Origin of the sequence: Pseudoxanthomonas sp. 3HH-4, from assembly GCF_006716465.1 — a bacterium.
Taxonomy (GTDB): Bacteria; Pseudomonadota; Gammaproteobacteria; order Xanthomonadales; family Xanthomonadaceae; genus Pseudoxanthomonas_A.
Window position 1 is genome coordinate 1 of the sequence record NZ_VFPB01000005.1, and the last position, 53,750, is coordinate 53,750.

Sequence of the window (53,750 nt, forward strand, 5' to 3'; positions counted from 1 at the left end):
CTGTTCTTCGGAAAATCGCTTCTTCACGTCCAATCTCCTGGTCAGGTGGGATTGGACTCCAAATCGCATCGCTACTCAAAATAGGGGGGACGTCGTCCTTTCAATGTGATCAATGGAGTGAACATGACCCAGAACCGCATCTCCCTGCGCTTCAACGACGACGACCTGGCCGCCGTCGAAGGCGCCATCGCCACCCTGGAGCAGCACCTCACCGGCCTGATCGGCCTGACCCCCGACGAGCGCCGCGAACTGACCAAGATGGGCGACAAGTCCGAAGCCTTCTGCCGCCAGGCCGTCATCACCCTGGGCAAACACCCCGACGTACTGCCGCGCAATTTCGACGTGGACGAATACCGCGCCGACCTGGCCGCCCTCGACGCCCTGCGCCCACTGCTCACCCGCCTGCAACGCGTCTACGACCGCATGGTCGACAGCGAAATGGCCCTCGGCAGCGACCTGATGGTCGCCTCCCTGGAAGGCTACGCCCACCTCAAGGTGGCCGGCCGCGGCGATGGCCTGGACACGTTGAAGGAGGCACTGGGTGCCCGGTTCAATCGCAAGCGTCGGCAGGAGCCTGAGCCGGCGGTGTGAGTGCGGCACGATGCAAGAAAGGCGAGCTTCGGCTCGCCTTTCCTGTCAGGTCGCCGTCGGACGTAGCCCGGGTAAGCGCAGCGCACCCGGGAGCGCGCTACACAGAGCCTTCCGATGCCGGCCCAGGCCGCCGGCCTGGCCGGACAGTACGGCGCCGGACGCTGAGCGAAGACAAGTCAGAGCAGGCACTGTCGGCGTTGCATGATCTAAAGGCGCTTCCGTGTCGATGGCCGGATGAGATTCCGCCTGACGAACCCTGATTCAGGGCGCAGCGCACCCAAAGTGTCGTGCCCAGAATCAATACGATCTCCGGTACGGCAGATCACCGTGACACGTATCATCCTCGGCAGGCTTTCGCCTGTAAGACAAAGGTCAGGAGGACCTCATGGCAATCCCAAGATTTGCAGTCAAATCGTTTGCGCTTTCTCTGATCGCTTCCTGCGCTGGGTTGGTTGGCTGCGCGTCCAACCCACCCGCGCAACCTGTCGAAGCAGATTTCAATGGCAGTTGGTCAGTGCAGTGGTGCGACAAGACCGATCCGGATGCGGACTGTGGCGGGTTCGACGTCGATCTTGCCCAGGTAGGCGACAAGATCAGCGGCGAATCCTTCGGCGCGAGAGCGCGGCTTGCCCAGATCGACGAAGGCGGGATTGTTCACGGCATCGCGATCGGAAATACGGCCGTCCTTACCATAGAAAGCCTGCGTAGCGGCGGCATCTATCTCGTCGAGGCAACCATCGAAGGTCGCTGCATGCATTGGAAGATGCGGGATACGATTCGTAGAAGCGAACGGGACATCGACATCATTGCAGGAGAGGATGTACTGACAAAGGCGAGCAATCCTTCGTCGAGCAGTGAAGCAAAGCAGAAGATTGACTGCCGCGGCATGCCGATAAGAACACCGGATTGATGCATGGATGACGACCATAAAGCCACATCGCTGAGGTAACCGACATGGATTACAGGGAACTTGGCCAGGCGGAGTACGATCGCAAACTTCGCATGGTAATAGTTGAGTCCGAGAGCCTGCATGCGCACGCACAAGACATTGGTGACAACCGCGCGACGATAGGTTGGGGTTATACCCTCAACCGAGACAACAACGTTGCGATCTGGCGAGAGAGTGGTATCGAGCTGACCCAGCAGCAGTGGCAAACATTGGCTGCTGTCGATGCCGCTTCCGCCGACGACAGGACCAGAGTTGGTCTGACATTTTCGCGACAACTGAATGCAGCCGAGTCCGACCAATTGCTGAGGGCTTCCATGGCGGAATACGAAGGACCGGCCAACCGTCTGCAGATGCCACTCTCCGATGAGCGGATCGCCCTCGTTTCGCTTGCCTACAATCGCGGCGTAGGTATGTTGAATGGCATGCCTCGAAGCAATGTGCCAGAGCACGCGATCATGGACGCGGTTCGAGAGGGCGATCGCGCAGAGGTGTGGTTCCAGATGCGCTACAACTGCTGGGGAAGCAACAACGAGGCAGAAGCTGGCCTAAGAAAGCGTCGGTTTGCCGAAGCGCAAGTGTTTGGCTTGTATGACGATCCCAACAACGTCACACCTGACGAAGCCCGCAATGTATACCGCATGTATCAGCTTCATCGCGACGAGATCGCCCGGGTGGAGCGTGGTTTCGGGGTCACCGTTGAGGGTGAGGCCGCCCAGCGAAATCGTATCGCGCAGGCGAACCGCGATTATCCTGTGCTTGTCGATGAATACGGAAACGTACCTACCATAGCGGATGCGCTAGGACCGGCTCGTACTGTGCTCTTGCGAGAGCTTCGACAGGAACATCCGGATCTGGCCGATCGATTGACCGATGCCAATTTCAACGCCGGGCACATTTACCTCGATCCCGGCAGAGACTTGCGCGACCGTGGTGAAGTCGACCGCCAGTATCCGATAGACACCAACAGTAATCGCGTCAACAACCGCAACGTCGCGTTGAGGCGTGAGCAGCACAGCACCACTACATCAGATGTTGACCAGAACCACGGTGCAACTATCGATTCGCAGCGGATGTCGCGCGGGCGGAATCCACAGGAGATCGCAAGAAACGACCTGCTGATCGGTGAAGGCGGTAACGACACGCTGCGATCCCATCGTGGTGATGACATCCTGATTGGTGGGCAGGGCCGGGACCGGATGGAAGGCGGTGAAGGCCACGACACCTACGTGATCGATGCCGGCGACACCCTGCGGGACAGCGACGGTGTGGGCGAAGTGCGCTGGGGCGGGCAGCCGCTGACGGGTGGCGCCCGCATCGCGTCCGATCCTGCCGATACCTACCGCAGCGAAGATGGACGCTTCATCTACGCCCTGCAGAACACTACGCTCACGGTTACCGACGCGTTGGCGTCGGATCAGGCGGACCGCGAGCCGGTGGTGATCGAGAATTTCCAGAGCGGCCATTTGGGAATCACCCTGAACGAACCCGGCGGCGTCGCACGAGCGCCGGCAGACCCGCACCCTCCGGTCAAGGAAGCGCGTGGAATTGGCATTGCCGTCCCGCTTCCCTCGGCCTCCGCTCCTGAGGTCGGTGATCGCCAAAGCGGCCACGACCCGGCGCGTGCCGTGTTCGACGATCCCTTTCTCAACAGCATGTATTCCGCTCTGTTGGCCGGCGACGACAAGGAACTGGATCGTATCGTCGCCGAGTTTTCCCGATCGCCAGAGGGGCAGCGCTTGGCGCAGGTGAGCGACCAGATGCTGGCCCAGCAGCAGTTGTCGGAAGAGCAGCAACGAGGCCAGGCCCAGCAAGGACCCGTCATGCGCATGTAATGCGCAACGCGCGCATGGCAATACAGGGATGAACCACAGGGCGGTCGTGCAACGCTGCGTCGATCACGCGGCTTCCTGCGGGCCGCCTGTACCAACGGGCCGTGTGGGGCCAGCAGGCGCTCCCGCTGCCCCAGCGGTCCTTGTGTAGCCAGCGTAGCCCGGGTGAGCGCAGCGCACCCGGGGCGCCTTGCACGTCATCCTTCGGAAACAGGGGTCAGAGTGCATTTCCAGTGAATGACGCTGCAGAGGAATGTACTCTGCCCCATGTTGCTTCTGCCGTGCCGTGGCGAAGATCGAATCGCTTGTGGTTTTGGCTAGTCGCGCACGCTCGATCACGCTGATAAGCGTCATGTGGTCACCGTCGTCTGCTGTCAACCTTGGGTTTCATCGAACTTCTTCAGGGCTTGTAGTCGCGCATCCAGCACTTTCGATTCGTGCCCGGCCCGCACTTCCTGGTAGCGCCGGATCGCTTCCTCATAGTTGCCCTGCTCACGGAGCAGGTCGCCCTGGATCAGAAGCCCTTCGCGCTTCAGATCGGGATCGGAAGTCATTTTTGTGGCCAGTTCGGTCCATAGCTTCTGGTCCTGTACGGTCGTCAGCCGGGTCTGGGCGGGCAGGAACGGCAACTGCGCGCCTGTCGCATCGGGCGTCGGACTGTGTCGGAAGATGACACCCTTGCCGGACTGGTCGGAGATCACCGCGGCGAGACTGCGCACGGCCGGAGCTTGCGCGGTTGCCGGCGACTGCTCTTCTACACGGCGTATCGCGACCGCCGCGGCAGGCGAGAGGTTGATCTGCGACAGGTTGTCGGCGACCACGAGCCAAGCCGTGCCCTCGGGCAGCCCGGACAGGTCGTCGGCCAGCGTCCGGCGCGCCACGTCCGCGATGCGCTCGGCTTTGGCGTCCTCTGGCAGTGCCTGGAAGGCGACAAGGTCATCGCCTGATCCCATGTCGTCGCTGATCGCTTGCATCAGTCCACGCGCACGTGACGCACGCTGCTCCTGCGCAACCTGGATGTTGGGCACGAACGCACGGACCTTGCGGGGCTTGGTCGATCCGAGCTGCAGTTCGAACTCGTACTCCTCCTTGAGCACGCCGATCGGGAACATCCGAAGGTCATCGCTGGACGACGGGCCAACCTTGCGTCGTTCGCCCTCGGGGGCGATGTACAGCGTCAGTCCGCCCGGCCGGTGGATCCGGTAATCCAGCCATAGTTTGCTCTTGTTCTCGATCTTGGCAACGCTGAAGTCATTGACGTCGCCAAGCCGAAACATCCAGCGGTCTTGGTCGACCTCGAAGTTCGGCGTCTGCCATGCATTCGCGTCCAGGCGCGGCATCACGTAGTTGCGCAGTGCGTTCACCAGCACCACCACGGACGGATGCGTGGCGCGGTCGGGTTTGACGATCGACAGATGGTCGGCATCCTGGATCGCGGGGGCAGCCTCGTCGCACAGGCGGGTGCTGGCCGACCATGGCACGATCAGCACGCCTTTGGTCGGTTTGGTCTCGTAGGCGCAGATTACCGTCGGCGCTTGGCCAGCGCGGCGCATCTCGACCCAATCGTTGTTGAGCTCACGCAGGAACTCGTTGTGGTCGACCAGCAGCATCTGCTTGATGGCCTCGTTATTGACCACGTGTTGGGCGATCCCGGTGATCTGCGAGCCCCCTTGCGGCGTGGCGAACTGCACGATCAGCGGTACCTTGTGAGCGAGGTCGCGTTGTGCAGTCAGCTGACGCATCGTGACCAGCCCACCCATGCTGTGGGTGACGAAGACCACATTGTCGTACTCCCACACATCGTTGAACTGGAGGTACTGATGCAGGCTGCGCGCCGCCTCGCTCACGCTTAGTGAGCCGTCCTTGAACATCCGGGACGTGAAGCCGAATGCGAATACATCGACCTCTTCTCCGACTCGCGGCGATGCCTTGAGCAGGTCGAAGAACGTCGTCCCGCTGGGGTGCGTCCAAGTGGTGATGGTGTCGCCGAAGATGCCGTGGACGAATACCACCGCGACCCTCTTCTGCGGTTCCGCGCGATGGATCCAGCGTGGATCCTTGTCGTTGATTGCTTCTGAGGTGGCCGTCGCTTGCTTGCTGTCTTTCCCTTGCAAGTCGCAACTGGTGAGCGTAGCGGCCAGAGCCAGCATGCCCAGCGACGCGAGGCACCGAAACGTTGCCGCGGTGTGGGAAGACGAGTGCGCGGATCGGATGTGCGTCATCATGATTTCCTCCCCGGAGGATCTTCTCTGACAGAATCCTGCAAGTCATTGGGTCTGCTGAAGGCCTGCGGCCTCGGGTGTCTTGGTGGCGTTGCATGGATACATGGCGACTCGGCGCTCGACGGGCTACTGCGCTTGGAGCACCTGGTGAAGGAGACGGTCGCCAGCTTGCCGTGTGCGTGGATCACGGATGCAATCGACATGGTGGTATTCCTGGATGGCTGGGGACAGGCGAGGCGGGTGCACCAGATCGAAAAGGGGCGGGACCTGGACGGCGATGGCTACCAACTGCAGCAGGTAGACCGGGCGAGCGTACGAATGCGTGTCAGCAACTCAGAGGCAAATAAAAAGTAGGGTGACCGTCGTCATGTACCGTCGGTAGACAGTGCCCTTGGCGCTGAGCCCAGGCCGCTGTCCAGGAAGCGATCTCACCACGCACAACGCCGCTGTTCGAATGCGACGGCCATGAATTGTTCGGTTAATGCATGTATCTGACGAGCGGGCGAGTGCCAGGCCCGCGTTGGGGTGAGCCAGCGCAGGCCGGGTAAGCGAAGCGAACCCGGAGGCTGCATGCAGGACACGTTCTGTGTCCGACGCCCCGGGTGCGACCTTCGGCCTCACCCGGGCTGCGCCACGCTTCTTGGTCGCACGGTGGATAAACTACGGCCATCAACCTCCCGATCCCCACAAGGAACACCCCAATGGCATTCACCACCACAACCTCCGGCCTGCAATTCGGAGACACCGTCGTCGGCAGCGGCGTCGAGGCCAAGCCCGGCAGCAATGTCACCGTGCACTACACCGGCTGGCTGTACGAGAACGGCGAGCAGGGCGCCAAGTTCGATTCCAGCAAGGACCGTGGCGAGCCCTTCATCTTTCCCCTCGGCGGCGGCATGGTCATCAAGGGCTGGGACGAAGGCGTGCAGGGCATGAAGGTCGGTGGCCAGCGCACTCTCATCATCCCCGCCACCCTCGGCTACGGTGCCCGCGGTGCCGGCGGCGTCATCCCGCCCAACGCCACGCTGAAGTTCGACGTCGAACTGCTGGGCACCTGAGCCAAGCGACCCGCGTAGTCCGGGTAAGTGCAGTGCACCCGGGCGCACTACACGTAACCATTCCGATCCCCAGGTGCGGTCGTTGGCCTTACCCGGGCTACGGGATTTGGTCGGGGGTTCTGCGACCCGCGTAGCCCGGGTAAGCGCAGCGCACCCGGGATGCACTACACGTAGTCATTCCGATCCCCGGGTGCGGCCGTTGGCCTTACCCGGGCTACGGGTTTCCGTTATGGTCGCGGCATGGTCAGGTATCGCCGCAATCGGATTGCAGGCGCAACGTACTTCTTCACCGTCACGTTGCGGGACCGCAGGAGTGATCTTCTCGTTCGCGAGATCGATGCGTTGCGCGCCGCCTGGCGTGCTGCCGCCAAGCGCATACCTCACGTGGTGATCGCCGCCGTCGTGCTTCCCGATCACCTGCATGCCGTGATCCGCATGACCGATGCGACCGCCGACTATCCGCGGTTGTGGCAGGACATCAAGAAGGGGTTCACGCGCCGTGTCGTTCCTGCTGGCGGACCATCGCCGTGGCAGTCGCGCTACTGGGAACGCACGGTGCGCGACGAGGTCGAACTGCAGGCGCTTGTCGATTACGTGCATATCAATCCCGTCAAGCATGGTCTGGTTGAGAACGCAGCCGCATGGCCGCATTCCAGCTTCCACCGGGATGTGTCGCGGGGCGTGCTGCCGCAGGACTGGGCTGCCGGCGGCGAGGTGAAGGCAGGGTTGGGCGAACGGTAGTCGTCCGTCGGCCCCGGGTGCGCTTCGCTTACCCGGGCTACGTGGATTGATGCGCATCGTTCCCGTTCCCCCGGGGTGCGGCCGTTGGCCTTACCCGGGCTACGTGTTGGGCGTCCCGCGCAACTCCGCCACCTGTGCCTCCAACGCCGCAATCCGCCGGTCGCGCTCGTCCAGTACACGCTGCACATCTTCAGCTTCGAAGCGCACCGGGATGTACTTCGGACAGTTCCAGTCGAACGCTTCCACATGGATCGTCATCGCGCGTTCGGTACGTCCCGCGCCCGGTGATTCCTCCACGCTCAAGCGGCCCAGCAGCTTCAGCCGTTGCCGATGCGTGTAGTCCATCAGGATCAACGCCACGCGGTCGTCGTTCGCGACGTTGCCCACGCTGATGAACTGGCGGTTGCCGGGCAGGTCGGTGAAGGTCAGCGTCTTCGCATCGACCACGCGCAGGAAACCCGGCGCGCCGCCGCGGTGCTGCACGTACGGCCAGCCCGTTTCCGACACCGTCGCCATGTAGAAACTGCGCTGCGCGTGGATGAAGGCGGCCTCGTCGGCTCCGAGTTCGGCATTGCGTACCTCGTCGCCGGATTCGAAGGCCCGCGCGTACTGCGCGCGGCTGCCGTCCCGTGCCTGTACGTCGCGGACCGCGGGGGTGAAGGCGATGTTCGCGAACGCGTGTCTCATGTCGATCTCCAAAGAGGGGCTGCGTAGCCCGTAGGGTGGGCTCAAGCCCACCTTCGCACGGTATCCGCCTCCCTCCAACGGTGGGCCAGGGCCCACCCTACGGCACCGGCAACCCCTGCATCGGCTGACGTGCCCTGCGCTTCGCATGGTGTCGCCTGTGATCAACGACATCCGGGAGGGTGCGGATGACCGGCGTTTCGTCCCATGCCATGCAAGGCTTGTCATGCCGGGGACGCGCCCCGCGGACATCCCCCACATGGGCCGGATACCATGCGCGTCGCTGCCGACAACGGCTCAATCGTGATCGACGCTGGATGGAGGAAGGGTGTGGAAACAACCAGGATGAGAACAGGGGTGCTTCGCACGGCGTGCGCGCTGGCCGCGATGGCATTGGCGGCCTTGCCGGGCATGGCATCGGCCAACATGCTGATGCTGCACGCGCAAGGCGATCCCGGAGACAGGGAGCTGTTCTTCACCAACCTCATGATGGCCGACCGCACCCCGATGGACGCAATGCTGGGGTCCACGTCGATCCGCGAGATCGAGGTCTTCGGTCTTTACGAAAATGCGGGCAAGCCGGACTGGACCGTGCTGAAGCTGCAGTTCGAATGCCCGGCCGATCCGTTGCCGTCGGCGAAGCCCAGGCGCGCGACGGGGCTCGCGGTCGCGGCGCCGCTGCGGTGGCGGATGGGCGAGCGCAGTTACCAGTTCACGCGCGACGCGGACAACGTGCCGCTGCCGCCCACGCCGTGGCAATCCCTGTCGAACCCCGCCTACAGGAAGGCCGGCGTGCTGGCCTGCAATGAGTTGCTGGCGCGTTCCGCCCTGCATGCCGCAGGAGGATGGGAGGCGATGGATCCGGTCAAGCTCAATGCGGGCCTGGCGCCGCTCGGGATCGGCGAGGTCATCTCGGTCGCCCAGGCAACCAGCATCGTCACCGTGGGGAGCTTCGTCTGGCGGGATATCTGGAAGGCGCAGAAGCCCGCAGGGGCGAGGGACAGGCGGTTGTCCGACGCGGAGATGGCGAAGAACCGGCGCGAACTGGCGGCGGTGGGCGCGAAGATGGAGACGCTGGACGCGCAAGCGCAGGCGTTCGCGCAACCCATCCTCGACGCGGACCGGGCCGAGCAGGAGTTCCTCGCGATTGCCAGGAAGGTCCAGGCAGGCAGGAAGGTCACCGAACTGGAGGGGTCGATGCTGATGGTGTGGCTGGGCAAGCCCGAGGCGCTGGCGCTGGCCCGGCTGGGCGCGAATCCGCAGGTGACGGAAGCCTCCGGGATGCGGTTCATCAGTTACAGCGACCAGGCGGATACCCGGTCGGCGGTGGTGAGCGCGGCATCGGGTCGTGTGCTGTCGCAATCCGGCGCCTACACCTCGTGCGATGTCAGCTTCGTGACCGTCCCCGACAAGACCCAGGCGTGGCGTGTCGCGGACATCCGCATCCGTTCCGAAGGACCGGCGGGCGGCATGTGCCGGGCCCTCCTCAATACCCCGGAGAACTGACGGACACGTCTGACGACCTCAGGCCGATGCGGATGCGGACGGCGGGGTCGCCAGGAGCCGCTGGACATCGTCCCGATAGCGGCGTCCGGTCACGATCACCCGTCCGCAGTCCAGCGTCAGGCGGTAGCGGCCGGAGCCCAGGGTCAGGATTTCCGTGACGGCGGCGATGCGGACCACCGAGGACCGGTGTGCGCGCAGGAATGCGGTGGCATCGAGTTCCTTGATGAACTCCCCCAGCGGACGCCGGTACGTGAACGTGCCCCGTTTCGTTTCGATGTCCAGGTAGTTGCCCTGCGCGCGCACGACCTGGATATCCGCCTCGTCCACGCGCATGATGCGGCGGCCCAGCTGCAGCGACAGCTGGCGCCCGCTGGCCGGCAGCATGCGCGGCGGCGTGTCGGGCAGCGACACTAGGCGCGATACGGTTTCCCGCAGCCGCTCCGCCGAGACCGGCTTGAGCAGGTAATCGACCGCCCTGTCCTCGAATGCCCGTACACCGTGCTGGTCGTAGGCGCTGACGAACACCACCCTGGGTGGCGGGCCGTTCCACCGGCGCAGCGCGGTGAACCCGTTGCCGCCCGGCAGCTCGATGTCGAGGAAGAGCACGTCCACCTGCGTGCGCCGCGCCAGGCGCATGAGTTCATCCACATCGGTGCACTCGGCCACCACCTGGATGACCGTGCCGGCGACCTTGCCCAACAGGCGTCGCAATCGCTGCCGTGCCAGCGGTTCGTCGTCGACGATGACGGCCGTCAGCACGCGGCTTCCCTCGCGGCAGGGGCGTCGTGCAGCGGAAGGGGAGCGGGCACTGGCACCTGCAACTCGACCCGGTAGACGTCCGGGTCGCTTTCGCTGCGGTGCAGCTGGCCGCGTTCGCCGTAGAGCAGGCGCAACCGTTCTTCCACCGCGCGTTGCCCCATGCCATTGCCGTCCTTGCGCGCGCCTTCGATGGCGCGCGAGTTCTCCACCGACAGGTGCAGCGTCTGTCCCGCCTGCCAAGCGGCCACGGTCACCCAGCCCGGGGCGCGCGATCGCGCGATCGCATGGACGATGGCGTTCTCCACCAGCGGCTGCAGGGACAGCGTGGGAACCGGGATATCCAGACACGCGTCGTCCACACGCACGCTGGCGTTGACCCGTTGGCCCAGCCGGATCTGTTCGATCATCAGGTAGTTGCGGACGTGTTTCAGCTCGTCGCGCAGTGGCCGTTCCTGCAAGGTGTCGGCACGCAGCCCGTCGCGCAGCATCTCGCAGATGGCGACCAGCATGCGGTCGGCCTGGTCCACGTCGGTCTGCATCAGCTCGGCCACCGAGTTGAGCGCGTTGAACAGGAAGTGCGGGTTCAGCTGTGCACGCACCGCCTCCAGCCTCGCCAGCGCCAGGCTTTTCTCGAGGGCCGTCACCCGGTGGTCGCGGTCTTCGGTGTGTTCGAAATAGACGAGGCCGTGGACCATGGCCACCACCATGATGCCGAGGATCAGGTTGTTGCTGACGCTGGTGCCCAGCAGGTCGAGCATGGGCGGTAGCGCCGGATACCAAGCGAAAAGAGGATTGGACAGCCAGGCGTACACCGCCTTTGCCACGATGAAGCCGGCCACCAGGCCTGCGTTGATCGCGACGTTCCTTCCGAGGTGCCGGCCACCCAATGGGAAGCGCGACACCACCAGGTACGCCACCACGGTCATCGGTACCCAGGCCCACGTGCTGCCGACGGCGTACGTCAGCGCGCCTGTCCAGCCGTACACCTCGCCGTCGGCGGACCGCATGTCGACCAACTGGCGGGCCAGCATCAGTCCGTACAGCGCCCACCACCCGGTAACGACCGCGACCAGCACGGCGAAGCGCACGCGCCCGCGGCGCGGTGTCGCGTGCGTGCGCGGAAAGGCGATGTCAGCGTGGTCGTGCATGGCGTGCGTCAGTCCCCGGCCTTCCGACAGGCCGCCGGCATTGTGCGGGACAGGGCAGCCGCGCGCATCGGCGGCGCGGGCGGCCGATGCCGTGTGGCGAATTGCTTCCGGCGATGGGGCGAAGGTCAGGCCGCGACGCTGCGCTTGCACGGCGGTGTCGATGTGCGGGCGGTGCGCGGCGCGAGGGGGCTCAGCGCGGGTTGCAGACGGGCGGGTTGGTCATGCCGAACGAGAACAGGTTGCCGCCATTGACGGTGCAGGCATAGGTCTTGCCGTTGCTGGCCTTGAGGGTGACGTAGGTGTTGACGCCTTCGGTGCGGCGTTCGACCAAGGTCAGCTCCGAAGGCGACAGACCCAGCACGCCGCCGGTTTCGGACAGGATGCGCTCGTCGGACAGGGTGTTGGTCTTGGTGGCCACGGCCGAGCAGCCGGCGAGCGAGGTGACCACCAGCGCGCTGATGAGGAAGTGCTGGGTATTCATCCGGGTTCCTATGAAGAGGCGGGTGCCTGCGGTCCGCCGTGCGAGGGTGGCCGAAGGCGTGACGCCATCATCGGACCCGGCTTCGGACCGGCTCAACCAGCCGGTGACGAGCCGCACCGGCGCGGTGATCAACGACACCGGCACTCGCGGCAACTGCCGCTGCCACCGTCCTCATCCCGCCGTGCACGGGTTCACTGCGCCGGCAACACCTGCGCCGGCCCGCCTGTGACCTTTCCGCGCGTCTTGGCGGTTTCGCCCAGGTAGGCCAGGGCGAACTGGGTGAACTTGACGCTGTGCTGCGCCGATTCGCCCATCGTCGCCAGCGTGTCGTAGGGCGTGTGGATGTAGGGGAAGCTGCCCCCCGGATCGCCGGCCTCGAACATCATCGCGGCGGGATAGCCTGCGTTGGTCCACGACGCATGGTCGGAACACGCGTAACCACACGCGACGCTGCCGCGCGTCAGGCCCATCGGCGCCAGGTAGGTGTCGAACAGCGTGATGAAGAAGTTCTTCAGATTCGTGTTGGAGTAATCGCTGATCAGCTTCATGTCCGTGACCGCGCCGGACTTGTAGTTGGTCATGTCCACCTGCAGCACACTGACCACGTTGACGCCGCTGGCGCGGAACGACTGCGCGATGGCGTTGGAGCCGCGCAGGCCGACTTCCTCCGCGGCATAGCCCATGAACTTCACCGTGCGCCGCGGCTGCCAGCCGTCGGCCAGTGCGATGCGCAGCGTCTCGGTGAGCGTGGCGATGCCCGACGCATCATCGTCGGCGCCGGGCGCGTGCTGGTTGGGATCGTAGGGGTTGCTGCCGTTGATCGAATCCAGGTGCGCGCCCAGCACCACGACGTCGTTGGGCAGGTCCCAGCCCCGGATGGTGAGGATGACGGAGGGCTGCGTGGCGCAGTTCGTGCAGGCGGTGAACAACTCGGTGGTGACATCGCTGCGGCCCGCAGCGAGCGATTGCCAGTGGTCCCGGATCCATTCGGCCGATGTCTTGCCGTGGCTGCTGGCGAAGTAGCGGTTGCGATAGCTGGAGAGGTGGTTGATGGTGTCGTAGAGGCGCTGTTCCTGCACCTGCGGCAACCAGCGGCTCACGGTGGCCTGGTTGTCGAGCGTGTAGCCGGCGAGCAGCGATTTCGTCATCGCCTGCTTCGCGCGGTCCGCACTGACGAAGGCCTCGGCCTGCGCGCGGCTGGGGAATGCGAAATAGCCGCCGCACCGGCGCTCGTTGACATGCACGTAGTGGCTGATCTCGCCCAGGCGATCGGCCCGGGTTTCGGAAATCAGCACGGGGGCGCCGGTGCTGTCGCGCCGCGCGACCGGGGCACGGGTCAGGCCGCGGATCCCCTGCCAGGTCTCGCGGGAGGTCACGATGTACACCGGTGCGAACGGGTCGGTCTGCCGCGGCGCCGTGGCTGCTGCGGTTTCCTCCCTGTCTGCCCGCACTGGACGCGGGGGTGACGTTTCCGCCAGCCGTGCAACGTGCGGCGTGCTCACCCGGGTTGCGGGGGATGCGGCATCTGCGCGCACGCCGGGTGTCTGCACCGCCTGCAGGGTGTCCGATCGCAGCAAGAAAAAGCTGATCAGCAGGGAGAGCAGCAGCGTCATCGGACTCGACAAGAACAGTTTCATCGTGGCATCCCCCCGGATGGTGGCCTGCAGCGTTACGGGTGCAACGCTACCACTTCCACGGCCGGCCCACGCTGGCGAAACCCGTCATCCGATTCCCCGTTTCGTCGGGCCTCCGGCGGACTGGTCGCGCGCGTGTTGCACATGACCCGGCGTGCGCATGACCCTGCTCCTCCGTCATCAGGCCGCAACGGCGCCATCGCATGAAGAACCTGCGCTCCACCCTGTCCCTCATCGGCGGAGCGGTGCTCGCCGCCGCCAGTCTTTACGATGCCTCCCTGCCCACGCGCGCGCTGGGACTCCCCCTGGAGGGAGGCGAAGCCGTCATCGCCGCGACCCTCCTGTCGTTCGCCGCGGTCCTGTTCTGGTCCGGCTTCCGCGGCATCCGCAGGCCGGTGTAGGGCGGGCTCAAGCCCGCCTGCAGGGATGCGCCGACACCGGGGATGCTTCGAGCGAGACGGCCCGACCGATGGATGACCTTGTGTGCATGGTCATGGCGTTGACATGGATGAGCGCGAACATGGCCATTGCCCGGGTCGCGTCCCTCCTTCGCCACGGTCACGTGAGGAACTCCATGATCGACAATCCATTCGACGCGTTCGTTGGCTCCAGGAAGCCCGTGCCGATGTACGACGCAGCCGAGGAAGGGAAGGCCTTCGCGTACCTGCTGTGGGGCGACGGGGTGAAATTCGAAGGCGCGCCGGGCACCGGCAGCCGGCGCAAGGTCACCGTGCGCGGCAGGACGGGATGGGTGCTGGCGTCCGCACTCGATGGAACATCGCTGCTGGAGTTCTACTTCATCGACGTGGGGCAGGGCGATGGCGTGCTGGTGAAGACTCCCTCCTTCCAGCACATCCTCATCGACGGGGGATTTCCGCGCGACAAGCAGCCCAGCGGAAAATCGGCGGCGGATTTCATCGACTGGAAGTTCGTGAAGGACTACGGATTGTCGAGCGTGGAACTGGACGCCCTGATCTCGTCGCACAACGACGAGGACCACTACGGCGGCCTTTCCGATCTGCTGGGCGTCGACGTGACCGAGGAACTGGATGCGGACGCCATCCACGTCGACCGCTTCTATCACGCCGGTGTTTCATGGTGGACGGTGGGCGGGAAGCGGTCGCTCGGCGAAGTGGTGGAGCATGATGGCGAGCGCTACCTGGTCGACCTGCTGGATGACCGCGATTCCGCGCTGCAGGGCCTGGATGCCGCAAGCACCCGGCCGTTGCAGGGCGAGTGGGCGAAGTTCATCCGGCGCGTGGCCGATACCACCACCGCGGATGGCGGCCATTGCGAATTCGCCAGGCTCAGCGACGAGACGCCCTGGCTCCCCGGCTTCGATCCCGATGCCAGCGACGTGTCCATCCGCGTGCTGGCGCCCATCGAGGCCGAGGTGCAGGGACGCGCGGCGCTGCGCAACCTCGGCCGGAGCGAGCTGAACACCAACGGCCACAGCATCCTGCTGCGGGTCGATTACGGGCGCACGCGCACCCTGTTGACGGGCGATCTAAACAAGGGCGCGCAGCAGGACATCCTGCATGCGATGGCCGGCAGCCTGCTGGAACTGCAGTGCGACGTGGCCAAGGCCTGCCACCATGGAAGCGCGGATGTATCGCTGGCCTTCCTCCAGGCGATGGCGCCCTCGGCGACCATCATTTCGTCAGGAGACGCGGAGGGGCACGATCACCCGCGGCCGGCCATCGTGGCCGCCAGCGGCGCGACCGGCCATCTGACGGTGGTCAAGGACGAGATCGTGACGCCGCTGGTGTACTCCACCGAGCTCGCCCGCTCCTACGCGGTCGGCAAGCTGGACAGGATCGAGGTGCCCGGCGGTGCGGCCGTCGAGGGCGACGATCTTGCCCGCACCACGCTGCATTACCGCACCACCAAGGCGGGCGATCTGCGTCCGAAGAAGGGGTCGCGCAAGGCGCGGGGGGCCTACGTGGTGTCGGGCCTGGTCTACGGTCTGGTCAACGTGCGCACGGATGGCGAGACCCTGCTGGCCGCGACGCTGGACGAGAAGAACGCGGAGTGGAGCGTCAGGACGTTTCCGGCGCGTTTCTGACGGTTTCCATCGCCCCGGGTGTTCCGCCAGCGGCACCGGTCAACCGACGCCCGTCAGCGCATGCGTCACCGCGGCCGCATCGAGGCCGCGGAACCGGCCGGGGCGTGTACCTGACCATAGCGGCGAGAAGTCATCCAGCCCGCGCGCTTCCGCCGCCGCGCGCAGGGGGGCGAGGGTCTGCGATGCCCAGGGGAAGGCGGGTGGCAGCGTGGAGATCGCGCCGAGGTCGCGCATCAGGCGATTGACCAGGCCGCGCGCGGGGCGGCCGCTGAACAGGTTGGTGATCGCGCTGTCGCGATCCCCCTGCTGGAGCGCGGCGCGATGCACGGCCGACGTGGTGGCTTCCGGGCACAACAGATAGGCGGTACCGGCCTGCACCGCGCTGGCGCCTGCCGCCAGCAACCGCTGCACATCGGCACGGTCGCCGACGCCGCCTGCCGCGATGACCGGCACCGTCAGCACCTTCGACAGCGCGGTGACGAGGTCGAGGGTGGTCGGTTGCGCGGTGAGGTCGTCGGCAAGGAAATGCCCGCGATGGCCGCCCGCTTCGATCCCCTGCGCGATCACCAGGTCGACACCGCGCTGCTGCAGCCAGTGTCCTTCCTCCACCGTGGTGGCGGACGCCATCACCCGCGCGCCCCACGCCTTCATGCGCGCCAGCAGGGCGGTATCGGGCAGGCCGAAGTGGAAGCTGAGGACCTTCGGTTGGAACGGTTCCAGCAGATCCACGGTAGCCGCATCGATGGGCCGGCGTGCACCGGCCGTGGAAGACGGGGGAGGTTCAACGCCGAACGCATGGAAGTACGGCGCGAGCGCGTTCCGCCATTGCTGCTCATCCGCCGGATCGGGATCCGCCATCGCGTGGCAGAAGAAGTTGAGATTGATGGGACGTTCCAGCGTGGCAAACGTCCGCAATGCCGCTTCCAGCTGCGTGGCGCTGAGCAGCGCGCATGGCAGCGAACCGAGGCCGCCCGCGTCGGCCACGGCCAGTGCGAGCGCTTCATCCTGCACGCCCGCCATGGGCGCCTGGATGAGCGGAAGGTCGATGCCCGGCAGGGACGGGATGAGAGCCATGGCGAAATTCCGGCGACGTGCGGTGGGTAGCTTACGCTTGCGCCGGCATGTGGACGAACGGTCCCTCCGCTTGATGCATGCATACCTCATGCGGTGTTGGCAGCAGGCAGCGAAAGGCTGCGGCGAGCGCATCGCGCAACCTCCGGCATCACTGCTATCGTGGCATCCGCCCGTGCAGACAGGGGAATGCCATGGCAGGGGCGCCATGCTCATCCACTCGACCCATATCTGCCGTGCAGGAACGCATCGACGCATGATCCGTCAGCTCGCCCGCCTCTTCGTCCGTCCCCCATCCACGGCCGCGCCGACACCGGTGCGCGTGAACGTGCAGATGCACTGGTTCGCTGACACGCAGTTGCCGATTCCCGACTGGGCATCGATGCACGAAGGCGACGCAGCGGGGCTCGACGGCGAGGCGGCGCATGCCTACTGGGATTCCGCGGCGCAGACATGGCTGGAGACGCTGCGCGACGCGCTGGGCACCCACTACAGGATCACGGGAACGCACGATTTCCTGCTGCTGTCTCCGCTGGAGGACCGGCCCGCACAGGTCTTCCTGGCCACCTGCCAGCGCATGCGCGCACGCATCACCCGGAGCTTGGGCGAACTGGCCGACGACGGTGGCTGGGGCAGGCATGTCGTCATGGTGTTCGAAGACCCCGACGACTACTACGCCTATGTCAGCCACTACTATCCGGAAGGCGGCGAGTACGCGATGTCCTCCGGCATGTTCATACAGGCGGGCTACGGACACTTCGTCATGCCGCTGGAGCAGATCGATGCGATGGAGCCTGTCATTGCGCATGAACTCACGCACTGCCTGCTGACTCACCTGCCGATTCCCGCCTGGCTCAACGAAGGCCTGGCGGTGAACACCGAACACACCCTGTTTCCGCAATTGGCAGCGCCGCACGCGCAGCTCTACTTCCCGCACGAGATCGCCGCGCAGCACGCCGCGTACTGGGACGCAGACAGCATCCAGGCCTTCTGGTCCGGCAAGTCCTTCCTGCGCACCGACGAGGGCAATCGCCTGTCGTACGACCTGGCGAAGAAAATCACCCGCCTCGCCGCCGGCGACGAAGCTGCGTTCCGGCTGTTCGTCGCGCACGCACATCTGCAGGATGGGGGGCTGGCCGCTGAACACCACTTGGGCTTCCCACTCGCGCATCTTGTGGAAGCGGTGTTGGGTGAGGGTCCCTGGCAGCCGTTGCCGGATAGATGGAGCGATGGCGTGGAACGTGGGCAGTTCGGCATGGCACCGCATCCGGCCCGCGCCCGGCAAGGAGCGTGATGGCATGAGCATCTACTTCGACGCGAACGCCGTGCAGCAGCGCTATCGCGAACTGGATGCCGACAGGGTGATGCTCATCGCGCTGTCGGCAACAGATGCCTACACCGAGGAAGCGATCCTCCTCGCGCGCGAGGAGCTCGAACGGCGTGGCATCCATGATGCGCGCTTCGGCAGGAAGCCTTCCGCGACATCGCCGATGCCAGCATCCACGACCGTGGCGAAGGAAGCCCTTCCCGCCTTCATGAAAGTGCTGTGCGTCCTGCTTCCCGGCATCGCGATCTTCGTGGCGCTTGGTTACGCCCTGTCGGGCCGGCGCAGCAAGGGTGTTGAAGCGCTGTTCCTGATGGTGGTGGGCTGGTTCCTGTGGTTCGTCGCGGCCAATCTCATGCGCACGCTGTAGCGCGGACGACACCGCAGGCACATGCAAGGCCTGCTTTACGCGGCGGCCATTCCCGATTCCAGCAACAGCGCGACCGCCGTATGCAGGTTGACCGCGCCTTCAGATCCGGTGTCCGGATGGCCCTGCAGTGCGGCTTGCAGGTGCAGAAGATCATGCTGTTCCATCTCGCCGTGCAGCACGGTGGCAAGAAGGGTGGGGCTGCGCAGACGGTCCACCAGCGTGGCGACGGATGCCATGCCCTGGCGTGCGACCAGCGCACGCACGGCACGGCGCTGCAGCCACAGGTCGATGGCGCTGAAAGGCGATCCGGTGCCGGGTGACGAGAGTGCGAGCCGGTGGATGCGTTCATCGTCGGGCGCCTCACGCCGGAGGATGTCCAGTGCCACCGAGAGTTGCGGCAGTCGTTCGTGCAGCAGGACTTCGTCCCATGCCGGAGACGTTCCTTCCTGCACGAGCAGCCAGCCGGCCAGGTACGCATCCAGCGCATCGCGCGCGTCGTCGAGGGGCAGGGGATGGGGTGGGGCGCCCTCCGTGTGCCGGAGCCACGCCCAGGCATCGGGCAGGTCGCACGCGACGAGCCATTGCTGCAGGCGCTCGTGCTGCGCAGGTCCCAGGACATCGCGAAGCAGCGTCCCGGTCTTCCCGTCCAGCCGGTCGGTCCACGCGCGACACAGCATCACGATGGCGGCGACGGGATCGTCCGGCGCCGCCGCGCGCAACCAGGTCTGCTGCCAGTCGTTGGCTTCCTGCAGGTGGACGGGCAGGAGGAGGGGATCGGGCACAAGCGGTACGCGCGCTTCCAGCGCGACCAAGTGCGCGGCGAACGCGCTGTGTTCCGTGCAGTAGCCGCACATGGGACAGGACTCCGGATCAATCGGGATATGATCAGGATTCGTGTCTCAGGGCGTGAGCCGGACGGCAGAGGCGAGGGAACCGGCCTCTGCGGACGCGCGCGGGGCACGCCATGACGTGGTGATGACGCGCGCCGTCCTACGCTGTGACCATCCCCAAGGAGCATGGCCATGGCACAGACCACCCGCGAAGACGTCATCCTGCAACTGGACCGCGTGGACACCGCGCTGGAAGCCCCCGAAGCCGACAAGGCGGCGATCCTGCGCGACGCGCTGGAGTGGCTGGCGGACAATCCACCGAAGGTTGCCGCCGATGCGTTGTACTACCGCGAACGGTTGCAGGTGATCCGCGAGCGCCACGGCGCGGCGTGAGTACCGCCGTCAGGCCTGGTACTGCTTCTCTTCGATGAAGCGCGAGCCGGCCAGGCGGTTGATGGCGTTCTTCACTTCGATGCGCTTGCCGTTGTGCTGCGCCACCGCGCGTGCGAGCGTGATGAAGCCGGCGTCGAAGGCCTGCGCCGCTTCCTTGGCACGCAACGCATCCTGCACGTCCCACATCAGTTCGTTGATGGTGCGCAGGTCCGCCTTCAGGGCGGCCAGTTCCGGCTGCGCGGCCGCGAGTCCGTTCCACAGGGCATTCAGGCCCTCCAGTTCCACGTGCACGTGCGCGCGCTTGCCTGCGTCATCGATACGCTCGGCCTTGATCTCGAGGATGGAAATCTTGTCGGCCAGTTCGCCGATGGAGACGGGGATCAGGATGGTGTTCATGCCTGCATTCTAGCGCCCACCCGTGCCGCGACGGGCTGCGTGGCATGATGCCCCGTCGTCCATGGCCGGAGAACGCCCGCATGCTGCAGCGCCTGTTCGTGTTGATCCTCGCCCTGGCCGCGCCCTCGTGGGCACTCGCGGCGCCGTCGCAGGTCCGCATCGTGCAGCAGGAGGGGGCGTACGTGTTGCTGGTGGATGGAAAGCCCTTCCACGTGAAAGGTGCGGGCATGGCCGGTGGCGGCCAGGAAGCGCTGGCCGCGCGCGGAGGCAACAGCTTCCGCACCTGGAGCACGGGAACCGACCACGTCCAGGTGCGCGCGATGCTGGACCACGCGCAGCGCAACGGGCTGAAGGTGGCGATGGGCATCGAGGTGGGCAACGAGCGCCACGGCTTCGACTACGACAACGACGCCGCGGTGGCGGAACAGCTCGAACGCATCCGTCGGGAAGTGGGTCTCTACAGCGACCATCCCGCTGTGCTGATGTGGGTGGTGGGCAACGAACTGAACCTGCATTACAGCAACCCGAAGGTGTGGAATGCGGTTGGACAGATCGCGGACATGATCCATCGCGAAGATCCGCATCATCCGGTGATGACCACGCTGGCCGGCTTCGACCGGAAGCTGATCGATCTGCTGAAGTCGCGCGCGCCGTCGCTGGACCTGATCGGCATCCAGCTTTACGGCGACATCGGCGCATTGCCGGAGAAGCTGGCGACCAGCGGCTGGACCGGCCCATACGTGGTGACCGAATGGGGCCCGACCGGGCACTGGGAAAGTCCGCTGACGACATGGAAGGCGCCGATCGAGGACGACGCCTCGCGCAAGGCGATGCTGCTGCAGCAACGCTACGAGCAGGTGATCGCCGCAGACACGAAGCAGGGCCTGGGCTCGTACGTGTTCCTGTGGGGCAACAAGCAGGAGCGCACGCCCACGTGGTACGGCCTGTTCCTGCCGAGTGGGGAGAGCACGCCGGCCGTGGATGCGATGCAGTACGTGTGGACCGGGGCGTGGCCATCCAATCGTGCGCCATCGATCCAGCCGTTGACGCTGGACAGTCGGGTCGCCATCGACAGCATCACGCTGGAACCGGGCAAGGGATACGCGGCGCAGGTCGATGCGCGCGACGCCGATGGCGACACGCTGCGTTATCGCTGGACGGTGCTGCACGAAACCACGGCCACCAGCATCGGCGGCGATCGCGAGGACGTGCCGCCGGAGGTGGTGCTGGCGATGCAGGACGACGGCAAGGGCGGGGTGCGTTTCGCTGCCCCTGACAAGCCCGGTGCGTACCGGCTGTTCGTGGACGTGCTCGATGGGCAGGGCCATGCGGCATACGCCAACCTGCCGTTCCGCGTGTCGGAACGCTGAGCCGAACCGCAGGATTGCGCGTCTGACCGGACTGCGATGGAATAGCGCATGCGCGCCGGGGGGCGCCTCCAAGGGGACTACATGCGGAACTTGATGATGGGCCTGCTGCTGCAGGCAGGCGTGGCGGTGTCCGTGTCGGCGCAGGAGCAGGCACCGCAGGCGGCGATGGTGGAGACCGGCACCCTGGTGGTGGACGTGAAGCCGTTCACCAGCGAGAAGGAACTGCCGAAGAAGGTGGACGAGCAGCTGAAGAGCGGCGCGCTGGAATGGGGCGTGCGCGACGGCCAGGTGGTGTTCTCGCTGGTCAACAAGCAGTTCATCGATTTCCCGCTCAACCACATGACCCGCTACGGCCAGCAGGAGACCCTGTCGTTGCCGGCGGGCGAGTACCGCGTCACCGGCATCGGCTTGGAAATGACCACGGCCTTCAGCGTGAAAAAGGTGCTGGAACGGGGCGCGTTCGTGAACGAGGACGTGGTGGCGTTCCGGATCGAGCCGGGCAAGACCACCACGCTGTCGGTGAATCCGGTGATCCGTCGCGACGCGACCTTCGCGGTCAACTTCTGGATGCCCACGCTGATGACGCGCATCACGACCGAGGCCGGCGAAACGCCGGAAACCGCGCTCAACACGCGTGGCCCCGCCTCGATCGCCTGGCCGCAGTACACGGGACCGCTGAAGTTCGTCGCCAAGTAAGGCGTCGCCGGGCCTGAGAGCGGATGGCGGACAGCGTTCCAGTCATGGGGTCGACTGGGGCTGCTGCGCCGCAGCATAATGCGTCATGGACGTTACGCCGCCGGTTTCCTTTCCCTCCGTTGCCGACCAGCTCACTGCGCGCCAGATCGGCCTGATCCTGTTCGCGCTGACGCTGGGCGGCTTCGCCATCGGCACCAGCGAGTTCGCCAGCATGGGGCTGATGCCGAACATGGTGGCCTCGCTCGGCGTTACCGAACCGCAGGTGGGGCATCTGATCAGCGCCTACGCGCTGGGCGTGGTGGTCGGCGCACCGCTGCTGGCGATCCTGGGCGCGAGCTGGAAGCGCAAGACGCTGCTGCTCGCCCTGATGGGCTTCTATGCGCTGGGCAACCTGGCCAGCGCGCTCGGACCGACCTACGAAAGCCTGCTGGTGTTCCGCTTCATCGCCGGGCTGCCGCATGGCGCGTACTTCGGCGTGGCCGCACTGACGGCGGTGGCGATCAGTCCGCCCAACAAACGCGGGCGCGCGGTCAGCCTGGTGATGCTGGGCCTGACGCTGGCCATCCTGATCGGCAATCCGCTGGCGACCTGGCTGGGCCAGGTGATCGACTGGCGCTGGGTGTTCGCCTTCGTCGCGATCATCGCGCTGGCGACGGGTCTGCTGCTGGCTATCTGGCTGCCCGTCGGCATCGATGGGCCGAAGGCCAGGCCGCTGGATGAACTGCGCGCCTTCAACCGCGTGCCGGTCTGGCAGGCGCTGGGCATCGGCGCGATCGGTTTCGCGGGCATGTTCTGCGTCTTCAGCTACCTCGCACCGACGATGCTGGACGTAACGCGCGTGTCGCCGGCCTGGATCCCGCTGGGCCTGGCCGGCTTCGGCGTGGGCGGCGTGATCGGCAACTTCGTCGGTGGCTGGCTGTTCGACCGTTTCCAGCTGCGCGGGGCATGGATGGTGCTGGCGTGGGCGATCGTGGCGCTGCTGCTGTTTCCGTGGCTGGCGACCACGTTGCCGACGATCCTGCTCGCCACCGTCGCCATCGGCCTGATGGGTGCGCTGGGGCCGATCCTGCAGTCGCACCTGATGGACGTGGCGGGCGATGCGCAGACGCTCGCGGCCGCGTCGCACCATGCCGCTTTCAATACCGCGAACGCACTCGGCCCTTGGCTGGGCGGCATGGCGATCACCGCCGGCCTCGGTTGGACGTCGACCGGTTACGTCGGTGCGGCGACCGCCGTGGTGGGCCTGCTGGTCTATGCGTGGGCGCGGCATACCGCCCGCGCCGAGGCGACGGCGCTGGCCTGCGAGCCGTCGCGCTGAAGCTCGCGCGCTGCCACGCGCAACATGGATGTCATCAAACTGAAATAAAGAGATAGCGGTCGTGGATTGCGGAATGCAGGGCCGCGACGCGTCAATTCGCCACGCTGCGCGCCGCTAAGGAAGGGGAATTCCTTCCCAACGCCGTATTGCCATGTCGTCCAGTATCGCTTCCCGTCCCCTCGGCTTGCAGACCAAGCTGTTGGGTGCCCTGACCCTGGGGCTTGCCGTCATCCTGTTGTGCGCACTGGCCGGCCTGGGCTCGGCGTGGCTCAGTCTTTCCACCGAGGTGCCCGAAGAGGTGGCCCAGGCTGCGGAGGGTGAGCGCCTGAGCCGCGACTTCCGCGTGCAGGTGCAGGAGTGGAAGAACATCCTCATCCGCGGGCACGACGAGGAGCAGCGTACAAAGTATGTCGGCGCCTTCGACCAGAAGGGGCGCGAAGTGGCCGCCCTGGCGAAGACCCTGTCCAGCGGCATCGCCGATCCGCAGGCGCGCAGGCTGGCGGCCGATTTCGCCATCCAGCACCGAGAGCTGGAAGGCAACTACCGTGCGGCCCTCGTGCAGTTCGCCGCGGCGGGCTACGACACGCAGGAAGGCGACCGCCTGGTGAAGGGCATGGACCGTCAGTTGGGCGAAACGCTCGAAGCCCTCGTGGCGCGCACCAAGGCGATCGCCGATGCGGCGGTGGTGGCGCGTTCTCAGGAAGCACGCCGCATGCTGGTGGCGTGCGCGGCTTTATCGGTGGTCGCCGCCGTCGTGCTGGTGCTGGTGCTGGCGTGGTGGATACGTCGTTCGGTGATCCGTCCCGTGGTCGCCGCGGCTGCCGCTGCGCGCGCGGTCGCGGCCGGTCGCCTGGACAAGCGCGTGGAAGTGCGCAGTGGCGACGAGATCGGCCAGCTGGGCACGGCAATGGTCGACATGACCGCGACCCTGCAGGGCGTGATCGCCGCGCAGGGCGAAATGGCGTTGCGCCATGACGAAGGCAGGATCAGCTTCCGCATGGACGATTCGCGCTTCCCCGGCGAGTACGGGCGCATGGTGCGCGACACCAACGCCCTGGTGGCGTCGCACATCGCGGTGATGCAGCGGCTGGTGGAGATCATGCAGTGCTATGCGGTCGGCGACCTTTCCATCGACATGGAGGCGTTGCCTGGTGAGAAGGCCGCGCTGACGGACGCCATGCGCACCACCAAGGCGAACCTTTCGGCGATCAATGCCGAGATCAGGCAGCTGGCACAGGCGGCGGCGTCGGGCGATTTCAGTCGTCGCGGTGATACGCAGCGGTACCAGCACGATTTCCGCAACATGGTGGATGGCCTGAACCGCCTGATGGAAACCACCGATGGCAACCTGGCGGATGTGTCGTCGCTGCTGCAGGCCATCGCGCGCGGCGACCTGACGGCGCGCATGGAAGGCGACTTCCACGGCGTGTTCGCCTCCATGCGGGACGATGCCAATGCCACGGTGGCGCAGCTGCGCACCATCGTGCGCCAGATCCAGGGCGCGTCGTCGTCGATCAACACGGCCGCAGGCGAGATCGCGGCGGGCAACAGCGACCTGTCGCGTCGCACCGAGCAGCAGGCGGCCAACCTGGAGGAAACCGCCGCCTCGATGGAGGAACTCACCTCCACCGTGCGCCAGAATGCCGAGTCCGCCCGCCAGGCGAACCAGCTGGCGATCGGCGCGGCCAGCGTGGCGTCGGAAGGCGGCACGACGGTCGCACGCGTAGTCACGACGATGACCGAGATCGAGCAGTCTTCCCGGAAGATCGCCGAGATCATCTCGGTCATCGACGGCATCGCCTTCCAGACCAACATCCTGGCCCTCAATGCCGCGGTGGAAGCGGCGCGGGCCGGCGAGCAGGGCCGCGGGTTCGCCGTGGTCGCTTCGGAAGTCCGAACGCTGGCCCAGCGCAGTGCCAACGCGGCCAAGGAGATCAAGGGCCTGATCGAGACTTCGGTGGACAAGGTGGCCGATGGCTCGGCGCTGGTGAGCCAGGCCGGCGCGACGATGGGCGAGATCGTCACCGCCGTGCAGCGGGTGACCGACATCATGGCGGAGATTTCGGCCGCCTCGCAGGAGCAGAGTGCCGGCATCGAGCAGGTCAACCAGGCCATCATGCAGATGGACGAAACCACCCAGCAGAATGCGGCGCTGGTGGAAGAGGCATCGGCCGCCGCCCGCTCGATGGAAGATCAGGCGCGCGAACTCATCGGGGCCGTCAATGTGTTCGTGCTGGATGCGCGTGCGTCGCCTGGTCTCACCCCTGGCCGTGTACGCGCACTGGCCGCTGCCTAGTCGGGCGCCCGCGCTGGCGGATTATTCGGGCGAGGTGGTCGTGGGCGGCGCACCCGACCGCCAGCGCCGCGTGGTGCGCTGGAAGAAGTGGCTGTTGGGGATCTGCAGCACGGTGTCGCCGCGCAGGGCATCTTCTTCCAGCAGGGTGGTGTAGAGCAGGTTGATATCGATCACACGCCCGCGCAGGCCGGGCTTGTCGCCGTTCTCAAGCACTTCGATGTGGTCGTGCACGCGGAATGGACGCGTGGTCAGGATCAGCACGCTGCAGAAGATGTTCGACAACACGCTCCATGCGGCGAAGAACGCGACTGCGGCGACGGCAGTGAAACCCGTCAGCGCGGTCCACAGCACGTTGCCCGATACGCCGAGTCGCCCCAGTGCGAGCATGAACGCTGAAACGTAGAGCAACACGCCCAGCAACCGGCGCGCGCTGACGGCGACCTGCGCGGGTAACCGGTAGTGATCGCAGGTCCGACGCACCACGATGCGCAGCAGGCGTAACAGCAGCCAGGCGGCGAGCAGGATCCCGAGCGCCTGTGCGACGGGAATCGCGAGGCTCGCCCATTCCTGCAACCAGTCGGGAAGTCGCAGCCACGCCATCAGCCTTCCTGCCGCGTTGCATGAAGCGCCGTCGGCGCCCTTGTCGGTGAGGGTTGGATGTTCATGCTGGAAGGGTGGCCCGCGCCTCGCGGATGGTCAACCGCGCGCGCTTCATGGATCGAAGGGATGGACCTTGCCGCATGCGTAGACATGGTTGTAGTCGCTGGACATGCACTGGTAGAAGTCGCGCCGCGCGCCGGTGGCGGCCGCGCAGTCTTCCGCGGTCAGTGCAGCCAGCAGGCGCTTCAGCGCCGGGGTGGCCGCATCGTAGGCGGGCTGGCTCATGTAGCCGGCGCGCAGGTTCTTCTCGCCGACCTCCAGCATGGTCTCCACGCCCCAGCGGGCGTTCTCCACGGCCTTGTCGCATGACAGGGCCGGCGAGGTGTCACTCACCTGCGCCAGGTGCCCGGCGATCGCGGCGACATCGGCCTGGACGTCTGGCGGGAGCGCACGCGCAGCAGCCGGCTCGTCGCCGTAGGCCATGCCCGCCATCAGCAACGACCCCGCCATCACCGGAATGCCGAGAACACCGTGGCAGAGGGAACGACGAGGGCCTGAAGTCATGGATTTGATGTGCGTTTGAAGATGGGTTGCGCATTCTATGGCAGGGGCATGATCGATCCGGCAAGGCATGCGAGGCCTGGGAACGACAGCGGAGGCTTGTGGTGCACGGAGGCCCTTGCAAGAATGCCGTGGGGCCGGGTCTGGCGCGGGCAGGAAGCACCGCCCGTCGTATCCGGACCCCAGACACTTCCACTATGTGAGGACCACATGACCTACAAGCTACTTGCCGCCATCGCGCTCGCCCTGTCGAGCGTGGCGCCCGCGGCCATCGCGGGTGAATGCGAGGACAACTTCAGCAAGTCCGGCAGCATCTTCTCCGGCACCGATTTCAGCAGCCGCGTCACCGTGCCGGACTCGACCGTCAAGGATGCGATGGGACAGCTGCGCGGCATCATGATCGCCGAGAAGATGGACGTGATCACGGAGGATGTCGAGACCGGCTCCATGCTGGTCGAACAGCGCTCCACCGGTAGCACACGGGCCATTCCCACCCTGATCAACGTGAGCGCCGAGGGCAAGGATGCGACCGTGCAGATGACGGTCAAGACCGAGAAGGGCCAGATCGCCAAGGCGGATGCCATGCGTCCCTACATGTGCACGTTGTTCGCCAAGTTGAAGGGGGGCAAGGAAGGCCGCGCCGCCGCCGCCCAGGGCGCGAAGACGCAGAACAACGCCGATGTCACGGTGAAGGACGTCTTCGTGTTCTCGCGCGAGATCGCGCGTGAAGCCAAGGGCAATGCCGTGGCCGTCACCGCGCGCCACAAGGGCCGCAACTACGCGTTGCGTGGCCGGGTGGACTACGTGCAGGAAGATGGCGAGGACTACAACGTGTCCTTCGAGATCCCCGACCAGGGCAAGATGCTGATCCAGGTGCCGGGCGACAATGAGCCGCGTGTCGGCGTGGCCTGCCTGTTCCGTCCCAACCAGCTGGCCAACGTGCTGACGTTCCGCAAGGGAGACAAGGTGACGTTCAAGGGCCAGTTCCTGCGCTATGACGATTTCAAGCGCGTACTGTGGCTGCAGAACTGCGTGCAGACGCGATGACCCGCATCCGGTCCCGGACGTGAACGGCCGGGAACGACGTGCAAAGGAAGGGCGCCCCATGGGCGCCCTTCTTGTGTCAGTTGCTGAGTAGTGTGGGGCAGGCCTTGCGCTTTCGCCGTTGCGTCAGCTGTCCTGGCGCCGGTAGACGCCGACATTGGTATAGCACCGGCCATCGCTGAGATGGCCGCGCATGCGGATCACGAGGGTGTCCGGATCGACCAGCTCGCGCTCGGACCATTGCACTTCGCAACCGTCGCGCCACGTGGTGGAGTGGAGTTGCGTGGGGGATACGGATTCGAAACTCAGCGCATCGGCATGCGGTGTGCTGTGATACGGATACGGTGTGCCGTCGACGCGTCCGTCGAAGGCGGCGCGATGCCGCTTGCCGTTCTTGCCCAGCCATTCCGACGCGATCGACAGCGCGCCGTCGGCGGCGCAGTCGAGTTGATAAAGACCGCTTCGCGGAGGGCGTCCGAGTTGGTAGTCGCACTGCTCGGGGAGCAAGTGCCAGGTGCCGGCGAATCCGGCGGCCGCATGAGTGGTCATGTGCGCTCCTTGCGCGAGAACCGGGCCGGTGGCGGCCCGACCACGCCATGCTAGCGACAACCCCCGGGGGACCGGTTGCTAACACCGTCGCACTTCCACATTCCGTCGTGATGATGAACGGGGCAGCGCGGCAGGCGTTCGGCGTGACTGTGAGTCGGATTGCGACGCATGCCTCAGCATGCGGACGGGAAACGCGCACAGCGGCCGCAACAGGCGGGCTGTCACGCCATGGCGCGGTACGGCGTCCTGGGTGGCATGGCAGTTCGAAGCGCTGCCATTCCATCCAGTCCAAGGGAGTCGATCCATGAAAGTCGTTGTTGTGGGGGGTACCGGTCTGATCGGGAAGCGCCTGGTCGCGCTGCTCACGGCCGAGGGGCATGAGGTGGTGGCCGCAGCGCCATCCACCGGTGTGAATACAGTGACCGGAGAAGGCCTGGCGGCCGCACTCGAAGGGGCCCATGTGGTCGTCGATGTCGCCAATGCGCCTTCGTTCGAGGACGCCGCGGTGAAGGCGTTCTTCGAAGCATCCACCGGACGCCTGCTGGCAGCCGCAGCTCACGCCGGCGTGCGTCACTACGTGGCGCTGTCGGTGGTGGGTACCGAACGCCTGCAGGGAAGTGGCTATTTCCGTGCGAAGTGGGCGCAGGAGCAGCGCATCCGGGCGGGCGGGGTGCCTTACACCCTCGTGCGTGCGACGCAGTTCTTCGAGTTCATGGATGGCATCGCGCAGTCTGGCATGCAGGGAGAAGACATCCTGCTGCCGAGCGCGCGCATGCAACCGATAGCAGCCGATGATGTGGCCGCCATGCTGGCGGTGGTGGTTGATTCGACACCGGAGGAGGGCATCGTGGAGATCGCCGGGCCGGAGGTGCGCCCGATGGCCACATTCGTTGCCGATCACTTGCGGGCCTGCGGCGCTCCGCGCGAGGTCAGGGCCGCGGCCGACGCCCTGTATTTCGGCATGTCGCTGGATGACGACACGCTGCTGCCCACGGGTGTTGCGCGCATCGCGGCGACGGATTACGCGGCGTGGTCGTTGCGGAGGTAGAACGGACGCCGGTCAACCGCGTACGCGGGCGGTCAGGGTATCGACCAGGCCCTCGGTGGTCAGGATCGCGTGCGCATAAGTGGGTGCGTTGATTTCATGCGCGGCATGCATCGCGGCCGCGCTGGCGGCTGCGGTGGCATCACGTACAAGTGTCACGTGGTAGCCCAACTCCGAGGCGAACCGTCCCGTGGTTTCGATGCAGGTATTGGCGATCAGGCCCACCAGGATCACGTGGGTGATGCGATGCTGCTTCAGCAGGTAATCGAGATCGGTATTGGAGAATCCACTGCCACCCCAGTGCTCCTTGGCGATGATGTCGCCAGGCTGTGGCGCAAAGTCCGGATGCCATTCTCCGCCCCAGCTGTCCTTCGCGAAGGGCTGCACGCGTGCCGCGCTCAGTTGGTAAGGCGTCGGGTGGTCCCAACCCTTGAAATCATCGGGTTCCGAGCGATGGTGCGGCACGATGAACACGGGCAACCCTGCCTGCCTGACGCAGGAAACCACGGTGCGCAGGTGGGCATGCAGATCCACGCTGCGTGCGATGTCGGCGACCAATGGCCAGAGTTTTCCCTCTTCCGCGAGGAAGTCGTTGTAAGGGTCCACGAAGAGCAGCGCGGTCCGGCCGGCGGGATAGCCCTGCATGGGAGACATGGCGGCGTGCCCTCATGACGCGGACGGTGGTCCGAGGCCGCAGCATCGCGCCGCAGGCTTTCCCCGCATTGCATCGGCGTGCGCGACAAGCCGCGGGTTGGCGCCGCCATCAGGCGTGTCGCGTGCGCGCGCCTGCCGGTTCCTTCGTCGCGCCATCGGGCACGCCGTCTCCCGGCATGGCGTTGCCCGGGGCGTGGATGCTCCAGGGCGGCACGTCCATCTCGTGGTCCAGCGCATCGATGACCAGCAAGTGGACCAGCGCATCATGCAGGGTCGGGTCGGTCCGTCTCAGGACGGCCAGCGCCGCCGACTGCTCTTCATCCGCCATGTCGGAATAGGCGTCGAACAGGTGCAGCGCGTGGGTCAGGCAGGTCTTCATCACATCGCCACCCGGGCAGATGACGGGAACGACACCGGTTTCCGGGGCCGTGGACCTTTGAGGGAGAGGAAGGTTTTTGCTCACATCGGGATTATTCGCCTTCCGGCCGCGATCCAGGACGTCCGGCGTAATGAAAGATACGGGACCTGCCCGGTCAGATCGGTTCAGGCAGGTCGCCGTCACCCAGGTGGCTGAACAGGAAGGCACGCGCCTTGCGCCAATCCCGGCGCACGGTGCGCTCGGTCACCTTGAGCACGCCGGCGATCTCGAACTCGCTGAGGCCACCGAAATAGCGCATCTCCACCACCTGCGCCAGCCGGGCATCCAGCTTGGCAAGGTCGTTCAACGCTTGATCGAGAATCAGCAATTGTTCGAGCCTGGAGCTCTGGGCCGGCTCCGTGTTCTCGTCCAGCGGCAACAGGTCCATGCCTTCGCCGCGTTTCTCCGCCAAAGCACGCCGTACTTCGTCCAGCAGCACGAAACGCATCGCGCGCGCCACCAACGCAACGAGATGGGCCCGATTCTCGACGCTGAAATCGGCACTGGCGAGCTTGAGCCAGGTCTCGCTGATCAGCGAGGTAGGTGATCTCACATGACTGCGGCGCTGTTGGCGGATCTGTGACCGGGCAATCTGGTGCAGGTCGCGGTACAGCAACGCGTAGATCTGGTTCCAGGCCCCGGCTTGCCCCCTCTCCACATCGGACAGCAGCTGGGTGACCGACGCTTGGTCCGGAGGTGGCAGATCGTCGGTGTTCTGGGAGCGCAGCGCGCTGCCCACGTCAGGCCCAGTGCCATCCGGGTCCCGCTTCTCTCTCATGTCCGGACTGTGCCTTTCATCACGACTTCGTCCCATATATCACCCGGCTGCGCCTCGACATGCAAGCCGTAACGGCGCATTCGCGGTGATGCCTTCGCAGGAGAGGTCTTCCCCGGAAGGTGAAGGGGCGGAGGCATGGGTGTTCCAGAGCGAACGATCGACCAGCAAGAGAGAGGTGTCATGCGTAACCTGAAGCGAGTCTGTGAAGTGGGCGGCTCTACCGTCATGACCACGGTGCGGGGATCCGCCCTGGTGGTGGATGGAGGCGCCCCGGATGCGGCATGACGCATTGATCGGCACGCTGCGTGAAGAAGGCGACGAGCGGGTGACAGGACAGCCCGGCATCGCCGCGGGAGTGCAAACCTGGCCGCTGCCCCAGGGCCTGGGTCCGCGTGCCATCAGCCAGTGGCCGATCACGCAGCGGCTCAGTACCGAAGAATGGAATTTCCTGATGCAGGCGCTGCCGGGCCGGGTAGGCGCGCGTGCGCGCCATGGCGGCAACGCGCGCCGGTTCATCGAGGCCGTCCTCTGGGTAGCGCAGACGGGCGCGTACTGGTCGGATCTGCCGCGCGAGTTCGGCTCCTGGCACGGCATCTACGTCCGCTTCATCCGTTGGGCGCAGGACGGCAACTGGAACGAGGTACTTGCGCGGTTCGACCAGCAAGACCAGCGTGCCCGCGACCTGCAGGCCCTGGTCGAGCGCTATCTGCATCGCAACAACACCAAGCACCTGAGTCGGGCGATGCGTGCGTCTTGAAACATCGCCTGGAGCCTCGATGGCCGGGGGATGCCGGCCATGAAATCCAGAGGGGAGGGCGAACCGGCCGTTGAACGTGTCCGCAGGCCGTCCATGCCCCTCGACTGTCTATCTGCCGACGTTCCCCCGTCTGGCAGTTAGAGGGCGCCTCCCCTCCCCAGGGGGGCGACCCTGTCGCCTGCCATGCCCGACACATGGCAGGCATCGCGCTTCGGCGCCAGAGGGGGAGGTGCAATGCCTCCCCCTCGCTTTTTCTTCGAATCCTCACGCAATGCTACGCAGGACTTAACGTGGCGGGGCATAGGCTGGCATTCCCGGCAATGGGAACAGGCGAGATGAGTACGCATGTCTTCACCGCACAGGACGCCTCCGGACGACGCTGCCGGATCCAGGTCCTCCGCAACGAAGAGGGCGCACAGGCGTCGCCCACGGCGACGGATACGCATCCGCTCTATTTGCTCGAAGACGGCAGCCGCGTGCGCCGCATCGACAACGACACCTTCCAGGTCATCGGAACAGGCGCCTACGTCACGCGCGTAGCCGATTGAAAGCGCACCTGGACATCCTTCGCATCGGTACAAGCGGTCGCAGCATCCTCGGGCGCTCGCGGAGTTCGGTGCCGCCGCCGCGGGAGACGCAGCGCGACGACGCATCGGATCCAATGGCCGGTGCGCGGCAAGGACTACAGCGCAATATCGGGAACGTACGTACGCGCGAACCTGTGTGCGCCCTCGATGCGCTGCAGACCTGATCGCCTTTTTTCAATGGACAGCCCGACATTCCAGCGGTCCGCTCCGGACCTTCCGCGCAGGAGGTCTGTTGCATTGCAGCGCGTGACGCGAAGTCTTTTCCGATGACTGCTCGCCGAGCCGGTGCGAACTCGTCGTGTGATATCCGCTATCGCATTGTTTTCCATGACCAAGTCGCGGGTCATCGCGTTTTTGTTACTCGATAATCGCCGTTTTTCTTGCGTTTGTATCGATCTAAACTTGACGCGATCAATAGCGCACGTCGAAGCTCCGGCCCGTCATGCTCCGGCGCTCCCGTGCGCGAGGAGTCCGACGACACGCATAGCCAATCCATCTCGACGCAAGGAGTTCACGATGTTCGATCGATTCCGCCGGATCCGGCGCACGAAGCGGTCTCTGCTGCTCGCTGCGCTTCTCTGTCTTGTTTCGTTCCACGCTTCTGCCGACTCGGCCATCTATGGCGGCGGGCCCTTCTATCACGGAGGGCAGACAGTCATGGATGACCTGCGCGCATCGGGCTTCACTACGGTGATCCTGTTCGGCGTGCATGTGCAGACCAACGGCGATCTGCACTTCAATAACGATCCGATCATTTCCAACGGCACCTACATCGGCGACCCCGGCTGGCCTGCGCGCCTGGCGACGTTGAAGACGGCGCCGACCTCGGTTACCCGCATCGAGGCGTCGGTCGGCGGCTGGGGCACGGGCGATTTCCAGAACATCAAGAATCTGATCGCTGCGCAGGGCACCGGTCCGACCAGCGTTCTCTACAAGAACTTCCAGACACTGAAGCAGATCACCGGCGCCGATGCGATCGACTTCGATGACGAGAGCACCTACGATCTCGGCTCATCAACCGCATTCGGCAACATGCTGTGGGGCCTGGGTTATTCGATCACGCTGGCGCCCTACACCAACATGACGTACTGGAAGAGCCTGGCGGACAATCTCGCCGGCAAGGTCGACGGCATCCACCTGCAGGTCTACGACGGAGGTGCCGGCAACAATCCGGCCACGTGGTCGACCACGCTGGGCATGGCGGTCGACCCGGGCGTCTGGTCGAAGCACGGCAGCGGATGTACGGCGGGAGACAGTCCTGCCACTGTCCAGAGCAAGATGACGAACTGGAAGAATTCCTCCGGCATCGTCGGTGGCTTCATCTGGCTGTACGACGATGTCCTGGCATGCTGGTCGCAAGGCACCACGGCCCAGTACGCTGGCGCCATCAATGCGGTTTTCGGCGGCAATGCACCGCCCGTCGCCAACTTCAGCTCCAGCGTCGCAGGGTCCACCGTGGCCTTCTCGGACGCATCCACCGACAGCGACGGGACCATCGTTGCGCGGCAGTGGACCTTCGGCGATGGTGCCACATCCACGGCGACCAACCCCAGCCACAGCTATGCGGCCAATGGCACCTACACCGTCACGCTGACGGTGACCGACGACGACGGCGCCACCGCGAGCCGCAGCAATGTGGTCACGGTCGGTGCCAACCTGGCGCTCAATAGAACTGCAACGGGATCGATCGTGTGCAATGCCAATGAAAGTGCGGCGAAGGCGGTCAACGGCAGCGTTTCGGGCGGCAACACCGACAAGTTCTGCTCGCTCGCGTCCTCGAAATGGCTGCGCGTCGACCTGGGGTCGTCCCGTACGGTCCGTAGTTTCGTGATCAAGCACGCCGGGGCGGGCGGAGAAGCCACCGCGTGGAATACCAAGGCCTTCACGCTGCAGACCTCCACCGACGGCGCCACATGGACCACGGTGGCGACGGTGAGCAACAGTAGTGCCAGCGTGACCACGCACGCAATCACTCCGCGCACGGCGCGCTACGTACGGCTCAACATCAGCACGCCGACCCAGAACGGCGATCCGGCGGCACGCATCTACGAGCTCGAGGTGTATTGATTCGCAATGAGCGCGCCGTGCGTTCGCTTGATGCGCACGCACGGCGCCAGCGTTCCGTTGGTGTCGGCCCTGGAGCGGCTTCAGTAGACGGCAGAGGCGTGCAGGGGAGCGGCGTGCGTCCAGCCTGTGCGCGCATCCAGGAAACCCAGTTCGACCAGGACGGCCGTGCCTACGACCTGTGCGCCCTGCCGCTCGACCAGCACAAGAGCGGCTTTCAGCGTGCCACCCGTCGCCAGCACGTCGTCGACGACGATGACGCGCGCACCGGCCGGAAGCGCATCGGCATGGATCTCCAGACGGTCGCGTCCGTATTCCAGTCCGTATTCCTGCGACAGCGTATGCCCGGGCAGCTTGCCCGGCTTGCGGACCGGCACGAAACCGACATCGAGTTCGCGCGCCAGCGCCGCCCCCAGGATGAAGCCGCGGGCCTCCACGCCGACGACGGCATCGAGCACCACGCCGCGCCACGGCTCGGCCATCGCGGCGATCGCTTCGGCGAATGCTTCGCCATCGGCCAACACCGGCGTGATGTCCTTGAACAGGATCCCGGGCATGGGGAAGTCGGGGATATCGCGCAGCAGGTCGGTCCAGGCCATGGGCGGTGGAGTTCAACAGGTGGGGCGCTGATGCTATCGCAGCCCGCGGGGTCTGGGATGCAGTCTCCCGCGCCGGGCGGCTAATCAGCGTGCCGCCGCGAGGCTATCCTCGCATTCCACCTCTCCCGGACATGCCCCATGAGCAACGCCCTTTCGATGTACCAGGCTTCGGTCCCCGTTCTTCTCCGTGCGCTCGGGAACCTGCGCCACGTGCTGGCGAAAGGCGAAGCGCATGCGCGGGACAAGGGCTATGAGCCCACGATCCTGCTGCAGTCGCGGCTGGCGCCGGACATGTTCCCGCTGGTGCGCCAGGTGCAGTTCGCGACGGATACGGCGAAGTTCGCCGTCGCCCGCCTCGCTGGCGTGGAGTCGCCACGCTTCGACGATGTCGAAACCACGTTCGAAGAACTCTACGCACGCCTGGATGCGGTCTGCGCCTATCTGCGGACTTTCGACGAGGCTGCGCTGGAAGGCAGCCAGGACCGCAGCATCACGCTGGCCACGCGCACGCGCGGCGAGCTGAAGTTCGACGGCCGCGGCTACCTGCTGGGCTTCGTCCTGCCCAACCTGTTCTTCCACGTCACCACCGCCTACGCGATCCTGCGCCACAACGGCGTACCGCTGGGCAAGCTGGATTTCCTGGGTCCCGACGCCTGACGTGCCGGCCGGCGCGGCGTGTCCGCTCCCGTTGCCGCCCGGCGTTGGACAGGAAGAACCGCGCGCTCCCTGCCGTGCGGTGGCTTCCCTGAGGAGCCAGTTGCCCTGCGGCGACGGAGTGCTGCCCGTTTCACGGCATGCGACCCGCTGCTCCGATACTGTCGGTCGGGCATCCACGCCATGCGAGGCCACCTCGCCTGCGCGGACGCCGGGACCACATCAGGGAGGAAGAAACGATGGCAACGGCACTACGTATCCTGTGCGTGCATGGCGTGGGCCAGCATCCGCCAGGCGGTGCATGGCAGCAGCAATGGGAGGCGGCGATCCACGACGCCTGCCGCCAGGTCGATGCCGAGCGCGCGCTCGACATCCAGTACTGCCACTACGACGACATCTTCGCCCAGCACAAGGTCAGCCTGGGGGACACGCTCGAAGCGCTGGCGCGGCTGCTGGCGAACGGCATCACCGCGCCGTTCAGGCGTGCGCGCGGCGACGATTCGAAGCTGCGCCACACCGCCGGCATGGTGGTGAAGTGGGTCGAGAGCGCGACGTTCCGCAAGCAGACCCGGACGCGGCTGGTACAGCGCATCGAGGCGATGAAGCCGCACGTGGTGCTCGGCCACAGCCTCGGGTCGCTGGTCTGCTACGACACCTTCACCCATGAAGAAACGCGCGCCACCGCGAGTGGCCGCTACTTCGCATCGCTCGGCTCGCAGATCGGCAATCCCTTCGTGCGTGGCGAATACCAGGCCGGCCGTCTGAGCGCGATCGAGAAGGCGCGTTTCTGGTACCACCTCTACAACCGTTTCGATTCGGTGTTCACGGCGCGCGTTTCCATTGCCGCCGACAACTTCCGCCAGGTCGACACGCATTTCGACATTCCCGGCAACGCCGACCATGCGGCCGAGGAATACCTGCGCCATCCGCAGGCCATCAGCACGTTCTGGTTCGATGTGCTCAACGATGAAACCACGCGCATCACCCGCGCCCTGCGCGAACAGACGCCGGTCGCCTGCCGCGTGGCGACACCGCGCAAGCGTGCGCTGCTGATCGGCATCAACGACTATCCCGACCCGGACCAGCGCCTGGGCGGTTGCGTCAACGATGTCTTCCTGATGAGCGCGATGCTGCAGGAACAGGGCTTCGATGCCGGCGACATCCGCGTGGTGCTGAACGAGCGCGCCACCGCCGACGGCATCCGCGAGCGCGTGGACTGGCTGCTCGAAGGCGTGCGCAGTGGCGACCAGCGCATCCTGTACTACAGCGGGCACGGCGCCCAGCTGCCCAGCTACGGCCTGGGGGACCGTGTCGACCGCATGGACGAAACGCTGGTGCCCTACGACTTCGACTGGACGGAAGACACCGCGCTCACCGACGACTGGCTGTTCGAGCGCTACGTGCAGCTGCCGTACGACGTGGACTTCAGCATCCTGCTGGACTGCTGCCATTCCGGCGGCATGGCCAAGGGTGGTCCGGCGCGCATGCGCGGACTCAACCCGCCGGACGACATCCGCCATCGTGCGATGAAATGGAACGCCGCCAGGGAGATGTGGGTACCGCGCGAACTGGAACTCAACGAGCGCAAGCAGCTGGCCGTCGACCAGGACACCATGCCGCTGGGCGACATGAGCGGCCGCCTGGGCTACGCATTGCCGGTACGCACGCTGCCGCTGGGCCAAGCGCGCCAGATGCGCAAGAAGCTCGGCCACAAGGGGCCGTACATGCCGCTGCTGGTGTACGCGTGCCAGGAAGGCGAGTTCGCCTACGAATACGAGCACGGCGCTGTCCAGCATGGCGCGTTCACCTATGCGCTGGTGAAGAACTGGCGCCGCATGCTGGCCGGGGGCCACGGAGACCGGCGACGGCTGAAGGTCAGCGACCTGGTGAAACACACCTCGCAGGAACTGCGCGAACTGGACTACGACCAGACCGCCGCCCTGGCAGGGCCCGAGATCCGCCTGTCGCGCTGGATGTAGTGGGGCTTGTTACCCGGCAGCGCACTCGCGCGCGCGCGCCAGCAGCAGGGCCTGCTCGCGCGCGTTGCGGGTCATCGCCGCCGCACGCTCGAACTCCGCACGTGCTTCGTCGCGGCGGTCCAGCTTGAACAGCAGATCCCCGCGCACGCTGGGCAGCAGGTGGTACTGCTTCATCGCCGGCTCGTCGCGCAGCCGGTCCACCAGCGGCAACGCACTGGCCGGGCCGGCGGCCATCGACACGGCGACCGCGCGGTTCAGTTCGACCACCGGTGACGGATTCACCTGCGCCAGCGCCGCGTACAGCGTCGCGATCCGCGCCCAGTCCGTCGCGTCCGCCGTGCCGGCGCGGGCATGGCAGGCGGCGATGGCGGCCTGCAGGGCATAGGGGCCGAATGCACCGCCCAACTGCTCGGCACGCTCCAGCGCGGCCAGGCCGCGCCGGATGAGCAGGTGGTCCCAACGGCCGCGATCCTGGTCCAGCAGCAGCACCGGCTCGCCGTCCTTGCCGGTGCGCGCGTGCAAGCGCGAGGCCTGGATCTCCATCAGCGCGACCAACCCATGCACTTCCGGTTCGCGTGGTGCCAGGGCGGCCAGCATGCGGCCCAGCCGCAGCGCTTCCTCGCACAGCGCGGGGCGCATCCAGCCGTCGCCACTGGTAGCCGAATATCCTTCGTTGAAGACCAGGTACACCACGCCGAGCACCGACGAAAGGCGCTCCTGCAGTTCGTCCCCGCGAGGCACCTCGAACGCCACGTCGGCGTCGGCCAGCGTGCGCTTGGCGCGCACGATGCGCTGGGCGACGGTAGGTTCCGAGGTCAGGAACGCACGCGCGATCTCGTCCGTCGTCAGCCCGCACAGCAGGCGCAGCGTCAGCGCCACGCGGGCCTCCATCGACAGCACCGGATGACACGACACGAAGACCAGCCGCAGCAGGTCGTCGTCGATGTCGTGGTCCAGCGCGTCCTCGTCACGCGCGCGCCGTTCTTCCTGCACGTCCTCCAGCTCGCGCGCCAGTTCCTCGTGCTTGCGGTCCAGCAATTGGAGCCGCCGCAACCGGTCGATCGCACGGCGCTTGGCGGTAGTCATCAGCCAGGCCCCCGGGTTGTCCGGCACGCCGTCACGAGGCCAGGTTTCCAGGGCGGACACCAGCGCGTCCTGCGCCAGCTCTTCGGCCAGGTCCAGGTCGCGCAGCATGCGGGCGAGACCGGCGATCACGCGCGCGGATTCGATGCGCCAGACGGCATCTATCGCGCGATGGGTAGGGGAGGTCGACATGCCGCGCATCACACCACGGCGCCACGACCGGTGAAAGTCGCAGCGCAGCGAACAGGGGCATCAGCGTGTGCATGACGTCCCCGCACGGGCATCAGGCATCCTTCTCGCAGTTGATCATCCACGGCACGCCGAACTTGTCGACCAGCATGCCGAAGCGTACCGCCCAGAAGGTCTGCGCCAGCGGCATGGTCACCTGGCCGGCATCGGAGAGCGCGGCGAAGATGCGTTCCGCATCGGCGATGCTGTCCACCGACAGCGACACCGAACAGCCCTTCACGCCTTCGTACGGATAGGCCGGATGGTTGTCCGACCCCATCAGCACGGTCTGGCCGAACATCACATGCGTATGCATGATCTTCTGCTTGTACTCGGCCGGCATGTCCTCGCAGCCTTCGGTGCCCTCGAAGCGCATCATCGGCCCCAGCGTGCCGCCCGTAGCCTGGGCGTAGAAAGTGAAGGCGGCTTCGCAGTCGCCATTGAGGATCAGGTAGGGATTGACGTTCATGGTGCGCTCCTTGGGGTGATGGGTACGGGCTTGGCCAGCCCTGCTTCTTTTCTCCGACGAACCGGCGTGCCTGGAATCGACACGCCGGGCCGGACTTCTTCATTCGGGGTGCGCGCCACTCAGCGGACCTTTCCGTCCGGCGCCGATGCCTCTTCCTGGATCTCGACACGCTGCCGCCGGCTCAACCTGTCCCAGGCGTACCGGTATGACCACGCCACCAAGTCCTTCAAGTAGTCGGCCGGCACGGTGGAAACGTCCACCACCGTGACCCAGCGGTGGTGCCCCAGCCAGCGCGCAGGCTTGATGCCGGGCTGGTCGGTCAGTTCAAGGAAGCGCTCCGGCGTGACCTTGAAACTGAAACGCCAACGCTCCGGTTTACTGGTCTTGAAGTAGGCGAAGCGCTTGCCGCCCACCGCATACACCAGGATGTTGGCCGGTGCGTCGTACCGTTGTTCGACGGCGCCGGGCAGGGACCTGCAATGGCGTTTGAGGGCGGCGACATCCATGCGGCATGCTAACGCCGCCGCCGCTGGCGGTGCGCCGGTGGCGACGCAGTCGAGGGCATTGGCTGTCCGCGAGAGGACTCTGTTCACGCCCGCCTTCGTGCAAGGGATTACCTTGCCTGCCTTGCCATGCACAGGATCGCACGCCATGTCGTCCCACTCCCTGTTCACGCGCGTGGCCAAGATGGCCTCCACGTTCACCGGCAGGCCCACGTGTTTCGCGCTGGCGCTGGCGGTGCTGCTGGCGTGGGCGATCAGCGGGCCGATGTTCGGCTTCAGCGATACCTGGCAGCTCGTCATCAATACCGGCACCACCATCATCACCTTCCTGATGGTGTTCCTGATCCAGAACACCCAGAACCGCGACACCGAAGCCATGCAGATCAAACTGGACGAGCTGATCCGTGTCTCGCGCAACGCCAACAACGCATTGCTCGACCTGGAGGAAATGGAAGAGAAGGAACTCGATGCCCTGCGCGAGCGCTACGAGCTGATGGCGCGTGAAGCGCGCGAGGTGCAGCAAGCGAAGGCCAGGCAAAAGTAGCTTGCGGAATCCCCGGCGTCGCACCCATCACTCCGGCAACCGCTTCTCCATCCGGTAGTTGTGGATGGCCACGCCGCCGAGCGACAGATCGTTGCGGCCCAGCATCAGGAAGCCGCGGCGCTCGAACAACGGCCGCGACAGCTCGCTGGCTTCCACGAAGATGCGCGGCACGTGCAAGTGCAGCGCATGCGCCTCCAGTGCGGCGTACAGCAGCGAACCCAAGCGCATGCCTTCGGCTTCCGGTGCGATGTAGAGGAAGTCGAGGTGCCCATCGTCTTCCATGTCGCCGAAGCCCAGCACCGATCCGTCGGCATCCTGCGCGACCAGCACGTGGCGCCCGTCGATGCATCGGGCTTCCGTCCCCTCGAGAGTCGCCGTCGCCGCCCACGCGGACACCTGCACCGCGGTGTAGGCGCGCGGGCCGTAGTGCACGACGGATCTGGCGTACAGATCGGCCAGCGTGGAAGCGTCGTCGGGACGGTAGAGACGGAGCGTCGGCATGGACGAGAACGAGGACACCCGAGCGGCGTCGTCAGTATGCCGCGCCTCGGCTCACGCCGAGATATGCCCACCCCCGTTGATGTGGATCAGCTGGCCGGTGATGTAGCGCGCATCCTCGCTGGCCAGAAATACATACGCCGGCGCGACTTCCGACGGCTGGCCGGGGCGCTTCATCAGCGTGTCCGAGCCGAATTCCGCCACCTGCTTGCGGGTGAACGAGGCCGGGATCAGCGGCGTCCAGATGGGACCCGGTGCGACCGCGTTGACACGGATACCCCGGTCCGCCAGCGACTTGGCCAGCGAGAACGTCATCGCATGGATCGCGCCCTTGGTCGCGGCATAGTCCAGCAGCGTGTCGTGGCCGCGCACGCCGGTCACCGAGCCGGTGTTGATGATGCAGCCGGTCTTCTCCGGCAGGTGTTCCAGCGCAGCATCGACCAGGTGGAAGAACGAGAACAGGTTGGTCTCGAAGGTATGCCGCAGGCGCGCGGGCGTCAGTTCTTCAGGCGCATCCACGGGGTATTGCTGCGCGTGGTTGTTGACCAGCACGTCCAGCGCACCGAACTGCTTCACAGTACGCGCGACCACCCGACGGCAGCGCGCCGGCGTGGCCAGGTCACCGCGCACTACCAGGGCGCGCCGCCCCGTGGCCTCGATCAAGCGCTGCGTTTCCCGTGCATCGCGATCTTCTTCCAGGTAGGCAATCGCGACATCGGCACCCTCGTGTGCGAAATGCACCGCCACCGCGCGCCCGATGCCGCTGTCGCCGCCGGTCACCAGCGCCACCTTGCCGTGGAGCCGGCCACTGCCGCGGTAGCCGGGGCGGATGGTTTCGGGTTCGGGCTGCATCCGCGGTTGGCGGCCGGGCTGGCGACGCTGGGTCTGCGGACGGTTGACGCGCTTCTTGGTGGGCATGACGCACTCCTGGAAGGAACGTCCCGACCCTAAGTGCGCGGACGTTACGCCTCCGTCGGCAGGCGATGAAGATCGTCGTGATCGCCGTCGTCAGGGCTGCACGCGACGTCCACGTCGCGTTCGCCGTGCGCGGCCGGAAACAGAACTCGCCTCGCCGATGACCTGGCGTGTCAGTGGAGAAGACTGGCGCTTCTCTCATCCGGGCTGGCGCACGAGTCGAAAAGCCTCGTTCCACTCACCCATGGGCAGGTGCGTCAGGCAAAAACGTCTCGCGGGCAGCCGCGGTCACCTCGCCGGGCTCTGCAGCAGGTCCTCAAGCGCCGTTTCCAGCGTGGGGAAGCGGAACGTGAAGCCTTCTGCCAGGGCGTGAGCGGGCAGCACGCGCTGGCCGGTGAGCAGAAGCTGGGCCATTTCACCGAAGCCGAGGGTCAACGCGAAGGCTGGCGTGGGCAATACGGCGGGGCGATGCAGGGCCTTGCCCAGCGCGCGTGCGAAGTCGCGGTTGGTCACCGGCGTGGGTGCGGTGCCGTTGTAGGCGCCGCCGGCCTGGTCGCGCTCCAGCAGCCACTGGAACAGGCTGACCAGATCGTCGCGATGGATCCAGCTCATCCATTGCCGGCCATCGCCCATCGGTCCGCCTACCCCCATGCGGAACGGGGGCAGCATCTTCGCCAATGCGCCGCCCTCGGTACCGAGCACGATGCCGGTCCGCACGCGGCAGGTGCGGACATCCAGGCTTTCGGCCTGCATCGCTTCGGTTTCCCAGTCCAGGCACAGGCGTGCGGCGAAGTCGTCGCCCGGGGCGGCGGATTCGTCCAGCGCCACGTCGTCGCGCGGGCCGTAGTAGCCGATCGCCGAGCCGGATACCAGCACGCGCGGGCGCGCGGCCTGGCGCGCCATCCACGCGATCAGCGCCTGCGTGGTGCCGATGCGCGAAGTCCGGAACGCCACCTTGCGCTCCGCGTTCCATCGCCCGGCCATGAGCGGCTCCCCGGCCAGGTTCACGACCGCCTCCACCCCGCTGGCCTCCTCCAGCGTGGCGAGCGCGTGCACGCCCGGCAGCTGTGCGCGGGCGCGCGCAGGGTCGCGTGTCAGCACGCTGACGGTGTGGCCGCCCTGCAGCAGGCGGGCGCAGAGGGCCTGGCCGATGAAGCCGGTGCCGCCGGTGATCAGGACGCGCATGAAGCGGGACTCGTGAGGGACACCACCAGCTTACGCAGATGTGCGTGTTGCGGATGTGGAACGGACCGTCGGCGGTGATCGACGATGGTCCGGCATGCGGGTGATTACACTGTCGGCATGGCTTCGCTACCTCTGCTCCTGCTCCCCGGTCTGCTGTGCGATGAGCGCTTGTGGCATGCGCCCGCTGAGGCCCTGGCCAACGTCGCGGCGGTGCATCACGCCGACCTGACCCGGGACGACAGCGTCGCCGGCATGGCGGCGCGCGTGCTGGCCACGGCGCCGCCGGTGTTCGCATTGGCGGGATTGTCGATGGGCGGCTATGTCGCGTTCGAGATCCTGCGCCAGGCACCGCAACGCGTCGCGCGGCTGGCGTTGCTGGACACCAGTGCGCGGCTGGATCCGCCGAAGCGGCTCGCCGTGCGGCGGGCAGGGCTGGCGATGGCCGAGTCCGGGCGCTTTGCGGGGGTCACCCGCAAACTGCTGCCGCAGCTGGTGCACGAGAGCCGGGTGGACGACGCCGTGGGCGCGGAGGTGATGGCCATGGCGCAGCGTGTCGGCCGCGATGCGTTCCTGCGCCAGCAGCGCGCCATCATCGACCGTCCCGATTCGCTGCCGCTGCTGCCCACCCTCGCCGTGCCGACGCTGGTCGGCGTGGGCGAGGACGACCGCATGACCCTGCCGGAAGAAGCGCGGATCCTGCACGAGCGCATTCCGGGCGCGCGTCTGCATGTGTTCGCGCGCTGCGGGCACCTGCCTCCGATGGAAGTCCCGCAGGAAACATCGGCGGTCCTGCGCGACTGGCTGCTGGCCGCATGAGTCGCCGCACGCACATGCACGCCATGGCCGTACGCGGGGCGGACAATGCACGGGAACCTCTTCATTCTTGACTGACCACACGGGAGTACACATGGAACTGGCGATGATCGGGCTGGGGCGCATGGGCGCCAACATGGCCGAGCGGCTGGTACGCGGCGGCCACGCGGTGCGCGGCTACGATCCGGGCGAAGCTGCGCGCCAGCAGGCGGGGGCGCGCGGCATCGTCGCGCATGCCAGCCTGCAGAACGCGGTGTCGGCGCTGCCCACGCCGCGCGTGGTGTGGCTGATGGTGCCGGCCGGGCACGTGGTCGACGACACGCTGGACCCGTTGCGGCCGCTGCTGTCGGCGGGCGACACGGTGATCGATGGCGGCAATTCCAACTACAAGGACACCCAGCGCCGTGCCGCACAACTGGGCGATGCCGGCATCCACTATCTCGACTGCGGCACGAGCGGTGGTGTGTGGGGTCTGGCGGAAGGCTACAGCCTGATGATCGGCGGCGACGCCGGCGCGGTGGAGCAGCTGCGCGCCGTGTTCGCCACGCTGGCGCCTGCGCCGGACAGTGGCTGGGGCCGGGTGGGTCCCAGCGGTGCGGGCCACTTCGCCAAGATGGTCCACAACGGCATCGAGTACGGAATGATGCAGGCGTACGCCGAGGGCTTCGCCATCCTGAAGAAAAAGCAGGAGATGGCGTTCGACCTGGGAGCCCTGGCCGACATCTGGCGCGACGGCAGCGTGGTGCGCTCGTGGCTGCTGGACCTGACCGCCGATGCGCTGAAGAAGAATCCGGAGATGCAGGGCATAGCGCCCTACGTGGCCGATTCGGGCGAAGGCCGCTGGACCGTGGCCGAGGCCATCGACCTCAACGTCTCCGCGCCGGTGATCACGCTGTCCCTGCTGGAGCGCCTGCGCTCGCGCGATGATGATTCCTACGCCGACAAGCTGCTGGCGGCGATGCGCAACGAGTTCGGCGGGCATGCGGTGAAGCAGGGCTAGGCTCACCTGGCCTTATCGAAGGCGGCGCTAGTCTGGCCGCATCGACACGAGGGAAACGCCGATGAAGATCCTGATGGTGCTGACGTCCCATGATCGCCTGGGCGATACCGGGCACAAGACCGGCTTCTGGCTGGAGGAATTCGCTGCGCCCTACTACGTGTTCAAGGATGCGGGCGCGGAGGTCGTGCTGGCGTCGCCGAAGGGCGGGCAGCCTCCGCTGGACCCGAAGAGCGATGCGCCCGATGCGCAGACCGCCGCCACCGTGCGCTTCAACGAGGATGCGGACGCACTGTCCGCGCTGGCCGGCACGCTGCGCCTGAAGGACGTGGTGGATGGCGAGTTCGATGCCGTGTTCTATCCGGGCGGGCACGGTCCGCTGTGGGACCTGGCCGAGGATGCCGATTCCATACGGCTCATCGAGCAGGCGTTCTCCGCCGGCAGGCCGGTGGCGGCGGTGTGCCATGGGCCGGCGGTGTTCCGGCACACGCGCGGCGCGCTGGGCGAGCCGCTGGTGAAGGACAAGCGCGTGACCGGTTTCTCCAACGAGGAAGAAGCGGCGGTCGGGCTGGCCGAAGTGGTGCCGTTCTCGCTGGAAGACGTGCTGAAGAAGAACGGTGGGCGCTACGAGCGCGGCGCAGTGTGGCAGTCGTACGTGGTGACCGATGGCAGGCTGGTGACGGGGCAGAATCCCGCGTCGTCCGAAGCGGCGGCCGAGGACGTGTTGCGCCTGCTGCGCTGACGTGTTCACGGCCGCTTACCGCGCCGGGACTAGGGTTGGGGACGCATTCGCACGGAGTTGGACCATGACGCAGGCGCCGCAGCATCTCTACACCCGACAGGACGATATCGCCCGCATGGAGGCATTGATCCTTCAACTGCCGGACGAGGCGAAGGTGGAATTGAAGCTTACCGATGGCGGCTCGATCACCGGCATCGTGCCGGTGCGCCCCAGTGTGCAGGTGTTCCGCGACAGCGAAGGCCATGAAGGCTTCAACGCCGTGGTGCGCATCGACGACGGCAAGCGCTCGGAGGTGGCGCATTACCTGTGGCTGGACCGTATCGCGTCGGTGACGGCGCTGGGGTCGGCGTGATGCCGCAGCTGCCGTCCGTCGACATCGCCTGCCCGTACTGCGGGGAAGTCATCACGCTGGTCGTGGATGATTCGGCCGGCGACCAGCGCTACATCGAGGACTGCCACGTCTGCTGCAAGCCCATCGAAGTGCGGGTGAGCGTCGACGACGATGGCGTGGTCGAGATCGACGCATGGGGGCAGGACGAGGCCTGAGCCGTTGACGCAGTGTTCGCACCGTCGCGCCTAGGCTCGCAGCATGCCGTCAGGAGTGCGTGCCATGGTGCCGATCCGCTGCCTGTTGCCGGTACTGCTGCTGGGCTGCCTCTGCTGCACCGGGCGCGCGCAATCGCCGACCGAAACCGGGCCGCAGCCCACGCTGCCGGCATCGCAGGAGCGCTGGATTCCCACGGTGAACGTGGCCCCGGCCGTGGGCTGGCCGGAGGGTACTGCGCCGACGGCCGCGCCCGGCCTGGACGTCACCGCCTTCGCGCGTGGGCTGGATCATCCTCGCTGGCTTTACGTGCTGCCGAACGGCGACGTGCTGGTTGCCGAGACCAATGCGCCCCCCAAGCCGGCGCAGAAGAAGGGCCTGCGCACCTGGTTCATGCAGCGCGCCATGAAGAAGGCAGGTGCAGCCGCGCCCAGCGCCAACCGCATCACCCTGCTGCGCGATGCCGACGGCGATGGCGTGGCGGAACTGCGCACGGCTTTTCTCACCGGCCTGTTCTCGCCGTTCGGCATGGCGCTCGTCGATGGAAGGCTCTACATCGCCAACGCCGATGCGATCGTCAGCGTGCCGTACCGCGAGGGACAGACGGCCAGCGACGCGACGCCGGTGAAACTCGTCGACCTGCCCGGCGGGCCGCTCAACCATCACTGGACCAAGAGCCTGCTGGCCAGCGTGGACGGGCGCCGCCTGTATGTCGGCGTGGGCTCCAACAGCAATGTCGGCGAGAACGGCGGGGCGATGGAAACCGATCGTGCCGCGATCCTGCAGGTGGAGGTGGCAACCGGCGCGCGCCGCGTGTTCGCCTCGGGCTTGCGCAATCCGGTGGGCCTGGCATGGGAACCGCAAGGCGGCGCGCTGTGGACCGTCGTCAACGAGCGCGACGAACTCGGCGACGCGCTGGTGCCGGACTACCTGACTTCGGTGCGCGAAGGCGCGTTCTACGGTTGGCCTTACAGCTACTACGGCGACCATGTCGACGCGCGCGTGCAGCCGCCGCGCCCGGACCTTGTGGCACGGGCGATTGCGCCGGACTACGCGCTGGGCGCGCATGTCGCCGCGCTGGGACTGGCCTTCCATGATGGGGCGGGCTGGCCGGCGGCGCTGCGGGGTGGTGCCTTCATCGGCGAGCACGGGTCCTGGAACCGGCGCGAGCCGGCCGGTTACCGGCTGGTGTTCGTGCGTTTCGCCAACGGGCGCCCGCACGGCGCACCGGTCGATGTGCTGACCGGCTTCCTCGACGCCAATAGCAATGCGCGTGGCCGGCCCGTGGGTGTCGCCGTGGACGCGCGCGGTGGCGTGCTGCTGGCCGACGACGTAGGCAACGTGGTCTGGCGCGTGGCCCCGGCCGCGCGACCGTAACGCGCGTATCGCGGCGGGCGGGCGTATGCTCCGCCTCGGTCCGATAACCAACCCTGGGGAGGGGAGATGAACACGACCACCACCGTTGCACCCAAGCGTCCGCTCGGCTTCTGGATCATCGGCGCGTTCGCGCTGGTGTGGAATCTGATCGGCGTGGCCATGTGGTACATGCAGGTGAACATGTCCGCCGAGCAGCTGGCGGCGATGACCGAGCCACAACGCCAGGTCTACGAAGCGACACCCGGCTGGCTCAACATCGCCTTCGCCGTGGCGGTGTTCGCCGGCGTGCTGGGCGCGCTGGGACTGCTGCTGAAGAAGCGCTGGGCAGGCACGATGTTCCTGCTGTCGCTGATCGCCCTGCTGGTGCAGATGATCGCTGCGTACGTGGTGACGCCAGCGTGGTCCGCCTATGGTCCCGTGGGGCTGGTGATGCCGGCGGTACTGCTGGTGATCGCGCTGTTCCTGCTGTGGTATGCCAACAAGGCGCAGGCGCGCGGCTGGTTGTCCTGACGTGTTTTCCCCTCTCCCTGCGCAGCGGGGAGAGGGTGCCGAAGGCGGGTGAGGGGTGACGAAGCCTGTATCGTCGATGCGGCCGGACCGTTTCCAACGTCGACGCACAACGCGCGGCGGCTGGCTACCGCGCTCGCCTCTCATCCGGCCTCCGGCCACCTTCTCCCCGCCGTGCGGGGAGAAGGGAAAAGGCTAGGCTTCGGCCTCTTCCAGATCCACGCCGATGAAACCACCCGACTGTCGGCGCCACAGTGCGGCATACAGGCCGTCCTGCAGCAGCAGTTCCTCGTGGCTGCCGCTTTCGATGACGCGGCCACCATCCATCACGATCAAGCGATCGAGGACGGCGATGGTGGACAGGCGGTGCGCGATGGCGATGACGGTCTTGCCTTCCATCAGTGCGTACAACTGTTCCTGGATGGCGGCTTCGACTTCCGAATCCAGCGCGGACGTCGCTTCGTCCAGTACCAGGATCGGTGCATCCTTCAGCAGCACGCGCGCGATCGCCACACGCTGGCGCTGGCCGCCGGACAGCTTCACGCCGCGCTCGCCCACCTGGGTGTCGTAGCCGCTGCGGCCTTTGGCATCGGTGAGCCCGCGGATGAACTCGTCCGCATGCGCGCGCTCCGAGGCCTGCAGCAGTTCCTCCTCGGTCGCGTCCGGGCGGCCGTAGCGGATGTTGTCGCGGATCGAACGGTGCAGCAGCGAGGTGTCCTGGGTGACCATGCCGATGTTCCGGCGCAGCGATTCCTGGGTGACGTGCGCCACGTCCTGGCCGTCGATCAGGATGCGCCCGCCTTCCACGTCGTAGAAGCGCAGCAGCAGGTTCACCAGCGTGGACTTGCCGGCGCCGGAGCGGCCGACGATGCCGACCTTCTCGCCCGGCTTGATCACCAGCGACAGGTCGTCGATCACCTTGGCCTCGCGGCCGTAGTGGAACTTCACGTGGTCGAAGCGGATCTCGCCGTGCGCAACGTCCAGGTCCTTCGCGTCCTTCGCATCGGCGATGGCCAGCGGCTGCGCCAGCGTGCCCATCCCGTCCTCGACGGTGCCGATGTTCTCGAACAGGCCCGCCACTTCCCACAGGATCCAGTCCGACATCGAGCGGATGCGCATCACCAGCGCGATGGCCACCGCGATTGCGCCCATCGAGATCGACGCCTGCAGCCACGCCCAGATCGCCACGCCGGCCACGCTGGCCAGCAGGAACGCATTGAGCGTATGCAGGGCGACGGTCAGCTGGGTCACCAGCCGCATCTGCGCATGCACGGTGACCATGAACTCGTCCATCGCGCCGCGCGCGTAGTCCTGCTCGCGCATGGTGTGGGCGAACAGCTTGATGGTCTGGATGTTGGTGTAGCTGTCGACGATGCGGCCGGTCATCTGCGCGCGCGCGTCCGACTGCGCCATCGACACCTTCTGCAGGCGCGGAACGAAGTGGAACACCAGCACCAGATAGCTGGCCAGCCAGACGACCAGCGGCAGCACCAGCCACACGTCGGCCTGTGCCACCAGCACCACGGTGCCGACGAAGTAGACGACGACGTAGACGAACACGTCCATCAGCTTCATCACCGTCTCGCGGATCGACAGCGCGGTCTGCATGACCTTCTGCGAAATGCGGCCGGCGAACTCGTCCTGGAAGAAGCCCACGCTCTGCCGCAGCAGATAACGGTGCGACAGCCAGCGGGCGATCATCGGGTAGTTGCCGAAGATGGTCTGGTGGATGATCAGCGACTGCACCAGCACCAGCAGCGGGTAAGCCACCACCACCAGCAGGCCCATCCACAGCAGCTTCTGCCCGTGCACCTGCAGGAAGCTGTCGCGGCCCGTATTGCCCATCCAGTCGACCAGCTGGCCCATGTAGTCGAAGAAGGTGATCTCCAGCGCGGAGATCACGCCGGTCAGCACCGACATCGCGATCAGCCACGGCAGCAGCGGCCGCGAATAGTGCAGCAGGAACGGCAGCAGCTTGCGGGGCGGGGTGGCGGGTTCGCCCTTGGGATACGGGTTGATGCGGGTTTCGAAGAATCGGAACATCGGGTCGGTCCATGGCAGGTGCCGCCGTCACGGCGCACCGGTGATTGGGGGGTGCGTGCTCAGCCCGCGGGATATGGCCAGGCAGCGCGTGCCTGCCGCAGCGCATGCCCGTACCACGCCAGTTGGTCCAGCATGCGCCGCGCAGCATGTTCGCTGGCGTCAGCATCGTGCGGTCGGCCACCGGAGTCGAAGCGGTTCCAGGCCTGGTTGAAATACACGCCGTCGCGGACCGGCGTTGCGTGCAGCCCGCTGAAGACCTGTCGCAACTGCTCCACCGCACGCGAGCCGCCGCTGAGCCCGCCATACGCGACGAAGCCGACCGGTTTCGCATGCCAGTGCGAGGCCACCAGGTCGATCATGTGCTTGAGCGCGGCGGGGTAGCCGTGATTGTACTCCGGCGTGACCACGACGAAGGCGTCGGCGCGCCAGATGCGTTGTTGCAGATTCACCAGGTCCACGCTCGGCGCGCCCCCGTGCCGATGCGGCAGGTCGAGCATGGCCGGATCGATCGCGTCGACGGCGTAGTCGCGGCGCTGCGCCAGCAGGCCGCGCAGCCAGTCGGCCACGATGTCGCAGAAGCGGCCTTCACGCGTGCTGCCGTACAGCAGGGCGAGGTTGAGGGGAGGCGTCATGCCGGTCCACGTATTGCCAAGGGAGAGGCGGGCAGGGTAGAACCTCAAGCAATCTTGAGGTCAACCCGCCATGCCTGGAAAACAGCATCCGCCCATCGAAACGGAACTCACCGTCGGCCAAGTGGCCGCACGTTCCGGCGTCGCCGTCTCCACCCTGCACTTCTACGAAGCGAAGGGGCTGATCCACAGCTGGCGCAATGCGGGCAACCAGCGCCGCTATCCACGCGAGGTGCTGCGCCGCGTGGCCGTCATCAAGGTCGCGCAGCGCACCGGCATTCCGCTGGCGGAGATCCAGTCCGCGTTGTCCTCATTGCCCGACAACCGCACGCCCACCGCGGCCGACTGGAAGAAGCTGTCTGCGCGCTGGCACGCTGCACTTGAGGCCCGCATTGCCAGCCTCACCCGCTTGCGCGACCAGCTCGACGGCTGCATCGGCTGCGGCTGCCTGTCGTTGAAGGCGTGCCCGTTGCGCAATCCGTGGGACGAACTGGGCGAGGAGGGCCCCGGCGCCCGGTTGCTGGAAGCGGGCGGGTAGGCGGGACGGGAGATGTCCTATCCTGCGCGGGCGCCAAGGTCGGCGCAGAAAAGGAGGACGCATGAAGAAGTGGATGCTGTGCTTGTTGCTTGTCGTGGTGTCGCCCGTGTTCACTGCCGCTGCCGCGCCGGCCAGCGAAGCCTCGGTACGCGAGCTGCTGGACGTCACGAAGACGCGCCAGATGCTGGACCAGGTCTATGCCCAGATGGATGCCATGTACGCGGGTTCGATGCGCCAGGCGTTCGGGGGTACGTTGTCCGCCGAACAGCAGGCGCGCGTCGACCGGCTCAGCACGCGCATGATGGCGTTGATGAAGAAGGAGTTGTCGTGGGAGGTGCTGGCGCCGATGTACGTCGACATCTACGGCAAGTCGTTCACCGAGGACGAGGTGCAGGGCATGCTCGCGTTCTACCGGACGCCAGCCGGGCAGGCCGTGGTCGACAAGATGCCGGTGGTCATGCAGCACTCGATGGAGGCGATGCAGTCGCGCATGGGCAGCCTGATGCCCGAGATGCAGAAGCTGCTGGCCGAGGAGCTGGAAAATGCCCAGGCCGAACCCGAGACGGCACCGCATGGTGGCCACTGAGCACACGGGCGGACGGGACCTTGCGCTGTTCGACTTCGACGGCACGCTGACCACGCGCGAGACGTTTCCGGATTTCATGCGCCATGCCGTCGCGCGTTCGCGGCTGCTGGTCGGCAGCGTGCTGCTCGCGCCGGTGGTGTTCGGCTACCGGCGTGGCTGGGTGGCGGGCAATCCCACCCGGGCCAGCATCGTGCAGGTGGGCCTGCGTGGCGTGGATGCGGAACGCCTGCGGGCGAAGGGCGCAGCCTTCGCACATGACGTGCTGCCCGGTGTGCTGCGGCCGGAGGCGATGGCGCGACTGGCGTGGCACCGCGAGCGTGGCGACCGCATCGTGGTCGTCTCGGGCGGGCTGGACGTGTATCTCGCCCCGTGGTGCGCGACACACGGCGTCGACCTGCTGTGCTCGGTGCTGGCCGAACGGAATGGACGCATTACCGGCTATGCGGGGCCGCAATGCGTCGGCGAAGAAAAGGTGCGCCGTGTGCACGCGCTGTGCGATCCACGGGCGTATGCCGCCATCCACGCCTACGGCGATACGCCTGAAGACCAGGCCATGCTGGCGATGGCGCACCATCGGATGTATCGCGGCAAGGCGGTGGACTGAATCCGCCTTCCAGTTCCTGTAGGAGCGACGTAAGTCGCGAACGCACACCATCCGCGACACAGGATCACGGGGCCGGTCCCGACATGTCGTCTGGATGGGCGCAATACACTTGATGTCTCGTGCTTCGGTTGTTCCGGCCTTGCGGTCGCGACTTACGTCGCTCCTACAGGGAAGCAGTCAGCCCAGCGGGATCGCGCGCTGCTCCTCGCTGCTCTGCACGCCCGACTCGATCAGGCGCATCACGTCCAGCGCTTCCTGGGTCGTCACCGGGGGCGCGGTGCCATGCAGGATCGCGTCACGGATGCCGGCATAGTAGCGGCGATAGTCGCCAGCCTCGGCCTGCGCGACTTCGGTGACCAGGCGGCCGTCGCGTTCGGTCACTATCTCGCCCGCACGTGTGTCCACACCCCAGCCCGGCGCGCCCGGCACCACGCCCGCGCGCAGCTGGTCTTCCTGCGCGTCCAGTCCGTGCTTGAGATAGCTGCCGCGTGTGCCATGCACCGCGAAGCGCAGGCCGTTGCCGGCCACGAGCGTGGACGCATGGAGGATGACGCGATGGTGCGGGTAGCGGAGCGTGACGTCGAAGTAGTCCGGTGCGCGCGCGCCATCGCGCAGGCGGGCGATGTCGGCGGTGATCGCCGCGGGAACACCGAACAGCTGCAATGCCTGGTCCAGCAGGTGCGGGCCCAGGTCGTACCACAGCCCGCCGCCGGGTTCGTCGCGCTCGCGCCAGCGGTCCTGCACGGCGGGGCGGAAGCGGTCGAAGTGCGAGTGGAATTCGGCTACGCGCCCGATCGCACCTTCTTCGATCAAGCGCTGCACGGTCAGGAAATCCGCATCCCAGCGACGGTTCTGGAACACGCTGACCACGCGCCCCGCGTGCGCTGCGGCCGCCACGACCTCACGCGCCTCCCGCAACGTGAGGGTG

The 53,750-nt window shown here is 66.4% G+C and carries 59 protein-coding genes (1 of these 59 running past the window's edge); 34 read left to right on the top strand and 25 right to left on the bottom strand.

Features of this window, described 5'->3' with window-relative positions; all coding sequences use genetic code 11:
* Window positions 1–123 precede the first annotated feature (123 nt).
* The 3 genes from FB548_RS14385 (at window position 124) to FB548_RS14395 (ending at window position 3,372) form a co-directional block, all read left to right on the top strand.
* Window positions 124–591, top strand: a complete 468-nt coding sequence (locus FB548_RS14385; protein ID WP_142125496.1) for a hypothetical protein — start codon at window positions 124–126, stop codon at window positions 589–591.
* 385 nt (window positions 592–976) lie between these two features.
* Window positions 977–1,501 (top strand): hypothetical protein, encoded by a 525-nt coding sequence (locus FB548_RS14390; protein WP_142125497.1) that lies wholly within the window; start codon window positions 977–979, stop codon window positions 1,499–1,501.
* 44 nt (window positions 1,502–1,545) lie between these two features.
* The gene (locus FB548_RS14395; RefSeq protein WP_142125498.1) at window positions 1,546–3,372 is read left to right on the top strand and encodes a hemolysin; all 1,827 of its coding nucleotides are present in this window, start codon (window positions 1,546–1,548) and stop codon (window positions 3,370–3,372) included.
* Window positions 3,373–3,743: 371 nt separating this feature from the next.
* On the opposite strand, the gene FB548_RS14400 is transcribed toward FB548_RS14395, so the two are convergent.
* Window positions 3,744–5,594, bottom strand: coding sequence for an alpha/beta fold hydrolase (locus FB548_RS14400; protein WP_142125499.1), 1,851 nt, complete (start codon window positions 5,592–5,594; stop codon window positions 3,744–3,746).
* Window positions 5,595–5,738: 144 nt separating this feature from the next.
* Here FB548_RS14400 and FB548_RS14405 point away from each other — a divergent pair, with 144 nt between their 5' ends.
* The 3 genes from FB548_RS14405 to FB548_RS14415 all read left to right on the top strand — a co-directional run bounded on the left by FB548_RS14405 (window position 5,739) and on the right by FB548_RS14415 (window position 7,387).
* Complete coding sequence (locus tag FB548_RS14405; RefSeq protein ID WP_221625974.1) at window positions 5,739–5,945, top strand: hypothetical protein; 207 nt, start codon at window positions 5,739–5,741, stop codon at window positions 5,943–5,945.
* A gap of 347 nt (window positions 5,946–6,292) precedes the next feature.
* Window positions 6,293–6,646 carry an FKBP-type peptidyl-prolyl cis-trans isomerase gene (locus FB548_RS14410; protein ID WP_142125501.1) on the top strand — a complete coding sequence of 118 codons (354 nt, stop codon included), beginning with the start codon at window positions 6,293–6,295 and terminating at the stop codon, window positions 6,644–6,646.
* 240 nt (window positions 6,647–6,886) lie between these two features.
* On the top strand, window positions 6,887–7,387 hold the full coding sequence (locus tag FB548_RS14415) for a transposase (protein ID WP_142125502.1): 501 nt from the start codon (window positions 6,887–6,889) through the stop codon (window positions 7,385–7,387).
* A 99-nt stretch (window positions 7,388–7,486) separates the two neighbouring features.
* Here FB548_RS14415 and FB548_RS14420 read toward each other — a convergent pair whose 3' ends face one another.
* Entirely contained in the window at window positions 7,487–8,074 is a 588-nt protein-coding gene (locus FB548_RS14420; RefSeq protein ID WP_142125503.1) for a pyridoxamine 5'-phosphate oxidase family protein, read from the bottom strand.
* A gap of 354 nt (window positions 8,075–8,428) precedes the next feature.
* Between FB548_RS14420 and FB548_RS14425 the strand changes: the two genes are divergently transcribed.
* Complete coding sequence (locus FB548_RS14425; RefSeq protein WP_142125504.1) at window positions 8,429–9,577, top strand: hypothetical protein; 1,149 nt, start codon at window positions 8,429–8,431, stop codon at window positions 9,575–9,577.
* 18 nt (window positions 9,578–9,595) lie between these two features.
* Here FB548_RS14425 and FB548_RS18820 read toward each other — a convergent pair whose 3' ends face one another.
* From FB548_RS18820 to FB548_RS14450, 4 genes are all read right to left on the bottom strand, one after another.
* Window positions 9,596–10,336, bottom strand: a complete 741-nt coding sequence (locus tag FB548_RS18820) for a LytTR family DNA-binding domain-containing protein (RefSeq protein ID WP_185742124.1) — start codon at window positions 10,334–10,336, stop codon at window positions 9,596–9,598.
* Window positions 10,330–11,634 (bottom strand): histidine kinase, encoded by a 1,305-nt coding sequence (locus tag FB548_RS14440; RefSeq protein ID WP_142125505.1) that lies wholly within the window; start codon window positions 11,632–11,634, stop codon window positions 10,330–10,332. The genes FB548_RS18820 and FB548_RS14440 overlap by 7 nt, the downstream gene beginning before the upstream one ends.
* A 40-nt stretch (window positions 11,635–11,674) precedes the next feature.
* Window positions 11,675–11,965 (bottom strand): hypothetical protein, encoded by a 291-nt coding sequence (locus FB548_RS14445; protein WP_142125506.1) that lies wholly within the window; start codon window positions 11,963–11,965, stop codon window positions 11,675–11,677.
* A gap of 191 nt (window positions 11,966–12,156) precedes the next feature.
* Window positions 12,157–13,602 carry a M20/M25/M40 family metallo-hydrolase gene (locus FB548_RS14450; protein WP_142125507.1) on the bottom strand — a complete coding sequence of 482 codons (1,446 nt, stop codon included), beginning with the start codon at window positions 13,600–13,602 and terminating at the stop codon, window positions 12,157–12,159.
* A 200-nt stretch (window positions 13,603–13,802) separates the two neighbouring features.
* On the opposite strand from FB548_RS14450, the gene FB548_RS14455 reads away from it, so the two are divergent.
* Entirely contained in the window at window positions 13,803–14,000 is a 198-nt protein-coding gene (locus FB548_RS14455) for a hypothetical protein (RefSeq protein WP_142125508.1), read from the top strand.
* 173 nt (window positions 14,001–14,173) lie between these two features.
* Window positions 14,174–15,664, top strand: a complete 1,491-nt coding sequence (locus FB548_RS14460) for a hypothetical protein (RefSeq protein ID WP_142125509.1) — start codon at window positions 14,174–14,176, stop codon at window positions 15,662–15,664.
* Window positions 15,665–15,703: 39 nt separating this feature from the next.
* Here the strand turns inward: FB548_RS14460 and FB548_RS14465 are convergent, their stop codons facing one another.
* Window positions 15,704–16,738 (bottom strand): nitronate monooxygenase, encoded by a 1,035-nt coding sequence (locus FB548_RS14465; RefSeq protein ID WP_142125510.1) that lies wholly within the window; start codon window positions 16,736–16,738, stop codon window positions 15,704–15,706.
* A gap of 253 nt (window positions 16,739–16,991) precedes the next feature.
* Here FB548_RS14465 and FB548_RS14470 point away from each other — a divergent pair, with 253 nt between their 5' ends.
* Window positions 16,992–18,029 (top strand): hypothetical protein, encoded by a 1,038-nt coding sequence (locus tag FB548_RS14470; RefSeq protein WP_142125511.1) that lies wholly within the window; start codon window positions 16,992–16,994, stop codon window positions 18,027–18,029.
* Between the two features lie 4 nt (window positions 18,030–18,033).
* Window positions 18,034–18,429, top strand: a complete 396-nt coding sequence (locus FB548_RS14475) for a hypothetical protein (RefSeq protein ID WP_142125512.1) — start codon at window positions 18,034–18,036, stop codon at window positions 18,427–18,429.
* A gap of 35 nt (window positions 18,430–18,464) precedes the next feature.
* Here the strand turns inward: FB548_RS14475 and FB548_RS14480 are convergent, their stop codons facing one another.
* Entirely contained in the window at window positions 18,465–19,283 is an 819-nt protein-coding gene (locus FB548_RS14480) for a hypothetical protein (RefSeq protein WP_142125513.1), read from the bottom strand.
* 168 nt (window positions 19,284–19,451) lie between these two features.
* Here FB548_RS14480 and FB548_RS14485 point away from each other — a divergent pair, with 168 nt between their 5' ends.
* Window positions 19,452–19,652, top strand: a complete 201-nt coding sequence (locus FB548_RS14485) for a hypothetical protein (RefSeq protein ID WP_142125514.1) — start codon at window positions 19,452–19,454, stop codon at window positions 19,650–19,652.
* Window positions 19,653–19,661: 9 nt separating this feature from the next.
* On the opposite strand, the gene FB548_RS14490 is transcribed toward FB548_RS14485, so the two are convergent.
* Window positions 19,662–20,048: a DUF6165 family protein gene (locus tag FB548_RS14490; RefSeq protein ID WP_142125515.1), complete on the bottom strand. Its 387-nt coding sequence runs from the start codon at window positions 20,046–20,048 to the stop codon at window positions 19,662–19,664.
* Window positions 20,049–20,128: 80 nt separating this feature from the next.
* Between FB548_RS14490 and FB548_RS14495 the strand changes: the two genes are divergently transcribed.
* From FB548_RS14495 to FB548_RS14510, 4 genes are all read left to right on the top strand, one after another.
* Entirely contained in the window at window positions 20,129–21,418 is a 1,290-nt protein-coding gene (locus FB548_RS14495) for a glycoside hydrolase family 2 TIM barrel-domain containing protein (protein ID WP_142125898.1), read from the top strand.
* An 81-nt stretch (window positions 21,419–21,499) separates the two neighbouring features.
* Window positions 21,500–22,114 (top strand): hypothetical protein, encoded by a 615-nt coding sequence (locus FB548_RS14500; protein ID WP_142125516.1) that lies wholly within the window; start codon window positions 21,500–21,502, stop codon window positions 22,112–22,114.
* 85 nt (window positions 22,115–22,199) lie between these two features.
* Window positions 22,200–23,432 (top strand): MFS transporter, encoded by a 1,233-nt coding sequence (locus tag FB548_RS14505; protein ID WP_142125517.1) that lies wholly within the window; start codon window positions 22,200–22,202, stop codon window positions 23,430–23,432.
* A 151-nt stretch (window positions 23,433–23,583) separates the two neighbouring features.
* Window positions 23,584–25,728, top strand: coding sequence for a methyl-accepting chemotaxis protein (locus tag FB548_RS14510; protein ID WP_142125518.1), 2,145 nt, complete (start codon window positions 23,584–23,586; stop codon window positions 25,726–25,728).
* A gap of 21 nt (window positions 25,729–25,749) precedes the next feature.
* Here the strand turns inward: FB548_RS14510 and FB548_RS14515 are convergent, their stop codons facing one another.
* Window positions 25,750–26,328, bottom strand: a complete 579-nt coding sequence (locus FB548_RS14515) for a mechanosensitive ion channel family protein (protein WP_142125519.1) — start codon at window positions 26,326–26,328, stop codon at window positions 25,750–25,752.
* 111 nt (window positions 26,329–26,439) lie between these two features.
* Window positions 26,440–26,838, bottom strand: coding sequence for a hypothetical protein (locus tag FB548_RS14520; protein WP_221625975.1), 399 nt, complete (start codon window positions 26,836–26,838; stop codon window positions 26,440–26,442).
* Window positions 26,839–27,099: 261 nt separating this feature from the next.
* Here FB548_RS14520 and FB548_RS14525 point away from each other — a divergent pair, with 261 nt between their 5' ends.
* The gene (locus FB548_RS14525; protein ID WP_142125521.1) at window positions 27,100–27,936 is read left to right on the top strand and encodes a hypothetical protein; all 837 of its coding nucleotides are present in this window, start codon (window positions 27,100–27,102) and stop codon (window positions 27,934–27,936) included.
* A 123-nt stretch (window positions 27,937–28,059) separates the two neighbouring features.
* Here FB548_RS14525 and FB548_RS14530 read toward each other — a convergent pair whose 3' ends face one another.
* The gene (locus FB548_RS14530; RefSeq protein WP_142125522.1) at window positions 28,060–28,482 is read right to left on the bottom strand and encodes a hypothetical protein; all 423 of its coding nucleotides are present in this window, start codon (window positions 28,480–28,482) and stop codon (window positions 28,060–28,062) included.
* A gap of 304 nt (window positions 28,483–28,786) precedes the next feature.
* Here FB548_RS14530 and FB548_RS14535 point away from each other — a divergent pair, with 304 nt between their 5' ends.
* A complete protein-coding gene (locus tag FB548_RS14535; protein WP_142125523.1) occupies window positions 28,787–29,530 on the top strand; it encodes an NmrA family NAD(P)-binding protein in 744 nt (247 codons plus the stop codon).
* A 12-nt stretch (window positions 29,531–29,542) separates the two neighbouring features.
* Here the strand turns inward: FB548_RS14535 and FB548_RS14540 are convergent, their stop codons facing one another.
* The 3 genes from FB548_RS14540 to FB548_RS14550 form a co-directional block, all read right to left on the bottom strand.
* On the bottom strand, window positions 29,543–30,181 hold the full coding sequence (locus tag FB548_RS14540; RefSeq protein WP_142125524.1) for an isochorismatase family cysteine hydrolase: 639 nt from the start codon (window positions 30,179–30,181) through the stop codon (window positions 29,543–29,545).
* Window positions 30,182–30,290: 109 nt separating this feature from the next.
* Window positions 30,291–30,560 carry a hypothetical protein gene (locus tag FB548_RS14545; RefSeq protein ID WP_142125525.1) on the bottom strand — a complete coding sequence of 90 codons (270 nt, stop codon included), beginning with the start codon at window positions 30,558–30,560 and terminating at the stop codon, window positions 30,291–30,293.
* A 154-nt stretch (window positions 30,561–30,714) separates the two neighbouring features.
* Window positions 30,715–31,338: an ECF-type sigma factor gene (locus FB548_RS14550; protein ID WP_221625976.1), complete on the bottom strand. Its 624-nt coding sequence runs from the start codon at window positions 31,336–31,338 to the stop codon at window positions 30,715–30,717.
* 328 nt (window positions 31,339–31,666) lie between these two features.
* Here FB548_RS14550 and FB548_RS14555 point away from each other — a divergent pair, with 328 nt between their 5' ends.
* From FB548_RS14555 to FB548_RS14565, 3 genes are all read left to right on the top strand, one after another.
* Window positions 31,667–32,134: a transposase gene (locus FB548_RS14555; RefSeq protein ID WP_185742126.1), complete on the top strand. Its 468-nt coding sequence runs from the start codon at window positions 31,667–31,669 to the stop codon at window positions 32,132–32,134.
* 335 nt (window positions 32,135–32,469) lie between these two features.
* Entirely contained in the window at window positions 32,470–32,682 is a 213-nt protein-coding gene (locus FB548_RS14560; protein ID WP_142125528.1) for a hypothetical protein, read from the top strand.
* Window positions 32,683–33,378: 696 nt separating this feature from the next.
* Window positions 33,379–34,788, top strand: a complete 1,410-nt coding sequence (locus tag FB548_RS14565) for a PKD domain-containing protein (protein ID WP_255470574.1) — start codon at window positions 33,379–33,381, stop codon at window positions 34,786–34,788.
* Window positions 34,789–34,868: 80 nt separating this feature from the next.
* Here the strand turns inward: FB548_RS14565 and FB548_RS14570 are convergent, their stop codons facing one another.
* Window positions 34,869–35,384, bottom strand: a complete 516-nt coding sequence (locus tag FB548_RS14570) for an adenine phosphoribosyltransferase (RefSeq protein WP_142125530.1) — start codon at window positions 35,382–35,384, stop codon at window positions 34,869–34,871.
* Window positions 35,385–35,522: 138 nt separating this feature from the next.
* On the opposite strand from FB548_RS14570, the gene FB548_RS14575 reads away from it, so the two are divergent.
* Both FB548_RS14575 and FB548_RS14580 read left to right on the top strand, forming a co-directional pair.
* Entirely contained in the window at window positions 35,523–36,041 is a 519-nt protein-coding gene (locus FB548_RS14575) for a DUF1993 domain-containing protein (protein WP_255470575.1), read from the top strand.
* A 236-nt stretch (window positions 36,042–36,277) separates the two neighbouring features.
* Window positions 36,278–38,017, top strand: coding sequence for a caspase family protein (locus FB548_RS14580; RefSeq protein WP_185742127.1), 1,740 nt, complete (start codon window positions 36,278–36,280; stop codon window positions 38,015–38,017).
* A 9-nt stretch (window positions 38,018–38,026) separates the two neighbouring features.
* On the opposite strand, the gene FB548_RS14585 is transcribed toward FB548_RS14580, so the two are convergent.
* The 3 genes from FB548_RS14585 to FB548_RS14595 all read right to left on the bottom strand — a co-directional run bounded on the left by FB548_RS14585 (window position 38,027) and on the right by FB548_RS14595 (window position 40,303).
* Complete coding sequence (locus tag FB548_RS14585; protein ID WP_142125532.1) at window positions 38,027–39,292, bottom strand: RNA polymerase sigma factor; 1,266 nt, start codon at window positions 39,290–39,292, stop codon at window positions 38,027–38,029.
* Window positions 39,293–39,383: 91 nt separating this feature from the next.
* Window positions 39,384–39,797: a VOC family protein gene (locus FB548_RS14590; RefSeq protein ID WP_142125533.1), complete on the bottom strand. Its 414-nt coding sequence runs from the start codon at window positions 39,795–39,797 to the stop codon at window positions 39,384–39,386.
* A gap of 119 nt (window positions 39,798–39,916) precedes the next feature.
* Window positions 39,917–40,303, bottom strand: coding sequence for an MmcQ/YjbR family DNA-binding protein (locus FB548_RS14595; RefSeq protein ID WP_142125534.1), 387 nt, complete (start codon window positions 40,301–40,303; stop codon window positions 39,917–39,919).
* A 145-nt stretch (window positions 40,304–40,448) separates the two neighbouring features.
* Between FB548_RS14595 and FB548_RS14600 the strand changes: the two genes are divergently transcribed.
* Window positions 40,449–40,844 (top strand): low affinity iron permease family protein, encoded by a 396-nt coding sequence (locus tag FB548_RS14600; protein ID WP_142125535.1) that lies wholly within the window; start codon window positions 40,449–40,451, stop codon window positions 40,842–40,844.
* A gap of 27 nt (window positions 40,845–40,871) precedes the next feature.
* Here the strand turns inward: FB548_RS14600 and FB548_RS14605 are convergent, their stop codons facing one another.
* The 3 genes from FB548_RS14605 to FB548_RS14615 all read right to left on the bottom strand — a co-directional run bounded on the left by FB548_RS14605 (window position 40,872) and on the right by FB548_RS14615 (window position 43,442).
* The gene (locus FB548_RS14605) at window positions 40,872–41,345 is read right to left on the bottom strand and encodes a GNAT family N-acetyltransferase (RefSeq protein ID WP_142125536.1); all 474 of its coding nucleotides are present in this window, start codon (window positions 41,343–41,345) and stop codon (window positions 40,872–40,874) included.
* A 51-nt stretch (window positions 41,346–41,396) separates the two neighbouring features.
* Window positions 41,397–42,260, bottom strand: a complete 864-nt coding sequence (locus tag FB548_RS14610) for an SDR family oxidoreductase (RefSeq protein WP_142125537.1) — start codon at window positions 42,258–42,260, stop codon at window positions 41,397–41,399.
* Window positions 42,261–42,545: 285 nt separating this feature from the next.
* Entirely contained in the window at window positions 42,546–43,442 is an 897-nt protein-coding gene (locus tag FB548_RS14615) for a TIGR01777 family oxidoreductase (RefSeq protein ID WP_142125538.1), read from the bottom strand.
* Between the two features lie 117 nt (window positions 43,443–43,559).
* Between FB548_RS14615 and FB548_RS14620 the strand changes: the two genes are divergently transcribed.
* The 7 genes from FB548_RS14620 to FB548_RS14650 all read left to right on the top strand — a co-directional run bounded on the left by FB548_RS14620 (window position 43,560) and on the right by FB548_RS14650 (window position 48,425).
* On the top strand, window positions 43,560–44,258 hold the full coding sequence (locus tag FB548_RS14620) for an alpha/beta fold hydrolase (protein WP_142125539.1): 699 nt from the start codon (window positions 43,560–43,562) through the stop codon (window positions 44,256–44,258).
* A gap of 91 nt (window positions 44,259–44,349) precedes the next feature.
* Window positions 44,350–45,255 carry a phosphogluconate dehydrogenase (NAD(+)-dependent, decarboxylating) gene (gene gnd, locus FB548_RS14625; protein WP_142125540.1) on the top strand — a complete coding sequence of 302 codons (906 nt, stop codon included), beginning with the start codon at window positions 44,350–44,352 and terminating at the stop codon, window positions 45,253–45,255.
* 61 nt (window positions 45,256–45,316) lie between these two features.
* Window positions 45,317–45,994, top strand: a complete 678-nt coding sequence (locus tag FB548_RS14630) for a type 1 glutamine amidotransferase domain-containing protein (protein WP_142125541.1) — start codon at window positions 45,317–45,319, stop codon at window positions 45,992–45,994.
* A 64-nt stretch (window positions 45,995–46,058) separates the two neighbouring features.
* Window positions 46,059–46,346, top strand: a complete 288-nt coding sequence (locus tag FB548_RS14635; protein ID WP_142125542.1) for a DUF3247 family protein — start codon at window positions 46,059–46,061, stop codon at window positions 46,344–46,346.
* Complete coding sequence (locus FB548_RS14640; RefSeq protein ID WP_142125543.1) at window positions 46,346–46,540, top strand: CPXCG motif-containing cysteine-rich protein; 195 nt, start codon at window positions 46,346–46,348, stop codon at window positions 46,538–46,540. The genes FB548_RS14635 and FB548_RS14640 overlap by 1 nt, the downstream gene beginning before the upstream one ends.
* A gap of 64 nt (window positions 46,541–46,604) precedes the next feature.
* A complete protein-coding gene (locus tag FB548_RS14645) occupies window positions 46,605–47,915 on the top strand; it encodes a sorbosone dehydrogenase family protein (RefSeq protein WP_345775917.1) in 1,311 nt (436 codons plus the stop codon).
* A gap of 66 nt (window positions 47,916–47,981) precedes the next feature.
* On the top strand, window positions 47,982–48,425 hold the full coding sequence (locus FB548_RS14650) for a hypothetical protein (RefSeq protein WP_142125545.1): 444 nt from the start codon (window positions 47,982–47,984) through the stop codon (window positions 48,423–48,425).
* A 192-nt stretch (window positions 48,426–48,617) separates the two neighbouring features.
* On the opposite strand, the gene FB548_RS14655 is transcribed toward FB548_RS14650, so the two are convergent.
* Together FB548_RS14655 and FB548_RS14660 are read right to left on the bottom strand one after the other, a co-directional pair.
* Window positions 48,618–50,465: an ABC transporter ATP-binding protein gene (locus FB548_RS14655; protein ID WP_142125546.1), complete on the bottom strand. Its 1,848-nt coding sequence runs from the start codon at window positions 50,463–50,465 to the stop codon at window positions 48,618–48,620.
* Between the two features lie 59 nt (window positions 50,466–50,524).
* Entirely contained in the window at window positions 50,525–51,097 is a 573-nt protein-coding gene (locus FB548_RS14660) for an NAD(P)H-dependent oxidoreductase (RefSeq protein WP_142125547.1), read from the bottom strand.
* 70 nt (window positions 51,098–51,167) lie between these two features.
* On the opposite strand from FB548_RS14660, the gene soxR reads away from it, so the two are divergent.
* From soxR to FB548_RS14675, 3 genes are all read left to right on the top strand, one after another.
* Window positions 51,168–51,632 (top strand): redox-sensitive transcriptional activator SoxR, encoded by a 465-nt coding sequence (soxR, locus tag FB548_RS14665; protein WP_142125548.1) that lies wholly within the window; start codon window positions 51,168–51,170, stop codon window positions 51,630–51,632.
* Window positions 51,633–51,693: 61 nt separating this feature from the next.
* Window positions 51,694–52,218 carry a DUF2059 domain-containing protein gene (locus tag FB548_RS14670; protein ID WP_142125549.1) on the top strand — a complete coding sequence of 175 codons (525 nt, stop codon included), beginning with the start codon at window positions 51,694–51,696 and terminating at the stop codon, window positions 52,216–52,218.
* Window positions 52,205–52,822, top strand: a complete 618-nt coding sequence (locus FB548_RS14675; protein ID WP_142125900.1) for an HAD family hydrolase — start codon at window positions 52,205–52,207, stop codon at window positions 52,820–52,822. Before FB548_RS14670 ends, FB548_RS14675 begins: the two co-directional genes overlap by 14 nt.
* Before the next feature lie 177 nt (window positions 52,823–52,999).
* On the opposite strand, the gene FB548_RS14680 is transcribed toward FB548_RS14675, so the two are convergent.
* On the bottom strand, window positions 53,000–53,750 hold the 3' portion of the coding sequence (locus tag FB548_RS14680) for an oxidoreductase (RefSeq protein WP_142125550.1). It continues 290 nt past the right edge of the window; the window shows 751 of its 1,041 coding nt (coding positions 291–1,041); the start codon falls outside the window, past its right edge; it ends in the stop codon at window positions 53,000–53,002.

What these genes read in the sequence shown, in the direction of transcription:
- FB548_RS14385 (WP_142125496.1), top strand. Translation starts at nt 124, where the DNA reads ATGACCCAGAACCGCATCTCCCTGCGCTTCAACGACGACGACCTGGCC.
- FB548_RS14390 (WP_142125497.1), top strand. Translation starts at nt 977, where the DNA reads ATGGCAATCCCAAGATTTGCAGTCAAATCGTTTGCGCTTTCTCTGATC.
- FB548_RS14395 (WP_142125498.1), top strand. Translation starts at nt 1,546, where the DNA reads ATGGATTACAGGGAACTTGGCCAGGCGGAGTACGATCGCAAACTTCGC.
- FB548_RS14400 (WP_142125499.1), bottom strand. Translation starts at nt 5,594, where the DNA reads ATGATGACGCACATCCGATCCGCGCACTCGTCTTCCCACACCGCGGCA.
- FB548_RS14410 (WP_142125501.1), top strand. Translation starts at nt 6,293, where the DNA reads ATGGCATTCACCACCACAACCTCCGGCCTGCAATTCGGAGACACCGTC.
- FB548_RS14415 (WP_142125502.1), top strand. Translation starts at nt 6,887, where the DNA reads ATGGTCAGGTATCGCCGCAATCGGATTGCAGGCGCAACGTACTTCTTC.
- FB548_RS14420 (WP_142125503.1), bottom strand. Translation starts at nt 8,074, where the DNA reads ATGAGACACGCGTTCGCGAACATCGCCTTCACCCCCGCGGTCCGCGAC.
- FB548_RS14445 (WP_142125506.1), bottom strand. Translation starts at nt 11,965, where the DNA reads ATGAATACCCAGCACTTCCTCATCAGCGCGCTGGTGGTCACCTCGCTC.
- FB548_RS14450 (WP_142125507.1), bottom strand. Translation starts at nt 13,602, where the DNA reads ATGAAACTGTTCTTGTCGAGTCCGATGACGCTGCTGCTCTCCCTGCTG.
- FB548_RS14455 (WP_142125508.1), top strand. Translation starts at nt 13,803, where the DNA reads ATGAAGAACCTGCGCTCCACCCTGTCCCTCATCGGCGGAGCGGTGCTC.
- FB548_RS14460 (WP_142125509.1), top strand. Translation starts at nt 14,174, where the DNA reads ATGATCGACAATCCATTCGACGCGTTCGTTGGCTCCAGGAAGCCCGTG.
- FB548_RS14465 (WP_142125510.1), bottom strand. Translation starts at nt 16,738, where the DNA reads ATGGCTCTCATCCCGTCCCTGCCGGGCATCGACCTTCCGCTCATCCAG.
- FB548_RS14470 (WP_142125511.1), top strand. Translation starts at nt 16,992, where the DNA reads ATGATCCGTCAGCTCGCCCGCCTCTTCGTCCGTCCCCCATCCACGGCC.
- FB548_RS14475 (WP_142125512.1), top strand. Translation starts at nt 18,034, where the DNA reads ATGAGCATCTACTTCGACGCGAACGCCGTGCAGCAGCGCTATCGCGAA.
- FB548_RS14480 (WP_142125513.1), bottom strand. Translation starts at nt 19,283, where the DNA reads ATGTGCGGCTACTGCACGGAACACAGCGCGTTCGCCGCGCACTTGGTC.
- FB548_RS14485 (WP_142125514.1), top strand. Translation starts at nt 19,452, where the DNA reads ATGGCACAGACCACCCGCGAAGACGTCATCCTGCAACTGGACCGCGTG.
- FB548_RS14490 (WP_142125515.1), bottom strand. Translation starts at nt 20,048, where the DNA reads ATGAACACCATCCTGATCCCCGTCTCCATCGGCGAACTGGCCGACAAG.
- FB548_RS14495 (WP_142125898.1), top strand. Translation starts at nt 20,129, where the DNA reads ATGCTGCAGCGCCTGTTCGTGTTGATCCTCGCCCTGGCCGCGCCCTCG.
- FB548_RS14500 (WP_142125516.1), top strand. Translation starts at nt 21,500, where the DNA reads ATGCGGAACTTGATGATGGGCCTGCTGCTGCAGGCAGGCGTGGCGGTG.
- FB548_RS14505 (WP_142125517.1), top strand. Translation starts at nt 22,200, where the DNA reads ATGGACGTTACGCCGCCGGTTTCCTTTCCCTCCGTTGCCGACCAGCTC.
- FB548_RS14510 (WP_142125518.1), top strand. Translation starts at nt 23,584, where the DNA reads ATGTCGTCCAGTATCGCTTCCCGTCCCCTCGGCTTGCAGACCAAGCTG.
- FB548_RS14515 (WP_142125519.1), bottom strand. Translation starts at nt 26,328, where the DNA reads ATGGCGTGGCTGCGACTTCCCGACTGGTTGCAGGAATGGGCGAGCCTC.
- FB548_RS14520 (WP_221625975.1), bottom strand. Translation starts at nt 26,838, where the DNA reads ATGGCGGGGTCGTTGCTGATGGCGGGCATGGCCTACGGCGACGAGCCG.
- FB548_RS14525 (WP_142125521.1), top strand. Translation starts at nt 27,100, where the DNA reads ATGACCTACAAGCTACTTGCCGCCATCGCGCTCGCCCTGTCGAGCGTG.
- FB548_RS14530 (WP_142125522.1), bottom strand. Translation starts at nt 28,482, where the DNA reads ATGACCACTCATGCGGCCGCCGGATTCGCCGGCACCTGGCACTTGCTC.
- FB548_RS14535 (WP_142125523.1), top strand. Translation starts at nt 28,787, where the DNA reads ATGAAAGTCGTTGTTGTGGGGGGTACCGGTCTGATCGGGAAGCGCCTG.
- FB548_RS14540 (WP_142125524.1), bottom strand. Translation starts at nt 30,181, where the DNA reads ATGTCTCCCATGCAGGGCTATCCCGCCGGCCGGACCGCGCTGCTCTTC.
- FB548_RS14545 (WP_142125525.1), bottom strand. Translation starts at nt 30,560, where the DNA reads ATGAAGACCTGCCTGACCCACGCGCTGCACCTGTTCGACGCCTATTCC.
- FB548_RS14560 (WP_142125528.1), top strand. Translation starts at nt 32,470, where the DNA reads ATGAGTACGCATGTCTTCACCGCACAGGACGCCTCCGGACGACGCTGC.
- FB548_RS14565 (WP_255470574.1), top strand. Translation starts at nt 33,379, where the DNA reads ATGGATGACCTGCGCGCATCGGGCTTCACTACGGTGATCCTGTTCGGC.
- FB548_RS14570 (WP_142125530.1), bottom strand. Translation starts at nt 35,384, where the DNA reads ATGGCCTGGACCGACCTGCTGCGCGATATCCCCGACTTCCCCATGCCC.
- FB548_RS14575 (WP_255470575.1), top strand. Translation starts at nt 35,523, where the DNA reads ATGAGCAACGCCCTTTCGATGTACCAGGCTTCGGTCCCCGTTCTTCTC.
- FB548_RS14580 (WP_185742127.1), top strand. Translation starts at nt 36,278, where the DNA reads ATGGCAACGGCACTACGTATCCTGTGCGTGCATGGCGTGGGCCAGCAT.
- FB548_RS14585 (WP_142125532.1), bottom strand. Translation starts at nt 39,292, where the DNA reads ATGTCGACCTCCCCTACCCATCGCGCGATAGATGCCGTCTGGCGCATC.
- FB548_RS14590 (WP_142125533.1), bottom strand. Translation starts at nt 39,797, where the DNA reads ATGAACGTCAATCCCTACCTGATCCTCAATGGCGACTGCGAAGCCGCC.
- FB548_RS14595 (WP_142125534.1), bottom strand. Translation starts at nt 40,303, where the DNA reads ATGGATGTCGCCGCCCTCAAACGCCATTGCAGGTCCCTGCCCGGCGCC.
- FB548_RS14600 (WP_142125535.1), top strand. Translation starts at nt 40,449, where the DNA reads ATGTCGTCCCACTCCCTGTTCACGCGCGTGGCCAAGATGGCCTCCACG.
- FB548_RS14605 (WP_142125536.1), bottom strand. Translation starts at nt 41,345, where the DNA reads ATGCCGACGCTCCGTCTCTACCGTCCCGACGACGCTTCCACGCTGGCC.
- FB548_RS14610 (WP_142125537.1), bottom strand. Translation starts at nt 42,260, where the DNA reads ATGCCCACCAAGAAGCGCGTCAACCGTCCGCAGACCCAGCGTCGCCAG.
- FB548_RS14615 (WP_142125538.1), bottom strand. Translation starts at nt 43,442, where the DNA reads ATGCGCGTCCTGATCACCGGCGGCACCGGCTTCATCGGCCAGGCCCTC.
- FB548_RS14620 (WP_142125539.1), top strand. Translation starts at nt 43,560, where the DNA reads ATGGCTTCGCTACCTCTGCTCCTGCTCCCCGGTCTGCTGTGCGATGAG.
- gnd (WP_142125540.1), top strand. Translation starts at nt 44,350, where the DNA reads ATGGAACTGGCGATGATCGGGCTGGGGCGCATGGGCGCCAACATGGCC.
- FB548_RS14630 (WP_142125541.1), top strand. Translation starts at nt 45,317, where the DNA reads ATGAAGATCCTGATGGTGCTGACGTCCCATGATCGCCTGGGCGATACC.
- FB548_RS14635 (WP_142125542.1), top strand. Translation starts at nt 46,059, where the DNA reads ATGACGCAGGCGCCGCAGCATCTCTACACCCGACAGGACGATATCGCC.
- FB548_RS14640 (WP_142125543.1), top strand. Translation starts at nt 46,346, where the DNA reads ATGCCGCAGCTGCCGTCCGTCGACATCGCCTGCCCGTACTGCGGGGAA.
- FB548_RS14645 (WP_345775917.1), top strand. Translation starts at nt 46,605, where the DNA reads ATGGTGCCGATCCGCTGCCTGTTGCCGGTACTGCTGCTGGGCTGCCTC.
- FB548_RS14650 (WP_142125545.1), top strand. Translation starts at nt 47,982, where the DNA reads ATGAACACGACCACCACCGTTGCACCCAAGCGTCCGCTCGGCTTCTGG.
- FB548_RS14655 (WP_142125546.1), bottom strand. Translation starts at nt 50,465, where the DNA reads ATGTTCCGATTCTTCGAAACCCGCATCAACCCGTATCCCAAGGGCGAA.
- FB548_RS14660 (WP_142125547.1), bottom strand. Translation starts at nt 51,097, where the DNA reads ATGACGCCTCCCCTCAACCTCGCCCTGCTGTACGGCAGCACGCGTGAA.
- soxR (WP_142125548.1), top strand. Translation starts at nt 51,168, where the DNA reads ATGCCTGGAAAACAGCATCCGCCCATCGAAACGGAACTCACCGTCGGC.
- FB548_RS14670 (WP_142125549.1), top strand. Translation starts at nt 51,694, where the DNA reads ATGAAGAAGTGGATGCTGTGCTTGTTGCTTGTCGTGGTGTCGCCCGTG.
- FB548_RS14675 (WP_142125900.1), top strand. Translation starts at nt 52,205, where the DNA reads ATGGTGGCCACTGAGCACACGGGCGGACGGGACCTTGCGCTGTTCGAC.